At 63.3% G+C, this 40,710-nt stretch carries 51 protein-coding genes; 40 read left to right on the top strand and 11 right to left on the bottom strand.

What is annotated here, in order from left to right:
* From rplV to VOI29_RS02025, 37 genes are all read left to right on the top strand, one after another.
* The coding region (gene rplV / locus VOI29_RS02205) for a 50S ribosomal protein L22 (RefSeq protein WP_323775809.1) at positions 1-352 on the top strand (352 nt) is incomplete at its 5' end.
* Positions 352-1,062, top strand: coding sequence for a 30S ribosomal protein S3 (rpsC, locus tag VOI29_RS02200; RefSeq protein ID WP_323775808.1), 711 nt, complete (start codon positions 352-354; stop codon positions 1,060-1,062). The genes rplV and rpsC, both read left to right, overlap by 1 nt.
* Before the next feature lie 12 nt (positions 1,063-1,074).
* Positions 1,075-1,488, top strand: coding sequence for a 50S ribosomal protein L16 (gene rplP / locus VOI29_RS02195; RefSeq protein ID WP_024088541.1), 414 nt, complete (start codon positions 1,075-1,077; stop codon positions 1,486-1,488).
* A gap of 196 nt (positions 1,489-1,684) precedes the next feature.
* Positions 1,685-2,305 (top strand): TIGR02466 family protein, encoded by a 621-nt coding sequence (locus tag VOI29_RS02190; RefSeq protein ID WP_323775811.1) that lies wholly within the window; start codon positions 1,685-1,687, stop codon positions 2,303-2,305.
* 130 nt (positions 2,306-2,435) lie between these two features.
* Entirely contained in the window at positions 2,436-3,476 is a 1,041-nt protein-coding gene (locus VOI29_RS02185; RefSeq protein WP_323775807.1) for a succinylglutamate desuccinylase/aspartoacylase family protein, read from the top strand.
* A 220-nt stretch (positions 3,477-3,696) separates the two neighbouring features.
* Positions 3,697-3,897, top strand: coding sequence for a 50S ribosomal protein L29 (gene rpmC, locus VOI29_RS02180; protein WP_024088545.1), 201 nt, complete (start codon positions 3,697-3,699; stop codon positions 3,895-3,897).
* A gap of 11 nt (positions 3,898-3,908) precedes the next feature.
* Entirely contained in the window at positions 3,909-4,139 is a 231-nt protein-coding gene (gene rpsQ / locus VOI29_RS02175; protein WP_024088546.1) for a 30S ribosomal protein S17, read from the top strand.
* 101 nt (positions 4,140-4,240) lie between these two features.
* Positions 4,241-4,609 carry a 50S ribosomal protein L14 gene (rplN, locus tag VOI29_RS02170; protein ID WP_005621870.1) on the top strand — a complete coding sequence of 123 codons (369 nt, stop codon included), beginning with the start codon at positions 4,241-4,243 and terminating at the stop codon, positions 4,607-4,609.
* A gap of 2 nt (positions 4,610-4,611) precedes the next feature.
* The gene (gene rplX, locus VOI29_RS02165) at positions 4,612-4,917 is read left to right on the top strand and encodes a 50S ribosomal protein L24 (RefSeq protein ID WP_024088547.1); all 306 of its coding nucleotides are present in this window, start codon (positions 4,612-4,614) and stop codon (positions 4,915-4,917) included.
* Positions 4,917-5,480: a 50S ribosomal protein L5 gene (gene rplE / locus VOI29_RS02160; RefSeq protein ID WP_323775806.1), complete on the top strand. Its 564-nt coding sequence runs from the start codon at positions 4,917-4,919 to the stop codon at positions 5,478-5,480. Before rplX ends, rplE begins: the two co-directional genes overlap by 1 nt.
* A 20-nt stretch (positions 5,481-5,500) precedes the next feature.
* Entirely contained in the window at positions 5,501-5,806 is a 306-nt protein-coding gene (gene rpsN / locus VOI29_RS02155; protein ID WP_024088549.1) for a 30S ribosomal protein S14, read from the top strand.
* 13 nt (positions 5,807-5,819) lie between these two features.
* Entirely contained in the window at positions 5,820-6,212 is a 393-nt protein-coding gene (rpsH, locus tag VOI29_RS02150) for a 30S ribosomal protein S8 (RefSeq protein WP_024088550.1), read from the top strand.
* 13 nt (positions 6,213-6,225) lie between these two features.
* On the top strand, positions 6,226-6,759 hold the full coding sequence (gene rplF, locus VOI29_RS02145; RefSeq protein ID WP_323775805.1) for a 50S ribosomal protein L6: 534 nt from the start codon (positions 6,226-6,228) through the stop codon (positions 6,757-6,759).
* An 11-nt stretch (positions 6,760-6,770) separates the two neighbouring features.
* A complete protein-coding gene (rplR, locus tag VOI29_RS02140) occupies positions 6,771-7,130 on the top strand; it encodes a 50S ribosomal protein L18 (protein WP_027257354.1) in 360 nt (119 codons plus the stop codon).
* 131 nt (positions 7,131-7,261) lie between these two features.
* Positions 7,262-7,831 (top strand): 30S ribosomal protein S5, encoded by a 570-nt coding sequence (rpsE, locus tag VOI29_RS02135; RefSeq protein WP_024088553.1) that lies wholly within the window; start codon positions 7,262-7,264, stop codon positions 7,829-7,831.
* Between the two features lie 13 nt (positions 7,832-7,844).
* Entirely contained in the window at positions 7,845-8,033 is a 189-nt protein-coding gene (gene rpmD / locus VOI29_RS02130; protein WP_323775804.1) for a 50S ribosomal protein L30, read from the top strand.
* A gap of 244 nt (positions 8,034-8,277) precedes the next feature.
* Positions 8,278-8,490, top strand: a complete 213-nt coding sequence (locus VOI29_RS02125; protein WP_323775803.1) for a DUF1127 domain-containing protein — start codon at positions 8,278-8,280, stop codon at positions 8,488-8,490.
* Between the two features lie 271 nt (positions 8,491-8,761).
* Entirely contained in the window at positions 8,762-8,974 is a 213-nt protein-coding gene (locus VOI29_RS02120) for a DUF1127 domain-containing protein (protein WP_323775802.1), read from the top strand.
* 542 nt (positions 8,975-9,516) lie between these two features.
* Positions 9,517-9,987, top strand: a complete 471-nt coding sequence (rplO, locus tag VOI29_RS02115; protein ID WP_024088557.1) for a 50S ribosomal protein L15 — start codon at positions 9,517-9,519, stop codon at positions 9,985-9,987.
* 111 nt (positions 9,988-10,098) lie between these two features.
* Positions 10,099-11,463: a preprotein translocase subunit SecY gene (gene secY, locus VOI29_RS02110; protein ID WP_024088558.1), complete on the top strand. Its 1,365-nt coding sequence runs from the start codon at positions 10,099-10,101 to the stop codon at positions 11,461-11,463.
* Entirely contained in the window at positions 11,460-12,107 is a 648-nt protein-coding gene (locus VOI29_RS02105) for an adenylate kinase (protein WP_323775801.1), read from the top strand. The genes secY and VOI29_RS02105 overlap by 4 nt, the downstream gene beginning before the upstream one ends.
* Before the next feature lie 270 nt (positions 12,108-12,377).
* A complete protein-coding gene (gene rpsM / locus VOI29_RS02100) occupies positions 12,378-12,746 on the top strand; it encodes a 30S ribosomal protein S13 (protein WP_323775800.1) in 369 nt (122 codons plus the stop codon).
* A gap of 15 nt (positions 12,747-12,761) precedes the next feature.
* The gene (gene rpsK / locus VOI29_RS02095) at positions 12,762-13,151 is read left to right on the top strand and encodes a 30S ribosomal protein S11 (RefSeq protein ID WP_024088561.1); all 390 of its coding nucleotides are present in this window, start codon (positions 12,762-12,764) and stop codon (positions 13,149-13,151) included.
* A 113-nt stretch (positions 13,152-13,264) separates the two neighbouring features.
* On the top strand, positions 13,265-14,281 hold the full coding sequence (locus VOI29_RS02090) for a DNA-directed RNA polymerase subunit alpha (protein WP_323775799.1): 1,017 nt from the start codon (positions 13,265-13,267) through the stop codon (positions 14,279-14,281).
* Between the two features lie 175 nt (positions 14,282-14,456).
* Complete coding sequence (rplQ, locus tag VOI29_RS02085) at positions 14,457-14,885, top strand: 50S ribosomal protein L17 (protein ID WP_024088563.1); 429 nt, start codon at positions 14,457-14,459, stop codon at positions 14,883-14,885.
* A gap of 173 nt (positions 14,886-15,058) precedes the next feature.
* Positions 15,059-17,470, top strand: coding sequence for a CHASE3 domain-containing protein (locus tag VOI29_RS02080; protein WP_323775798.1), 2,412 nt, complete (start codon positions 15,059-15,061; stop codon positions 17,468-17,470).
* Between the two features lie 303 nt (positions 17,471-17,773).
* Entirely contained in the window at positions 17,774-18,853 is a 1,080-nt protein-coding gene (locus VOI29_RS02075) for a 3-deoxy-7-phosphoheptulonate synthase (RefSeq protein WP_323775797.1), read from the top strand.
* 277 nt (positions 18,854-19,130) lie between these two features.
* A complete protein-coding gene (locus VOI29_RS02070; protein WP_323775796.1) occupies positions 19,131-20,522 on the top strand; it encodes a trypsin-like peptidase domain-containing protein in 1,392 nt (463 codons plus the stop codon).
* On the top strand, positions 20,522-21,844 hold the full coding sequence (locus VOI29_RS02065) for a replication-associated recombination protein A (RefSeq protein ID WP_323775795.1): 1,323 nt from the start codon (positions 20,522-20,524) through the stop codon (positions 21,842-21,844). The genes VOI29_RS02070 and VOI29_RS02065 overlap by 1 nt, the downstream gene beginning before the upstream one ends.
* A 185-nt stretch (positions 21,845-22,029) precedes the next feature.
* Positions 22,030-22,410 (top strand): fluoride efflux transporter CrcB, encoded by a 381-nt coding sequence (gene crcB / locus VOI29_RS02060; RefSeq protein ID WP_323775794.1) that lies wholly within the window; start codon positions 22,030-22,032, stop codon positions 22,408-22,410.
* Positions 22,407-23,453, top strand: a complete 1,047-nt coding sequence (locus VOI29_RS02055; protein WP_323775793.1) for an RluA family pseudouridine synthase — start codon at positions 22,407-22,409, stop codon at positions 23,451-23,453. Before crcB ends, VOI29_RS02055 begins: the two co-directional genes overlap by 4 nt.
* Entirely contained in the window at positions 23,450-24,118 is a 669-nt protein-coding gene (locus VOI29_RS02050; RefSeq protein ID WP_323775792.1) for an HAD-IA family hydrolase, read from the top strand. The genes VOI29_RS02055 and VOI29_RS02050 overlap by 4 nt, the downstream gene beginning before the upstream one ends.
* Before the next feature lie 3 nt (positions 24,119-24,121).
* Positions 24,122-24,826 carry an ATP12 family chaperone protein gene (locus VOI29_RS02045; protein ID WP_323775791.1) on the top strand — a complete coding sequence of 235 codons (705 nt, stop codon included), beginning with the start codon at positions 24,122-24,124 and terminating at the stop codon, positions 24,824-24,826.
* Between the two features lie 251 nt (positions 24,827-25,077).
* On the top strand, positions 25,078-26,094 hold the full coding sequence (locus VOI29_RS02040) for an amino acid ABC transporter substrate-binding protein (RefSeq protein ID WP_323775790.1): 1,017 nt from the start codon (positions 25,078-25,080) through the stop codon (positions 26,092-26,094).
* Positions 26,095-26,220: 126 nt separating this feature from the next.
* Complete coding sequence (locus tag VOI29_RS02035) at positions 26,221-27,489, top strand: ABC transporter permease subunit (RefSeq protein ID WP_323775789.1); 1,269 nt, start codon at positions 26,221-26,223, stop codon at positions 27,487-27,489.
* Position 27,490: 1 nt separating this feature from the next.
* On the top strand, positions 27,491-28,810 hold the full coding sequence (locus VOI29_RS02030; RefSeq protein WP_323775788.1) for an amino acid ABC transporter permease: 1,320 nt from the start codon (positions 27,491-27,493) through the stop codon (positions 28,808-28,810).
* A gap of 12 nt (positions 28,811-28,822) precedes the next feature.
* Positions 28,823-29,614, top strand: coding sequence for an amino acid ABC transporter ATP-binding protein (locus VOI29_RS02025; protein ID WP_323775787.1), 792 nt, complete (start codon positions 28,823-28,825; stop codon positions 29,612-29,614).
* 53 nt (positions 29,615-29,667) lie between these two features.
* On the opposite strand, the gene VOI29_RS02020 is transcribed toward VOI29_RS02025, so the two are convergent.
* The 4 genes from VOI29_RS02020 to VOI29_RS02005 form a co-directional block, all read right to left on the bottom strand.
* On the bottom strand, positions 29,668-30,120 hold the full coding sequence (locus VOI29_RS02020) for a DUF411 domain-containing protein (RefSeq protein WP_323775786.1): 453 nt from the start codon (positions 30,118-30,120) through the stop codon (positions 29,668-29,670).
* A 136-nt stretch (positions 30,121-30,256) separates the two neighbouring features.
* The gene (locus VOI29_RS02015; protein WP_323775785.1) at positions 30,257-30,685 is read right to left on the bottom strand and encodes a GNAT family N-acetyltransferase; all 429 of its coding nucleotides are present in this window, start codon (positions 30,683-30,685) and stop codon (positions 30,257-30,259) included.
* 204 nt (positions 30,686-30,889) lie between these two features.
* Positions 30,890-31,387: a SixA phosphatase family protein gene (locus VOI29_RS02010; RefSeq protein ID WP_323775784.1), complete on the bottom strand. Its 498-nt coding sequence runs from the start codon at positions 31,385-31,387 to the stop codon at positions 30,890-30,892.
* Positions 31,384-32,094, bottom strand: a complete 711-nt coding sequence (locus VOI29_RS02005; RefSeq protein WP_323775783.1) for a ferredoxin — start codon at positions 32,092-32,094, stop codon at positions 31,384-31,386. Before VOI29_RS02005 ends, VOI29_RS02010 begins: the two co-directional genes overlap by 4 nt.
* Positions 32,095-32,457: 363 nt before the next feature.
* Between VOI29_RS02005 and VOI29_RS02000 the strand changes: the two genes are divergently transcribed.
* Positions 32,458-32,790, top strand: coding sequence for a GYD domain-containing protein (locus tag VOI29_RS02000; protein WP_323775782.1), 333 nt, complete (start codon positions 32,458-32,460; stop codon positions 32,788-32,790).
* A gap of 181 nt (positions 32,791-32,971) precedes the next feature.
* Here the strand turns inward: VOI29_RS02000 and VOI29_RS01995 are convergent, their stop codons facing one another.
* Together VOI29_RS01995 and VOI29_RS01990 are read right to left on the bottom strand one after the other, a co-directional pair.
* Positions 32,972-33,346, bottom strand: a complete 375-nt coding sequence (locus tag VOI29_RS01995; RefSeq protein WP_323775781.1) for a response regulator — start codon at positions 33,344-33,346, stop codon at positions 32,972-32,974.
* A 115-nt stretch (positions 33,347-33,461) separates the two neighbouring features.
* The gene (locus VOI29_RS01990; RefSeq protein ID WP_323775810.1) at positions 33,462-35,168 is read right to left on the bottom strand and encodes a PAS domain S-box protein; all 1,707 of its coding nucleotides are present in this window, start codon (positions 35,166-35,168) and stop codon (positions 33,462-33,464) included.
* Positions 35,169-35,180: 12 nt separating this feature from the next.
* Between VOI29_RS01990 and VOI29_RS01985 the strand changes: the two genes are divergently transcribed.
* Positions 35,181-35,402, top strand: a complete 222-nt coding sequence (locus VOI29_RS01985) for a hypothetical protein (RefSeq protein ID WP_323775812.1) — start codon at positions 35,181-35,183, stop codon at positions 35,400-35,402.
* A 205-nt stretch (positions 35,403-35,607) separates the two neighbouring features.
* On the opposite strand, the gene VOI29_RS01980 is transcribed toward VOI29_RS01985, so the two are convergent.
* Both VOI29_RS01980 and argB read right to left on the bottom strand, forming a co-directional pair.
* A complete protein-coding gene (locus VOI29_RS01980) occupies positions 35,608-36,141 on the bottom strand; it encodes a methanogen output domain 1-containing protein (protein WP_323775780.1) in 534 nt (177 codons plus the stop codon).
* A gap of 643 nt (positions 36,142-36,784) precedes the next feature.
* Complete coding sequence (gene argB, locus VOI29_RS01975; RefSeq protein WP_323775779.1) at positions 36,785-37,645, bottom strand: acetylglutamate kinase; 861 nt, start codon at positions 37,643-37,645, stop codon at positions 36,785-36,787.
* A gap of 158 nt (positions 37,646-37,803) precedes the next feature.
* Between argB and VOI29_RS01970 the strand changes: the two genes are divergently transcribed.
* On the top strand, positions 37,804-38,532 hold the full coding sequence (locus VOI29_RS01970) for an SDR family oxidoreductase (RefSeq protein ID WP_323775778.1): 729 nt from the start codon (positions 37,804-37,806) through the stop codon (positions 38,530-38,532).
* Positions 38,533-38,553: 21 nt separating this feature from the next.
* Here the strand turns inward: VOI29_RS01970 and VOI29_RS01965 are convergent, their stop codons facing one another.
* The 3 genes from VOI29_RS01965 to VOI29_RS01955 all read right to left on the bottom strand — a co-directional run.
* Positions 38,554-39,951, bottom strand: coding sequence for a PepSY domain-containing protein (locus VOI29_RS01965; protein WP_323775777.1), 1,398 nt, complete (start codon positions 39,949-39,951; stop codon positions 38,554-38,556).
* 72 nt (positions 39,952-40,023) lie between these two features.
* The gene (locus tag VOI29_RS01960) at positions 40,024-40,389 is read right to left on the bottom strand and encodes a DUF2946 family protein (RefSeq protein ID WP_323775776.1); all 366 of its coding nucleotides are present in this window, start codon (positions 40,387-40,389) and stop codon (positions 40,024-40,026) included.
* A 4-nt stretch (positions 40,390-40,393) separates the two neighbouring features.
* A partial coding sequence (locus VOI29_RS01955; RefSeq protein ID WP_323775775.1) for a GTP-binding protein occupies positions 40,394-40,710 on the bottom strand: 317 nt, incomplete at its 5' end.

Here is a 40,710-nt window from a genome sequence, read left to right as displayed (position 1 = left end):
GGCCGACAACGAAGCAATGGCAAAACTGCGCATGCTTCGCACCAGCCCGCAGAAACTGAACCTGGTGGCTCAGATGATCCGTGGCAAGAAAGTCGAGAAGGCGCTGACCGACCTGACATTCTCCAACAAGCGGATTGCTCAGGACGTGAAGAAATGCCTTCAGTCCGCCATCGCAAACGCGGAAAACAACCACAACCTGGACGTCGATGAACTGGTCGTCGCCGAGGCGTGGGTCGGCAAGAACCTGACCATGAAGCGCGGCCGTCCGCGTGCCCGTGGCCGGTTCGGCAAAATCCTGAAGCCGTTTGCGGAGATCACCATCAAGGTGCGTCAAGTTGAGGAGCAAGCCTAATGGGTCATAAAGTCAATCCGATCGGCATGCGCCTGCAGGTGAACCGCACCTGGGACAGCCGCTGGTACGCTGACACCAAAGACTACGGTGATCTGCTGCTCGAGGACCTGAAAATCCGCGAGTTCATCAAGACCGAGTGCAAGCAGGCAGGTATTGCACGGGTGATCATCGAGCGCCCGCACAAGAAATGCCGCGTCACCATTCACACCGCCCGTCCGGGCGTCATCATCGGCAAGAAAGGCGCGGACATCGAAGTCCTGCGTAAAAAGCTGGCCGCGATGACCGACAGCGAGCTGCACCTCAACATCGTTGAAGTGCGCAAGCCGGAACTGGACGCAGCTCTGGTCGGCGAGTCCATCGCCCAGCAGCTGGAACGCCGTGTGTCCTTCCGCCGCGCGATGAAACGTGCCGTGCAGAATGCCATGCGCATGGGCGCCCTGGGTATCCGGGTGAACGTCGCGGGCCGTCTGGGCGGTGCTGAAATCGCCCGTACCGAATGGTACCGCGAAGGCCGCGTGCCGCTGCACACCCTGCGTGCCGACATCGATTACGCACCCACCGAAGCGATGACCCCCTATGGGATCATCGGGATCAAGGTCTGGATCTTCAAAGGCGAGATCATGGAGCACGATCCGGCGGCGCGTGACCGTAAAGCACAAGAAATCCAGGACGGCCCAGCACCTCGCGGTGCCGGTGGCGGCCGTCGCTAAGGAGGATTTGAGATGCTTCAGCCAAAGCGCACTAAATTCCGCAAGATGCACAAGGGCCGGATCCACGGCCTGGCAAAAGGCGGTTCCGACCTGAACTTCGGCACCTATGGCCTGAAGGCAACCACTCCTGAGCGTGTGACTGCACGCCAGATCGAGGCTGCCCGCCGCGCCATGACCCGGCACATGAAACGCCAGGGCCGTGTCTGGATCCGTATCTTCCCGGACACTCCGGTGACCTCGAAGCCGACCGAAGTCCGTATGGGTAAAGGTAAAGGCTCCGTGGACTACTGGGCAGCCAAGGTTAAGCCTGGCCGCGTGATGTTCGAGATCGACGGCGTCACCGATGAAGTCGCCCGCGAGGCCCTGCGCCTGGCAGCGATGAAACTGCCGGTCAAGACCCGCGTCGTGGTTCGCGAAGACTGGTAAAACCTGCCAGTTTTGAAAATATTAAGACCCCCGTTGAGCAATCAGCGGGGGTTTTTCGTTGCGCCTGCCGGCCGGGGCGCTGCCGCCGCCGCCGCCGCCCCTGGCGGCTGCCCCGAGTATTGCGAACCGGAAAGAAGCGGCGATGCTGTGCAGGATGCATCTCGCCAAGGCAGGGGCGCTGGGGTATCAGAGCGCCATGGCCCAGATTGAATCGCTCTTTGTGACCCGCCTCTACCGCGCGCAGCTGTCCGAACACGGACCATCGATTGACGCGCAGGAACTGGAGAACTCCTGTCTTGTCATCGCCGGCGACGACGATGCCGGGCAGGACTGGTGCGAGGAGAACGGCTATCCCGGCTATACCTCCTATGCGTCGCTGAGCGATCTGCCCTGGCGGTTTCCGATCTTTGCCGATCTGGTGAAATCGCTGGATCTGCATGTCGCGGCTTTTGCCGGGGATCTGGAGCTGGACCTGGACGGGCGCAAGCTGGTGCTGGAGGATCTGTGGATCAACATCCTGCCCGAGGGCGGCACCCACGCCGGCCACATCCACCCGCATTCGGTGATTTCCGGCACCACCTATGTGTCGATGCCCGAGGGCGCCTCGGCGCTGAAGCTGGAGGACCCGCGCCATGCGATGATGATGGCGCACCCGCCGCGCACCAAGGATTGCCGCCAGGAACTGCGGACCTTTGTCTATCAGTCGCCCAGCGTGGGCGACGTGCTGCTGTGGGAAAGCTTCATCCGCCACGAGGTGCCCTTGAACATGGCCGAGGACGAGCGGGTGTCGGTCAGTTTCAATTACCGCTGGGAGTGAGCGCCGTCTTGGAAAGGCTCCGGAGGAGCGTTTCAGGCCGGACCGGCAGAGCGCCGGCGCGGCCCGTCGCGATTGCGTAATGCGGAAAACTAGTTAAGGCTGTCGGGGCATCTGTTCGAAAGGCCATGCCATGGCGCCCCGTCCTGACTTTGAAATCGGCGGCTTCCGCATCCCGCCCGGCACCCGCCGTACGGTGGACCTGCCAGTGAGCGTGCTGTCGGACCACACGCCGGTCACCATGTCGGCGCATGTGGTCCACGGGACCGCGGACGGGCCTGCGCTGTTTGTCTCCGCCGCCATTCACGGCGACGAGGTGATCGGCGTGGAAATCGCCCGCCGCCTGCTGCGCAGCCGCAAATTCTCCCGCCTCAAGGGCACCTTGATCGTGGTGCCGATCGTCAACACCTTCGGGTTTCTGAACCATTCCCGCTACCTGCCGGACCGGCGCGACCTCAACCGCTGTTTTCCGGGCAGCGGCAGCGGGTCGCTGGCCAGCCGCCTGGCGTATCTGTTCATGACCGAAGTGGTGGACCGCTGCGATCTTGGCATCGACCTGCATTCCGCCGCCATCCACCGCAGCAACATGCCGCAGATCCGGGTGTCGCCGAAGGCGCAGGAGACCCTGGAGTATGCCGATGCCTTTGGCGCGCCGGTGGTGATCCGCTCCGGGCTGCGCGACGGCTCCCTGCGCAAGGAGGCGCAGGTGCGCGGGGTCGACGTGCTGCTGTATGAGGCCGGCGAGGGGCTCAGGTTCGATGAGCAATCCGCCCGGGTCGGGGTGGCCGGCATCCTGCGGGTGATGCACGCGCTGGACATGATCCCCGAGGACGGGGTGCCGCTGGCCGAGGTGGTGCCGGTCCGTGCGGGCAGCAGCAGCTGGGAGCGCGCGCCCGCCGGCGGGTTGCTGCGGACCTACAAGACCACCGGCGAAATGGTCGAGGAGGGCGACGTGCTGGGGGTTGTTTCCGATCCCTTCGGCGAAAACGAGGAAGAGCTGCAGGCAAGCCAGGCCGGTCTTATCATCGGCCGTGCCAACATGCCGATCGTGAATGAGGGCGACGCCCTGTTCCACATCGCCAGGGTGAACACGGCGGAGGCCGAAAGCCGCATCGAGAGCCTGCACGCGCAGCTGGAGGACGCGGCGATGTTCGACGAGGATGAGATCATCTGAGCCGCCGCAGGGCAGGCGGGGGCGCGGAGCATCCCTATCTTTCCCTTGCCCCTGCACCCTGTCTCCTCTATAGGAACCCATCGCCTGTCCCCTTTCCGCTTTGGATTCGGGCCGGGTGATTCTTTTTTGCCGCGCTTTCCGGCGCGGTTGACATAACCCACCAGGTCAAAGGTTACCCGCCTCAGGGGCCTTCTGGTGCTTTGGACAAGGAACAAAGGCGATGAACGCCAATGATCTGCGCGACAAAACCGTGGATGAACTCCGCGATGCCCTCGCATCCCTGAAAAAAGAGAGCTTCAACCTGCGTTTTCAGCAGGCGACCGGTCAGCTGGAAAACACTGCAGGCATCAAAGCGGCCCGCCGCAACGCTGCCAAAGTGAAGACCATCCTGAACGAAAAAGCTGCTGCAGCAGCTGAATAAGGAGCGACACGATGCCCAAACGTATTCTCACTGGCACCGTGACCAGCGATGCCAACGCCCAGACCGTGACTGTTTCGGTTGAACGCCGCTTCACGCATCCGGTTCTGAAGAAAACCATCCGTAAGTCCAAGAAGTACCGGGCTCACGATGAAAAGAACGCTTTCAAGGTCGGCGACTCTGTACGCATCATCGAATGCGCGCCGAAATCGAAAACGAAACGCTGGGAAGTTCTGGAAGCCTAAGAGTCTCATCTCGAGACTCCTGGCGACTGGGCTGAAAAGCAAAGTCGAAACCCTGGGGGATCACGCCACGCATCGGCGCCCCATAGGTCGGGAGAAACCACATGATCCAGATGCAAACAAATCTGGATGTTGCTGACAACTCCGGCGCCCGCCGAGTTCAGTGCATCAAGGTTCTGGGTGGCTCCAAGCGTAAATACGCATCCGTAGGCGACATCATTGTCGTTTCGGTCAAGGAAGCCATCCCGCGCGGCCGCGTGAAAAAAGGCGACGTCCGTAAGGCCGTTGTCGTGCGCACCGCCAAAGAAGTCCGCCGCGAAGACGGCACTGCAATCCGGTTCGACCGGAACGCAGCCGTTATCCTGAACAACAACAACGAGCCGGTTGGTACCCGTATCTTTGGCCCGGTTGTTCGTGAACTGCGCGCGAAGAATTTCATGAAGATCATCTCGCTTGCTCCGGAGGTGCTGTAATCATGGCTGCTAAACTCCGCAAAGGCGACAAGGTCGTCGTGCTGTCCGGCAAAGACAAAGGCAAAGAAGGCGCTATCGCCTCCGTTGACCCGAAAGCCGGCAAAGCCATCGTCGAGGGCGTGAACATGGCGATCCGCCATACCCGCCAGTCGCAAAACGAACAGGGCGGCCGTCTGCCCAAAGCACTGCCGATCGACCTGTCGAACCTGGCGCTGCTGGATAGCAACGGCAAAGCAACCCGCGTCGGCTTCCGCGAGGAAGACGGCAAGAAGGTGCGCTTCGCCAAGACCACCGGGGAGACTGTCTGATGCTTGACGCTGCAACCTACACCCCGCGTCTGAAGACTCTTTACAAGGACGCCATCCGCGGCGCCCTGAAAGAAGAGTTCGGCTACAAGAACGAGATGATGCTCCCCAAGCTGGAGAAGATCGTTCTGAACATCGGCTGCGGCCGCGCTGCTGTCAAAGACAGCAAGAAAGCCAAATCCGCTCAGGCGGATCTGACTCTCATCGCGGGCCAGAAAGCTCTGACCACCGTGGCAAAGAACTCCATCGCCGGCTTCCGCGTTCGCGAAGGCATGCCGATGGGCGCCAAGGTGACCCTGCGCGGTGACCGGATGTACGAATTCCTCGACCGTCTGATCACCATTGCGATGCCCCGTATCCGCGACTTCCGCGGCGTTTCGGGCACCTCTTTCGACGGCCGCGGCAACTATGCCATGGGCCTGAAAGAGCACATCGTGTTCCCGGAAATCGATTTCGATAAAATCGATGAGCCCTGGGGCATGGACATCGTGATCGCCACCACCGCGAAAACCGACGCGGAAGCAAAGGCGCTGTTGAAAGCTTTCAACATGCCCTTCAACAGCTAAGCGCGGGAAGGATAGAGACCATGGCTAAGAAAAGCATGATCGAACGCGAGAAGAAGCGCGAACGCCTGGTGGCAAAATATGCCGCAAAGCGTGCCGAGCTGAAAGAGATCGCGACTGACGAAAGCCGCCCGATGGAAGAGCGTTTCAAAGCGCGTCTGAAACTGGCGAAACTGCCGCGCAACTCGTCGGCAACCCGTCTTCACAACCGCTGCCAGCTCACCGGCCGTCCGCACGCTTACTACCGTAAGCTGAAGGTCAGCCGTATTGCGCTGCGCGAGCTGGGGTCTGCTGGTCAGATCCCCGGCATGGTGAAATCGAGCTGGTAAGGGAGAGACAGATATGAACGATCCTATCGGCGATATGCTCACCCGTATCCGTAACTCTCAGATGCGCGGCAAATCCACTGTCCTGACCCCGGCTTCCAAGCTGCGGGCCTGGGTGCTGGACGTGCTGGCGGACGAGGGCTACATCCGCGGTTATGAGAAGATGACTGGTGCCAATGGCCACCCGGCCATCGAAATCAGCCTGAAATACTTCGACGGCGAACCTGTCATTCGCGAGCTTAAGCGGGTCTCCAAGCCCGGCCGCCGCGTTTACATGGGCGTCAATGACATCCCGTCGGTCCGTCAGGGCCTGGGCGTGTCGATTGTCTCCACCCCCCAGGGTGTGATGTCGGACGCAAGCGCACGCGCAGCCAACGTTGGCGGCGAAGTGCTCTGCACCGTCTTCTAAGGAGGCCTCGCAGATGTCCCGTATTGGTAAAAAACCGGTCGAACTGCCCAGCGGCGTGTCCGCTGCCGTGTCCGGCCAGACCATCGAAGTGAAAGGCCCGAAAGGCGCCCGCACCTTCACTGCCACTGACGACGTGACCCTGGTGGTCAACGACAACGTGGTCACCATCGAGCCGCGCGGCAAGTCCAAGCGTGCCCGTCAGCAGTGGGGGATGTCCCGCACTCAGGTGGCCAACCTCGTCACCGGCGTGACCCAGGGCTTCAAGAAAGAACTGGAAATCCAGGGTGTGGGTTACCGGGCTCAGATGCAGGGCAACACCCTGAAGCTGAACCTGGGCTACAGCCACGATGTCGACTTCACTGCACCTGATGGCGTCACCATCACCGCACCGAAGCAGACCGAAATCGTTGTGGAAGGTATCGACCAGCAGCAGGTGGGCGAAGTCGCGGCAAAAATCCGCGAATGGCGCCGTCCCGAGCCGTACAAAGGCAAGGGCATCCGCTATAAGGGCGAGTTCATCTTCCGCAAGGAAGGCAAGAAGAAGTAAGGACCAGCAAAATGGCAAACAGCAAACGTACCCTGTTTCTGAAGCGCCGGCTGCGCGTCCGGAACAAGCTTCGCAAAGTGAACGCAGGCCGTCCGCGTCTGTCCGTGCACCGTTCGAACAAGAACATCTCTGTTCAGTTGATCGACGATCTGCGCGGCGTGACCGTGGCCTCCGCTTCGACCCTGGAAAAAGATCTCGGCGTAGTTGGCAAGAACAACGTCGAAGCAGCGACCAAAGTGGGTGCTCTGATCGCCGAACGCGCAAAAGCGGCCGGTGTGAGCGAAGCCTACTTCGACCGCGGCGGCTTCCTGTTCCACGGCAAGGTGAAGGCTCTGGCCGACGCTGCGCGTGAAGGCGGCCTGAAGATCTAAATCCCATGCGGGCGGCCTTCAGGGGCCGCCCCGATGATCCGGGAGGCCGGCCATGCGCCGGACCTCACCAGGATTGGAACAACAGGCGCTCCGTGCTTTGTGCAGTGCGCCTCTCTTAAAAGGAATGCCTGATGGCAGAACGTGATAACCGCCGCGGCAACCGCCGCGACCGTGACGAGACACCGGAATTCGCAGATCGCCTGGTCGCGATCAACCGCGTGTCCAAAACCGTAAAAGGCGGTAAGCGCTTTGGCTTTGCCGCCCTGGTTGTCGTTGGCGACCAGAAGGGCCGCGTCGGCTTTGGCAAGGGCAAGGCGAAAGAAGTGCCCGAGGCGATCCGCAAGGCGACCGAGCAGGCCAAGCGCCAGATGGTCCGTGTGCCGCTGAAAGAGGGCCGCACCCTGCACCACGACATGGCCGGCCGTCACGGCGCAGGCAAAGTTGTGATGCGTACCGCACCGGAAGGTACCGGTATCATCGCAGGTGGCCCGATGCGTGCCGTCTTCGAAATGCTCGGCATCAAGGACGTTGTGTCCAAGTCGATCGGCTCGCAGAACCCCTACAACATGATCCGCGCCACCCTGAACGGCCTGCAGAAAGAGCAGAGCCCGCGTGCGGTGGCTCAGCGCCGCGGCAAAAAGGTCGCTGACATCCTGCCCAAGCGGGACGAAGCACCGGCAGCCGCCGAAGCTGAAGCGTAAGGAGTAGAGAGACATGGCAAAAACCATCGTCGTCAAGCAGATCGGCCCGCCGATCCGCCGCCCCGCCAAACAGCGCGCAACCCTGGTTGGCCTGGGCCTGAACAAGATGCACAAGACCCGTGAGCTGGAGGACACTCCTTCGGTGCGCGGCATGGTCGACTCGATCCCGCATCTGGTTCAGATCATCGAAGAGCGCGGCTAAGCCCTTTTCGATCCCTGACTAATGAAAACGCCTCCGGGAAACCGGGGGCGTTTTTCGTTGGCGCAGAGGTCCGGGCAAGGGCAGGGCGGTCACCGGCCATTCAGCCCCTTGCGCCGCTTGCATAGCGGCTTGCCGGTTCCGTCAGTTGTTGGAATCGCAGCGCCCCCCTATCTCGGTGTCACAGCAAATGACCACACACAGACCACCGGGAATAGGCCCGGCCGCAGAGATAAGGATCGTTTCGATGGCACATGTTATCAGCACCGCATACAGCCCCCAAAGCCTGACCGCACGCATCCGTGCAGCGGTGGCAAGCCTGGCCGATTCCTGGGACAAAGCCCGCGAATACCAGCGCACCTACAACGAGCTTGACGCGTTGAGCGATCACGCGCTTTCCGACATCGGCGTGCGCCGGGACGATATCGCCGATCTGGCGCGCCGGCACGTCTACAACTAAGAATTCCCCCCTTCCCGGACGCTTCTCTCCTCCTCCTCTTCTTTCGTGTCCGGGCCAAAACGCCCCTGCTCTCTCCCGGCAGGGGCGTTTTCTTTTGCGCCCCGCTCAGGATACCTCAGGCGATCGTGCCATGCGGGAACTGCATAGCGGCCAGACCAAAGCATCCATTGTGGCTGTCCCGCGGCGTCCTTATGTCCCGTTCACTTGAAACGAACAGATCATGCACCGCGCCGGGAGCACGTCCCGGCACCGATGTGAAGGACCAAGAACAATGGCATATTCAACTCTCTCCGCGCCCTCCGCCGGGATCTCCGCCCGTTTCGCAGGCTTTGCCGCCGGGCTGATCCGGACCTGGAAACTGCGCCGCGACTACAAGGCGACCGTGACCGCCCTGCAAGCGATGTCCGCCCGTGACCTGGCCGATATCGGCCTTAGCCGCGGCGCCATCCCCGGCGTTGCCCGCGAGCACGTCTACGGCAGGTAATCTCCCTGGCCGGCCCCGGATCCTCCTCCCTCTCCGAAAGACCGGCCCGAAAACGCCCCCGCCCTCCCGGCGGGGGCGTTTTTGTTTGCCGGGGAGGTGTTGCCCCGGCACCGTACGCCCCGCCCACACGGCTTTAACGCTGCTGTGGCAGGATCGTCCCCGGTCATGATCACCCGCCGGGCCTGACACCCCCGGCACCTGGAACAGGGCTCCGGTCTGGCACCCGGAGCGCGCAAGACGCGTTTTCGCATGGGGGCAGCCCCATCCCATCTCCACCCCGGCGGCGCCGCCCCCCTTTAACGGCCAGCCAGCGACGGAACGGACACAGAGAGACAAGCGGCAGAACACGCAACCGGCAGGGCAGGGGCCTTGGCGGGCGGATTCGCCTGCGCCGCCCGTTTGCCGAGGCCGCGGGGCTTGATCCCTTCCCACATCCCGTCTATAGGCACCCGGTGGCGTTCTGCGCCACGGAATCACCAATCAAGAAACGCCGCGGTTGGCCCATCACGCTTCGGGGGCCACATCCGGCAAGGAGAAGCGACATGAAACTTCACGAACTCAGCGACAATCCTGGCGCAACCAAAAAACGCATGCGTGTGGCCCGCGGCCCCGGCTCTGGCAAGGGCAAGATGGGCGGCCGTGGTATCAAAGGTCAGAAATCCCGTTCGGGTGTTTCGATCAACGGTTACGAAGGCGGTCAGATGCCCTTGTACCAGCGTCTGCCCAAGCGCGGCTTCAACAAGCCGAACCGCAAGGCATACGCCGTTGTGAACCTGGGTCTGATCCAGAAATTCATCGACGCAGGCAAGCTGGACGCCGCCTCGATCACCGAAGATTCGCTGATCGCATCGGGCCTGGTGCGCCGCAAACTGGACGGTGTCCGCATCCTCGCGAAGGGCGAAATCACCGCCAAGGCCACCATCACCGTGACCGGTGCATCGGCTGCTGCCGTTGACGCCGTTGCAAAAGCTGGCGGCGCTCTGACTGTGGCAACTGCAGCCGCCGCAGAGTAACGGCTTGTGAGCGGCGCCAATGCCGCTTACATAGTCTTCGAGTTTTCCTAGAACGCCGCCCGAGCCGGAAAACGGTTCCGGGCGGCGTTTCGCTAAAGAAGAGACCTTTTCATGGTATCAGCAGCAGAACAAATGGCGGCGAACACCAGCTGGGCTGCCCTGGGCAAGGCCACGGATCTGCGCAACCGGATCCTGTTCACCATCGGCCTATTGATTGTCTACCGCCTGGGCACGTTCATTCCGGTTCCGGGAATCGATGCGGCAGCCCTGCGCCAGTTCATGGAGCAGGCGGGCCAGGGCATCGGCGGCATGGTGTCGATGTTCACCGGCGGCGCGCTCGGCCGGATGGGCATTTTCGCCCTTGGCATCATGCCCTATATTTCCGCCTCCATTATCGTTCAGCTTCTGACCTCGATGGTGCCCGCGCTTGAGCAGCTCAAGAAAGAGGGCGAGCAGGGCCGCAAGAAGATCAACCAGTACACCCGCTACGGCACCGTGGCGCTGGCGACCGCGCAGGCCTACGGCCTCGCCGTGTCGCTGGAGCAGGGCGACCTGGCGACCGATCCGGGCATGTATTTCCGCATGGCCTGCATGATCACGCTTGTGGGCGGCACCATGTTCCTGATGTGGCTGGGCGAGCAGATCACCCAGCGCGGCATCGGCAACGGCATTTCGCTGATCATCTTTGTCGGCATCATCGCCGAAGTTCCCGCGGCAATCGCCCAGTTTTTCGCCTCCGGCCGCTCCGGTGCGATCAGCCCCGCGGTGATCATCGGTGTGATCCTGATGGTGATCGCGGTGATCATGTTCGTGGTGTTCATGGAACGCGCCCTGCGCAAGATCCACATCCAGTACCCGCGCCGCCAGGTCGGCATGAAGGTCTATGACGGCGGCTCGTCGCATCTGCCGGTCAAGGTCAACCCGGCGGGCGTGATCCCGGCGATCTTCGCCTCCTCGCTGCTGCTGCTGCCGACCACCATTTCGGCCTTCTCTTCGGGCGCTGCGACCGGTCCGGTGATGTCCTGGCTCTTGGCGAACTTCGGTCCCGGCCAGCCGCTGTATCTGCTGTTCTTCGTCGCGATGATTGTGTTCTTTGCCTATTTCTACACCTTCAACGTCTCCTTCAAACCGGACGACGTGGCGAACAACCTGAAGAACCAGAACGGCTTTGTCCCCGGCATCCGTCCCGGTAAAAAGACCGCGGAATACATCGAATATGTGGTCAACCGCATCCTGGTTCTGGGCTCCGGTTATCTGGCGCTGGTCTGCCTGCTGCCTGAGGTGCTGCGCGGCCAATTCGCCATCCCGGTCTATTTCGGCGGCACGTCCGTTCTGATTGTGGTATCCGTTACCATGGACACCATTCAGCAGGTGCAAAGCCACCTCCTCGCGCATCAGTATGAGGGGCTTATCGAGAAAAGCCAGCTGCGCGGGCGCAACAAGAAACGGACAAAACGGGGACCCTCTCGCCGATGACCAACATTATTCTTCTTGGCCCGCCGGGGGCGGGTAAAGGTACGCAGGCGCGCTACCTGGTTGAAACCCGCGGCATGGTGCAGCTCAGCACCGGCGACATGCTGCGCGATGCCCAGACCTCCGGAACCGAAATGGGCAAGAAGGTCGCTGCCATCATGGCCGAGGGCAAGCTGGTCACCGACCAGATCGTCATTGGCCTGATCCGCGAGAAGCTGCGCGAGGGCGCCGAGGGCGGGTTCATCTTTGACGGGTTCCCGCGCACCCTGGCGCAGGCGGATGCGCTTAGCAAACTGCTGGAAGAGATGGATCTCAAGCTGGATGCGGTGATCGAGATGCAGGTCGATGACGCGGCGCTGGTCGCCCGCATCACCGGCCGCTCGACCTGCGGCGGCTGCGGCGAGGTTTATCATGACCAGACCAAGCCCTGGCCTGCCGACGGCAAATGCGCCAACTGCGGCAGCGACGATGTGCAGCGCCGGGCGGACGACAATGAGGACAGCCTCAAGACCCGTCTGATGGAGTATTACAAGAAGACCTCGCCGCTGATCGGCTACTACTACGCCAAGGGCAACCTGCAGCGTATCGACGGCCTCGCCTCGATCGAGGAAGTCCGCAAGAACATGGCCTGGATCATGGGCGAATAATGCCTGCCGCAGGCTGCGGGGCGGCAGCGCGTCCCTGTGCCGGAATACCCAATCCCTGCCAGACCGGCGGGGCTTCTCCTTTAGGGCTTGACGGCCCATTTCCCAGCCCCTAGTTACCGGCATCCCTTCTGGGGACGATTCCCGGCGGGCAGATTCGTTTGCCTGCTTAACTACCTCGAAATGCTGGACCCTCTGGCCACACTGCCACGGTCAAGTGTTGTGAAAAAAGGTTCCGGCGTTACGGAACCGCAACCAAAAGGAAAGTGACACGTGGCACGTATTGCCGGCGTTAACATCCCGACTGCAAAGCGGGTTCCCATCGCCCTCACCTATATCACCGGTATCGGTAACACCTCGGCCAAAGCGATCTGCGAAGCCGTTGGCATCGATCCGACCCGCCGTGTGAACGAACTCAGCGACGCCGAAGTTCTGGCCGTGCGCGAGCACATCGACGCCAACTTCACCGTTGAAGGCGACTTGCGCCGCGAAGTTCAGATGAACATCAAGCGCCTGATGGATCTCGGTTGCTACCGCGGCCTGCGTCACCGCCGTAACCTGCCCGTTCGCGGTCAGCGTACCCACACCAACGCTCGCACCCGCAAAGGCCCCGCAAAGGCCATTGCCGGCAAGAAGAAGTAAGGGAGGGTTCGATCAATGGCACGTGATAAGACACGCGTTAAGCGTAAAGAGCGCAAGAACATCGCAACCGGCGTTGCGCATGTGAACTCGTCGTTCAACAACACCAAAATCCTGATCTCCGACGTGCAGGGCAACGCGATCGCTTGGTCGTCCGCCGGCACCATGGGTTTCAAGGGTTCGCGGAAATCCACCCCCTATGCCGCACAGATGGCTGCAGAAGATGCAGGCAAGAAGGCACAGGACCACGGTGTGAAGACGCTGGAAGTCGAAGTTCAGGGCCCCGGTTCGGGCCGTGAATCGGCACTGCGCGCACTGGCTGCCGTCGGTTTCAACATCACTTCGATCCGTGATGTGACCCCGATCGCGCACAACGGCTGCCGCCCGCCGAAGCGCCGCCGCGTCTGATTTTGAATTTTTGCTGGGGCCCCGCTTGATTCGCAGGGCCCCAGTGCGTCATTTAAACCTCGGGCGTCCTTGGCCTTTCGGACATGGGGCAAGGACAGGAATGGAGGGAACGCATGATCCATAAGAACTGGGCAGAGCTGATCAAGCCGGCACAGCTGGAAGTGAAGCCGGGCAATGATCCCGCACGCCAGGCAACTGTTGTTGCAGAACCGCTGGAACGCGGTTTCGGCCTGACCCTGGGCAACGCGCTGCGCCGCGTGCTGATGAGCTCGCTGCAGGGTGCTGCCATCACCAGCGTGCAGATCGACAACGTGCTGCACGAGTTTTCGTCTGTTGCCGGTGTGCGTGAAGACGTCACCGACATCATCCTGAACCTCAAGGGCGTGTCCCTGCGCATGGAAGTCGAAGGCCCCAAGCGGCTTTCGGTCAATGCCAAGGGTCCGGCTGTCGTCACCGCCGGCGACATCGCCGAAACCGCCGGCATCGAGGTTCTGAACCGCGATCACGTCATCTGCCACCTGGACGACGGCGCCGACCTGTTCATGGAACTGACCGTGAACACCGGCAAAGGCTATGTCTCGGCAGACAAGAACAAGCCGGAAGACGCTCCGATCGGGCTGATTCCGATCGACGCGATCTATTCGCCGGTCAAGAAGGTCTCCTATGACGTTCAGCCGACCCGTGAGGGCCAGGTGCTGGACTATGACAAGCTGACCATGAAGGTGGAAACCGATGGCTCCATCAGCCCTGACGATGCCGTGGCCTATGCCGCGCGCATCCTGCAGGACCAGCTGTCGATCTTCGTCAACTTCGACGAGCCGGAATCGGCTGGCCGCCAGGACGAGGACGACGGTCTCGAGTTCAACCCGCTTCTGCTGAAGAAGGTGGACGAGCTGGAACTGTCGGTGCGCTCGGCGAACTGCCTGAAGAACGACAACATCGTCTATATCGGCGACCTGATCCAGAAGACCGAAGCGGAGATGCTGCGCACCCCCAACTTCGGCCGCAAGTCGCTGAACGAGATCAAAGAGGTTCTGTCGGGCATGGGCCTGCACCTTGGCATGGATGTCGAGGACTGGCCGCCGGACAACATCGAAGATCTGGCGAAGAAGTTCGAAGACAGCTTCTAAGACTTCAGAGGGGGGCTCCGGCCCTCCTCTTCAATGCCCGGGCCTGCCGGGGAATAAGAGTGAGAAAGGCTCCAGTGGAGCGTTTCGAGCTTGAATGGGCATCCGCCCCAAGGTGAGTGGCTGACACGCATCAGCTGCCTGACAAAGCAAAAACGCAGATCAAAGGACTATCAATATGCGTCACGCACGTGGTTACCGCCGCCTGAACCGTACTCATGAGCACCGCAAAGCGCTGTTCTCCAACATGTGCGGCTCGCTGATCGAGCACGAGCAGATCAAGACGACCCTGCCGAAAGCAAAAGAACTGCGCCCGATCATCGAAAAGATGATCACCCTGGCAAAGCGCGGCGACCTGCACGCCCGCCGTCAGGCAGCTTCCAAGCTGAAACAGGACAAGGACGTCGCGAAACTGTTCGAGGTTCTGGGCCCGCGTTACAAGGACCGTCAGGGCGGCTATGTCCGTATCCTGAAGGCCGGCTTCCGTTACGGCGACATGGCTCCGATGGCGATCATCGAGTTTGTCGACCGCGACACCGCCGCCAAGGGTGCCGCCGACAAGGCCCGCCTGGAAGCAGCAGAAGCCGCAGCTGAAGCTGAAGAATAAGACGCGCTGAACCCCAGGGTTCACCTGTCTGGCCCCCGCTCCGCCCGGAGCGGGGGTTTTTCGTTTTCCGGCGTCACCCCAAGGGTGTTTAAAGTTCTCATTCTGCGCGAAAGGGAATCGTAATTTTCTTCTGATTTTACTGCGGCATTCAAGGCAGCTCCGGGGCGAATGCAATGGCAGTAAAGAAGACACCCGCGGCCAGGCGGTTCTCACTGGCAAATCTCAGCACCAAGGTAAAAATCGTTTCGGTGGCGGTATTTCCGCTGCTGCTGGTGCTCGGGGTCGGCGTGCTGGCGGTGGTCAACCTGGGCCGTATGGCGCAGACTGCGCAGGCTGTTGACCACACCCAGAAGATTTTGACCGAAGCGCAGGCGCTGGCGCAGGCCGCCTCTGGAATGGAGGCCGGGCTGAGGGGGTATTTGCTGGCCGGGCAGGAGGCCTATCTGGTGCCGTTTGAGGACGGCAGCGCCAAAGTTGCCGGCTCCCTGGACAGTTTGCGCAGCCTGGCAGCGGGCGATGCGGATTTGCTGGCCGACCTCGATACGGCCGAGCAGACATTGGCCGGCTGGCAGGAGAATGTCGCGGCCGGCGCCATTGCCTTGCGCCGCGATATCGGTGACGCCATGACCATGAACGACATGGCGGCAGAGGTGAAAAAATCCAAGGGCCGGGTCTATTTCGAGGACTTCCGCGCCGAGATTGCCAAGGTCATCGAGGAAGAGGAAGTTGAGCTGAACAACCGGCGCAACACCTTTTCTTCACTGGTGAATGCCGGGATTGCCGATCCGGATTACCTGAACACCTCGCTGCAGGCGGTGGAGCAGACCCATAAGGTCATCAGCAGCGCCAAGGATCTGCTGGCGGCGGCGGTCGATATGGAAACCGGGATGCGCGGCTTCCTTCTGGCGGGCGACCGGGAATTTCTCGAACCCTATATGGAGGGCACCGGGCGCTTCAATGAGGTGCTGGCGGACCTTCGCCTGGCGCTGGTTGACAATCTGATGCAGGCGAACCGCCTGAATAACGTGGCCAGGATCGTTGACGAATGGCGCAGCAGCGTGGTCGTTCCGATGCTGCAGCTGCGCCGGGTGATCGGCAGCGCGGCCACTATGGATGACATGGCCGATCTTGTCGCCCAGGGCCAGGGCAAGGCTTATTTCGACAGCTTCCGTGCCACCATGGCCTCGATCGAGGCCAAAGGCGCCGAGACCATGGCCGCGCGCCGCGCCGTCAATGAGGCGCTTGCCGCCCAGACCCGGATCATGATCCCGGGCGCGATTGCTGCGGCGATCCTGATCGGCGCGGTGATGGCGCTGATCACCGGTTCCGGCATCGCCTCGGGCCTGCGGCGCATCGTGGTGTCGATGCGCGGGTTGGCCGAGGGCAACAATGCCGTCGAGATCAAGGGCCAGAATCGCGGCGACGAGGTCGGCGACATGGCCCGCGCACTGGATAAATTCCGCGAGGAGCTGGTTCGGATGCAGGCGGCCGAACAGCAGAAAGCGGAAAGCAAGGACGCCGAGCTGGGCAATGTGGTGCAGCAGCTGAGCCAGCGTCTGGCGCGCCTGGCGCAGGGCGATCTGACAATCCGCATCGCCGAGGAATTCCCCGAGGAATACGAACAGCTGCGCGCCGATTTCAACGGCTCCATCGACAATCTCAACGCCACCGTGCAGCAGGTGGTCGATGCCGCCTCCAGCATCCGCAGCGGCGCGGCCGAGATCAGCCAGGCCTCCGACGATCTGTCCCACCGCACCGAAAGCCAGGCCGCCACGCTGGAGGAAACCGCTGCCGCCATTGATGAGCTGACAGCCTCGGTGAAATCCGCAGCCGAAGGCGCCCGCAACGTCGAGGCAACCGTGCGCGGCGCCCGCCAGGAGGCCGAAAACAGCGGCGAGGTGGTGCAAAGCGCCGTCGCCGCGATGAGCGGCATCGAGGAAAGCTCGAACAAGATTTCCCAGATCATCTCGGTGATCGACGACATCGCCTTTCAGACCAACCTTCTGGCGCTGAACGCCGGGGTGGAGGCCGCCCGCGCAGGCGAGGCCGGCCGCGGCTTTGCGGTGGTCGCATCCGAGGTGCGGGCGCTGGCGCAACGCTCCTCGGATGCGGCGATGGAGATCAAGACCCTGATCAGCGACAGCTCGCGCCAGGTCGGCGAGGGCGTGGATCTGGTCGGCCGCGCCGGCGGCGCGCTGCAATCGATCGTCGGCCAGGTCAGCCGCATCTCGGAACTGGTGTCTGAGATCGCCGAAGGCGCCGAGCAGCAATCCACCGGCCTGCTGGAAATCAACACCGGCGTGACCCAGCTGGACCAGGTGACCCAGCAGAACGCGGCCATGGTCGAGGAAGCCACAGCGGCGGGCCACATGCTGAACGCCGATGCGGGCAAGCTGTCGGATCTGGTTGCCCGGTTCCAGGTGGCTGGCGGCGGCAGCGCCGGCCTTGCAGCCCCCTCCGCCCCGGCGATGGCGGCCATGGCGCCCTCAGCCCATGGCAGCGAGGACTGGGACCTTGAGGCCAGCCCGGCCCCGGCCGCTGCGGCAGGCGGCAATGCGGCCCGCGATCTTTGGCAGGATTTCTGAACCGCTTCACAAACCCCGCACAGGCTCTCCCCGGCGGAGGGCCTGCCGCCATTTTCCGGAGATGTTCTCCGGGCCCACTTTCGGGGTGACAGCTGCCCGAATCTCCGCTAGCGTCCGGTCCATGACCCGTAGCTATGCCGCATTCTGGTATTTCTTTTATCCGCGCCACATGGCGGACGGAGGGGTCAGCGCGTTCTGAATACAGACAGGAAACGCACCAGGATACCACCAACCGCCCGCAGCTGCCGGCGGTTTTTTTGTATCCGCCGCTGCGCCAAGGGCCGCCGCCAAGGAAGCAGACCCATGACACCCCAGACCGAAAACCTCCGGATCACCGGCATGCAGGAACTGATCTCGCCCGAAGACCTTGCCTCGCAGCTGCCCTCATCGGCGGCGGCCACCGGCACCGTGCTGGCCGGCCGCACCGCCATTCAGGACGTGCTGCACGGCCGTGACGACCGCGTGATCGCCGTCGTCGGCCCCTGTTCGATCCACGACCCCAAGGCGGCAATGGACTACGCCGAACGGCTGGCGCCGCTGCGCGCGCGTCTTGCCGGGCAGCTGGAGATCGTGATGCGGGTCTACTTCGAGAAACCCCGCACCATCAGCGGCTGGAAAGGGCTGATCAACGACCCGGGCCTCGACGGCTCCTTCCGCATCAACGAGGGCCTGGGTCTGGCCCGCCGCCTGTGCCTGGACATCAACAGCCTGGGCCTGCCGGTCGGGACAGAGTTCCTGGATACGGCGGTGCCGCAGTACATCTCCGACCTGGTGGCCTGGGCCGCGATCGGCGCCCGCACCACCGAAAGCCAGATCCACCGCGAAATGGCCTCCGGCCTCAGCTGCCCGGTCGGCTTCAAGAACGGCACCCGCGGCAATGTGCAGATCGCGGCGGACGCGGTGCGCTCGGCCGCCCATCCGCATCATTTCATGGCGCTGGCCAAATCGGGCCGGGCGGCGATTGCGGCCACCAGCGGCAACCCGGACTGCCACCTGATCCTGCGCGGCGGCGGCGGCACCAATTATGACGCGGCCTCGGTCGATGCCGCCTGCAAGCTGGCGGAAAAGGACGGTATCCGCGGCCATGTGATGATCGACGCCAGCCACGCCAACAGCGGCAAGGACCCGATGCGGCAGCCTGCGGTGCTGCGCGATGTGGCGGCGCAGATTGCGGGCGGCGACAGCCGCATCACCGGGGTGATGATCGAAAGCCATCTGGTGGCAGGCCGCCAGGACCTGGGCAAGGGGGAGCTGACCTACGGCCAGTCGGTCACCGACGGCTGCCTGGGCTGGGAAGACACCGTCGCAGAGCTGGAGGCGCTGGCCGAAGCGGTCGCTGCCCGGCGCGCTGTTGCGGCGCAGAGGGAACTGGCGCAGGCCTGAGGCCTGCCGAGACCTGCCAAAAGGGGACGCGCCTAGCGGCGCGTGCCTCCGGCGGGGAGTATTTCGGGCAAGATGAGGGACCGGGGCTTTGTCCGGCCGCCTGCTTCTTCTGGCTCCAAATATCCCGGGGTGAATTGGCCGTCAGGCCAAGAGGGGCAGCGCCCCTCTTCCCTTTAGCCCTGCAAGGCAGCGCTCCATTGCCGTCCTTGACCGCTCCCGTCTTGCAATCCCGGCGTTCTCTCCGCATATCCTTCGCACAGCAACTGTTGGAGCCCGCATGATCCGCCCAGCCTTGACCGCCCTTGCCATTGTTCTTGCCCTGCCGGCCGCGGCCGAAACCCGGGTGCCGCAGACCCAGGCCGAGATCAGCCTGGGCTTTGCGCCGCTGGTCAAAGAGGCCGCGCCGGCGGTGGTCAACATCTACGCCAAGGTGGTGCGCCAGGTGCAGCAGCGCCGCCGTTCGCCGTTCATGAACGATCCGTTTTTCGACGACCTGTTCCGCGGCTTTTCCACGCCGCAGCCGCGGGTGGAAAACTCGCTTGGCTCGGGGGTGATCCTGTCGGGCGACGGCATCGTGGTGTCCAATTACCACGTCGTCGGCACCGCCACCGAAATCCGCGTGGTGACCTCTGACCGGCGCGAATACAATGCGCGGGTGATCCTGGGCGACAAGGCCAGCGACCTGGCGATCCTGCAGCTGGAAGACGCCGAGGGCCTGCCGCATCTGGAGCTGCGCAACAGCGACGAGGTCGAGGTCGGCGAGCTGGCGCTGGCGATCGGCAACCCGTTCGGGGTCGGCCAGACCGTCAGCAGCGGCATCATTTCCGGCCTGGCGCGCACCGGCATGGGGGCAGGCGACGGCTTTGGCTATTACATCCAGACCGACGCGCCGATCAATCCGGGCAACTCGGGCGGTGCGCTGATCGACGTGAACGGCGGCCTGATCGGCATCAACACCCGGATCCTGTCCCGCTCCGGCGGCTCCAACGGCATCGGCTTTGCGATCCCCGCCAATCTGGTGCGGGAGTTCGTCAATCAGGCCCGCGAGGGCAGCGAAGAGTTCCAGCGCCCCTGGGCCGGCATGGCCGGGCAGCCGGTGGATGCGGACCTGGCGGCCTCCTTGGCGATGGAGCTGCCGGAGGGCATGGTGATCTCCGACCTGCATCGTGAAAGCCCCTTTGCCAAGGCGGGATTCCGGGTCGGCGACGTGATCACCCATGTCGACGGCGAGGTGGTGAACTCGCCCTCGGAAATGGTGTTCCGGATGTCGGTCTCCGGTCTCGGCGGCACCGCTGAGATCACCCGCCTGCGCGGGGCAGAGCGCGAAGTGGTCGCGGTGCCGATGATCACCGCGCCGGACCAGCCGCCCGCCAACCCGGTGCAGCTGGATGAGCGGACTGCGCTGCCCGGCCTGACGGTGGCGCAGATCAATCCGCAGGTGATTGCACGCCTCGGCCTGCCGCTGTCGGCGGAGGGCGTGGTGGTCACCGATCCCGGCCCCTATGCCGGGCGCGGCGGGGTGCAGCCCGGCGATGCGCTGCTGGCGGTCAATGGCCAGCCGGTGGGCAGCACCAAGGACGTCCATGCGATTCTTGCAAACAGCGGCCGCTGGATCCAGCTGGATCTGAACCGCCGCGGCCAGCGTGTCACCCTGCGGTTCCGCACCTGATGGCGGACCTGTTCGGCAGCCCCGCGCCTGCGAAAGGCGATGCGCAGCAGCCAGCCCCCAACCGGCCGCTGGCCGACCGGCTGCGGCCGCAGTCGCTGGCGGAGGTGATCGGCCAGGCCCAGGTGCTGGGGCCGGAGGCGCCGCTGGGGGTGATGCTGGCCTCCGGCTCACTTTCCTCGTTGATCTTCTGGGGGCCGCCGGGGGTGGGCAAGACCACCATCGCGCGGCTGCTGGCGCAGGAGACCGACCTGCATTTTGTGCAGATCTCGGCGATCTTCACCGGGGTGCCGGAACTGCGCAAGGTGTTCGAGGCCGCAAAGATCCGCCGCCAGAACGGCCAGGGGACGCTGCTGTTCGTCGACGAGATCCACCGTTTCAACAAGGCCCAGCAGGACGGCTTCCTGCCGCATATGGAGGATGGCACCATCCTCTTGGTCGGGGCGACGACCGAGAATCCCTCGTTCGAGCTGAATGCCGCGGTGCTGTCGCGCAGCCAGGTGCTGGTGCTGGAGCGGTTGTCGCTGGCCGATCTGGAGCGCCTCACGCAGCGTGCTGAGAAGGAACTGGGCCGCGCGCTGCCGCTGAGTGGCGATGCCCGCGATGCGCTGCACGAGATGGCGGATGGCGACGGCCGGGCGCTGCTCAATCTGATCGAACAGGTTGCGGCCTGGAAAGTGGCGGCGCCCTTGGGGCGCGAGGCGCTGGCCAGCCGGCTGATGCGGCGCGCCGCCAAGTTCGACAAATCCGGGGATGAGCATTACAACCTGATCTCGGCGCTGCACAAGTCGATCCGCGGCTCCGACCCGGATGCGGCACTTTACTGGCTGGCACGGATGCTGGAGGGCGGCGAAGACCCGCGGTTCCTGGCGCGGCGGCTGACGATGATGTCGACCGAAGACATCGGCATGGCCGACCCGCAGGCCAATACCGTCTGCCTCAATGCCTGGCAGACCTATGAGCGCCTCGGCAGCCCGGAGGGCGAGCTGGCGCTGGCCAATGCCGCAGTTTATCTGGCGCTGGCGCCGAAATCCAACGCGGTCTATGTGGGCATCAAGGCGGCGCGGCGGCTGGCCAAGACCACCGGCAGCGCGCCGCCGCCCAAGCATATCCTGAATGCGCCGACCAAGCTGATGTCCGAGCAGGGCTACGGCGACGGCTATGCCTATGACCACGACGCCGAGGACGGGTTTTCCGGCCAGAACTACTTTCCCGACGGGGTCAAGCGCCCGGTGCTGTATCAGCCGGTGGAGCGCGGGTTCGAGCGCGAGCTGAAGCGGCGCACGGATTATTTCGCCAATCTGCGGCTGAAGCGGAACAAGTGAAGCGGCTTTCCCTGGGAAAGCCGCGGCCTTGGGCGGGGGGAGTGACGTCCCGGAAACCGTCCGGGGGACGGGTTCAGTCACGAACAGGCAGAGCCCTGGGGAAAGATGAAAGGGCGGCCGGCCCTGCGCGCAGTGCAATGCGGGCAAAACTTGACATCCCTGCCTGTGCCGGCGACAGGACGGGGATGATGTCTTCGGTTTCCATGGTGGCCCTTGGCGGTGCAATCGGGGCGGTGTGCCGCTATCTGGCCGGGCTGGGAGTGATCCGGCTTTTCGGCCATCACGATTTCCCGGTGGCGGTGATAACGGTGAATGTGATCGGCTCCTTCCTGATGGGGGTGTTTGTGGTGGCGGCGGCGATGCGCGGTCTGACCCACCTGAGCCCCTTGGTGATGACCGGGCTTTTGGGCGGGTTCACCACCTTTTCGGCGTTCTCGCTGGAGACCGCCAACCTGATCGAGCGCGGCGCCTTCGGGCAGGCGGCGCTGTATGTTGTTCTGTCCGTCGGATTGTCCGTGGGCGGTTTGTTTCTGGGCCTGATGGCCGCAAGAGGAGTGTTCGCATGAGCGGCGTTCAGATGATTACCGTCAGCGAAGACGATGGCGGCCAGCGCATCGACCGCTGGCTGCGGCGGCTGTTTCCGCATGTGAACCAGGGGCGGATCGAAAAGATGTGCCGCAAGGGCGAGCTGCGGCTGGACGGCGGCCGGGTGAAGGCCAATACCCGCGTCGAAACAGGCCAGGTGGTGCGGGTGCCGCCGCTGGCGGACAGCGACCTGAAACCTGCCGCCCCGCGGGAGATGCGGATCTCGGAGGCGGATGCCAGGATGATCCAGGCGTGTGTGATCTACCGCGACGACGATGTCATCGTGCTGAACAAGCCCGCCGGGCTGGCGGTGCAGGGCGGCTCCGGCACCACCAAACATGTGGATGGTCTGGCCGAGGCGCTGAAGTTCGGGCTGGAGGACAAGCCCAAGCTGGTGCATCGGATCGACAAGGATACCTCCGGTGTGCTGGTGCTGGCGCGCAACCGCAAGGCGGCGCAGGGGCTGACAGCCGCTTTCCGCCACAAGAACACCCGCAAGATCTACTGGGCTTTGGTGGCCGGCGTGCCGACGCCCTATCTTGGCGAGATCAAGAACGGGCTGGTGAAGGCGCCGGGCCACGGCAAGAGCGGTGAAGGCGAGAAGATGATCAACGTGCATCCGCAGGACATCGATGACACGCCGGGCGCCAAGCGGGCGCATACGCTTTATGCCACGTTGTACCGGGTGGCCTCCCGCGCCGCCTGGGTGGCGATGGAGCCGGTCACCGGCCGCACCCACCAGCTGCGGGCGCATATGTCGGGCATGGGCCATCCGATTGCCGGCGATGGCAAATACGGCGGTTCCGGCCAGGAGAACCTGGGCGACGGCTGGGGCGCGCAGTTTGGCGGGGTGATCTCGAAGAAGCTGCATCTGCACGCCCGCCGGATGGTGTTTGAACACCCGGTGACCCACAGGAATGTCTCGGTTGTGGCGCCTTTGCCGGACCATATGAAAGAGAGCTGGGACACCTTCGGCTGGACCGAGGATCTGGCGGCGGATGACCCGTTTGAGGACCTGAAGTGAGTTCACCGCTGCGGCTGATCCTGTTTGACGTGGATGGCACCCTGGCCGACAGCCAGGGCGCGATCACCGGCGCCATGGCGGACGCCTTTGACGGTGCCGCCCTGCCGGTGCCGCCGCGCGAGGCGATCCTGTCGATTGTCGGCCTGTCGCTGCCGCTGGCGATGAAAGAGCTGGCGCCGGATCAGGATGCCGCCACGGTTGACGCGCTGGTGGACGGATACAAATCCTCCTACAGGCTGGCCCGCGAGGCTGCAGGGGCGGGGCATTCGCCGCTTTATCCCGGTGCCCTTGAGGCTTTGGCGGAACTGAATGCGGTGCCGGAATACCTGCTGGGGGTGGCCACCGGCAAATCGAAGCGCGGCGTCGAGGCGCTGATTGCGGCGCATGGGCTGGAGTGTTTCGTGACCCGGCAGGTGGCCGATCACCATCCGTCAAAGCCGCATCCTTCGATGGTGCTGGCGGCGATGGCGGAAACCGGGGTGGAGCGCGGCAGCACCGTGATGATCGGCGACACGCGGTTTGACATTGAGATGGGCAAGGCAGCCGGGGTCACCACCATAGCGGTGCCCTGGGGATACCACCCGGCAGAGACATTGGGCGCCGATTACCTGATCCGCGATTTCGCGGAGCTGCGCCCGCTGCTGGCAGAGATTTGGAAGGCATAAGAGATGAGCGGCTGGGCACAGAAGCGGTTCTGGAAAGAGGTTTCGGTTGTGCAGACCGAAGACGGGTTTGCGGTGGAGCTGGACGGGCGCCGGGTGAAAACGCCGGCCAAGGCGCCGCTGGCGGTGCCGACCCGGGCCATGGGCGACGCCATTGCTGCAGAATGGGATGCGCAGACCGAATCAGTTGATCCCGGAACCATGCCCTGCACCCGTTCTGCCAACGCTGCGATTGACAAGGTGACACATCAGCACAGCGAAGTGGCCGCCATGCTGGCCGAATACGGCGATTCCGACCTGTTGTGCTACCGCGCCGACGCGCCGGTTGAGTTGACGTTGCGTCAAGCGCAGGAATGGGACCCGGCGCTGGACTGGGCGGCGGAGGCGCTGGGCGTGCGGCTGCAGCCGCGCACCGGTATTCTGCATCAGCCGCAGCAGGCCGCGGCGCTGGCCGCGCTGGCGGAACAGGTGCATGCGTTGACAGCGTTCCAGCTGGCGGCTTTCCATGATTTGGTAGGGATTTCCGGCTCTTTGATCCTGGGCTTTGCCACCGCGCAGGGCTGGCGCAGCGCCGATGAGCTGTGGCTGCTGTCGCGCCTGGACGAGCGCTGGCAGGAAGAGCAGTGGGGAGCCGACGAGGATGCCCAGGCTGCGGCGGAAGTGAAGCGGCAGGAATTCCTGCACGCCAAGCGGTTCTACGATTTCTCCTGAAAGAACCGAAAATTACCGAATTGACCCGTGTGACGTAAATAAATTTACTCACGGGCAATTCTGTGCGGATGCCGCAAATCGAAATTCCTGATCCCACCCTTGACGTTTGTTGATGAATGCGCCCACACTTAAGCGCGAAAAAGGGCTAAACCCTTCTTCAGTCTCAATTCCGGCGGGGGATCGCTGGTCAATAAGAACCGCTGAATGGCGGACTATGCCGCTGAATGGCGGGCTATCAGGAAGAGGTAAATATGAAAAAATCCGTAATTTTGGGCGCAATGGCTTTTGCCGGTCTTGCGGCGGGTGCAGCATCCGCCGGAACACTGGACGATGTGAAGGCGCGCGGCAAGCTGAACTGCGGCGTTACCGTCGGCCTGGTCGGCTTTGCGGCTCCGAATGCGAACGGGGAATGGGAAGGGTTCGACGTTGCCGTGTGCCGGGCTGTGGCTGCAGCCGTTCTGGGCGACTCGAAAGCCGTTGAATTCGTGCCGACCACCGGCAAAACCCGCTTCACCGCGCTGGCCTCCGGCGAGATCGACATGCTGGCCCGCAACACCACCTGGACCTTCAGCCGCGATGTCGACCTGAAGTTCGAATTCGTCGGCGTCAACTATTATGACGGCCAGGGCTTCATGGTCCCGAAAGAGCTGGGCGTGTCCTCGGCCAAGGAGTTGGACGGCGCCACAGTCTGTATCCAGACCGGCACCACAACCGAGCTGAACCTGGCGGACTTCTTCCGGTCCAACAACATCTCCTACGAGCCGGTTCCGATCGAAACCAATGCCGAAGCGCAGCAGCAGTACCTGGCCGGTGCCTGCGACGTTTACACCACCGACGCCTCCGGCCTGGCGGCGACCCGTGCCACCTTTGATGATCCGGGCGCGCATGTGCTGCTGCCGGAAATCATCTCCAAAGAGCCGCTGGGCCCGCTGGTCCGCCACGGCGACAACGAATGGGGCGATGTGGTCCGCTGGACCCTGAACGCGCTGATCGCGGCTGAAGAGCTGGGCATCACCTCGGCCAATCTGAGCGAAATGTCCGCCGGCACCGAGAACCCGGAAATCAACCGTCTGCTGGGCAGCGAAGGCACCCTGGGCGAGATGCTCGGCCTGGACGCCGCCTGGGCCCAGAATGCGGTCGCTTCGCAGGGCAACTACGGTGAGATCTTTGCCAAGAACATCGGCGAGGACACTCCGGTCGGCCTGGCCCGCGGCCTGAACGCACAGTGGACCGAAGGCGGCCTGCTGTACGCACCGCCGTTCCGCTAACCACACCACCGGGAGGGGCGCAGGACATTCCTGCGCCCTTTTCCTATCAAATAACAACCTCCGGACCGCTGCGGAGCGGGGACAACCCCGCCGGGACAGACCACCGGAGACAGGGGATCACAATATATGTCAACGTTAACTGACCCTCCAAAGGAGCAGTTCCGGCTGTCGATGCTTCTTTACGACACCCGCTACCGGTCGGCGACCATCCAGGTCATCGCGATGTTCGGGTTCATGCTGCTGGCCGCCTGGCTGATCAACAACACGCTGAGCAACCTGGCCGCGCAGGACAAGGCCATCGACTTTGGGTTCTTCACCGAGTCGGCCGGCTATGACATCAACCAGCGCCTGCTGGAGTACACCTCGCGCGACAGCCATCTGCGGGCCGCGCTGATGGGGCTTCTGAACACGCTGGTGGTTGCCGTCCTCGGCTGCATCACCGCCACCATTCTGGGTGTGATCATCGGTGTTCTGCGGCTGTCCTCGAACTGGCTGGTGGCGCGTCTTATGACGATCTACGTCGAGCTGTTCCGCAACGTGCCGGTGCTGCTGTGGATCGTCTTTGTGATGGCGATCCTGATCGAAACCCTGCCGGCGCCACGGGCGTTCCGGGGCGAAAATCCCGAAGCCACGATGAGCCTGGCTGACAGCGTTGCCGTGACCAACCGCGGTGTCTACATCCCCGAGCCGCTGTTCTCGCGCACGCTGGGCGACGTTCATGTGTTCGGCGAGGGCTCGCTGCGGTTTGACGTCAGCCTGGACCTGGTTGCGGTTCTGCTGGTGCTGGGCCTCAGCCTGTGGGGCGCCCACCGGGTGACGCTGCGCGCCAACCGCATTCAGGAAGCCACCGGCGACCGGCCGAAAACCTGGCATATCCGCACCGGCATCATCGTGCTGCCGATGCTGGCGCTGCTGATCGCCCTGGGTTTCCACCTGGGATACCCGGCGCTGAAGGGCTTCAACTTCCAGGGCGGCACCCATCTGCGCAACTCGCTGATCGCGCTGTGGCTGGCGCTGTCGCTGTACACGGCCGCCTTTATCGCGGAAATCGTGCGTGCCGGAATCATGGCGATCTCCAAGGGCCAGACCGAAGCTGCCGAGGCATTGGGCTTGCGCTCCAACAGGATCATGTCGCTGGTGGTTCTGCCGCAGGCGCTGCGGGTGATCATCCCGCCGCTGATCTCCAACTATCTGAACCTGACCAAGAACTCGTCGCTGGCGATTGCGGTGGGCTATATGGACATCACCGGCACCCTGGGCGGCATCACCATGAACCAGACGGGGCGCGAGCTGGAATGCGTTCTCTTGCTGATGCTGGTGTACCTGGCGATCTCGCTGACCATTTCCGGGGTCATGAACTGGTACAACGAAGCCGTGAAGCTGAAGGAGCGCTGAGATGAGCGGTACCCATTCCCATACCGTCGCCTTTGTCCGCGACACCATGCTTCCGGAACAGGCGCCGCCGGCCTCTGAGGTCGGGGTCATCGGCTGGGCGCGCCATAATCTGTTCTCCAGCTGGTTCAACGCGATTCTGACCATTGCCTCGCTGGCGGCGATCTACTTTGTGCTGGCCGCCATCGTGCCCTGGATCCTGTCGCCGACCTGGGACGGCACCTCGCTGTCCAACTGCCGCGAAACGCTGGCGGCCGCGGGCCATGGCGATGCCCATGGCGCCTGCTGGGGGGTGATCAAGGAGCGCTGGATCCAGCTGATCTTCGGCTTTTACCCGAGCCATCTGTATTGGCGCCCGGTTGCCGCATTTGTCCTTTTGGGCGTGGCGCTGGCCCCGGTGCTGTTCTCGGACAGGGTGCCGTCGAAACTGCTGATCTTTTCGCTGCTTTACCCGTTCATCTTCCCCTGGCTGTTGTGGGGCGGCACCATCTGGATGCCGGTCGCCGCGCTGGCGGGGTTTGTCATCGGCGGGCTGGTCTACAAATTCGCCTCGCAAGCGCTGAGCCCACTTCTGGGGATGATCCTGGGGGTTGCGGCGGCTGTGATCTGGTGGATGCTGCTGGCGGCGCCGGTATCGGGCGCGCTGGATACGATCCTGCCGATTGGCATCGAGGCGGTGGAAAGCCGCAAGTTCGGCGGCTTCATGCTGTCGGTGACCATCGGCGTGGTGGCGATTGCCTGCTCGCTGCCGATCGGCATCGTGCTGGCGCTGGGCCGCCAGTCGGACCTGATGATCGTCAAATACATCTGCGTCGGCTTCATCGAGTTCATCCGCGGGGTGCCGCTGATCACCCTGCTGTTCGTGGCGTCGACGCTGCTGAACATCTTCATGCCGCCCGGCACCAACTTCGACATCATCCTGCGGGTGCTGATCATGGTGACGCTGTTTGCCTCGGCCTATATGGCCGAAGTGATCCGCGGCGGCCTGGCGGCGCTGCCCCGCGGCCAGTACGAGGGGGCGGATTCGCTCGGTCTCGACTACTGGCAGGCGCAGCGGCTGATCATCATGCCGCAGGCGCTGAAGATCTCGATCCCCGGCATCGTTTCGACCTTCATCGGCGTCTTCAAGGACACCACGCTGGTCTCGATCATCGGGCTTCTCGATCCGCTGGGCCTGTCGAACGCCATCCGCGCGGACGCCAATTGGAACGGCATTGTCTGGGAACTTTACGGCTTTATCGCCCTGTTGTTCTTCGTCTTCTGCTTCTCCATGTCCCGCTATTCCATGTACCTGGAGCGCAAGCTTCAGACTGGCCACCGTTAAGGAGTTCAACATATGTCTGAACTTATGACCGACCGTCAAATCGACCGTTCCAAGATGCAGGTGAGCGACAAGGTCGCCATCGAAATCTCCAATATGAACAAGTGGTACGGATCTTTCCACGTGCTGCGCGATATCAACCTGACGGTGAACCAGGGCGAGCGCATCGTCATTGCCGGCCCGTCGGGGTCGGGGAAATCCACCCTGATCCGCTGTCTGAATGCCCTGGAAGAGCATCAGCAGGGCAGGATTGAGGTCGATGGCACCGTCTTGTCCAACGACCTCAAGAACATCGACAAGATCCGCTCGGAAGTGGGAATGGTGTTCCAGCACTTCAACCTGTTCCCGCATCTGTCGATCCTTGAGAACTGCACGCTGGCGCCGATCTGGGTCCGCAAGACGCCCAAGAAGGAAGCCGAAGAACGGGCGATGCACTTCCTGGAAAAGGTGAAGATCCCCGAGCAGGCGGACAAATACCCCGGCCAGCTGTCGGGCGGCCAGCAGCAGCGGGTGGCGATTGCCCGCAGCCTGTGCATGATGCCGCGCATCATGCTGTTCGACGAGCCGACTTCGGCGCTGGACCCGGAGATGATCAAGGAGGTGCTCGACACCATGATCGAGCTTGCCGAGGAAGGCATGACCATGCTCTGCGTCACCCACGAGATGGGCTTTGCCCGGCAGGTGGCGAACCGGGTGATCTTTATGGACGCGGGCCAGATCGTCGAGCAGAACGAGCCCGAGGAGTTCTTCAACAACCCCAAGAGCGACCGCACCAAGCTGTTCCTCAGCCAGATCCTCGGCCACTGAGCCGGGCGGCAGTGCAAATCGGAAAGGCCGGGCACAGCGCCCGGCCTTTTTGTTTACCGGTGGCTGGCAAAGACTTCGGTGCGGCCGTCCGCCGTGATCAGCAGCGTGTCGAACGGCTCGCGCTCATCGCCCATTTCCATTCCCGGCGAGCCGATCGGCATTCCCGGCACCGTCAGCCCCAGCGCCGCAGGGCGCTCCGCCAGAAGCCGCCGGATGTCGGCGGCCGGCACATGGCCCTCGATCACATAGGCGCCGGCCAGCGCGGTGTGGCAGGAGGCCAGCTCGCGGGTGATGCCCAGCTGCTCCTTCATCTGCCACAGCTGGTCATCGGGAACCTCCCGCACCTCGGTTTCCATTCCGGCGGCGGCCAGCCGGTCCGCCCAGGCGGTGCAGCAGCCGCAGCTGGGCGATTTCATGATCCGGATGGTCTCCTGTGCCGCGGCTATGGCAGGCAGCTGGGCAAGCGGCAGGGCAGCTGCGGCGAGCAGCAGGGAACGGCGGTGCATGGCGGTTTCCAATCCTGAAAAACATTGATCCGCGGCAAGATCTAGGCCCGCGGGGGCGGACATGCCAGATCCCTCCCGCGCGGGATGCGGCCGGGTGCCGCAGGGGGCCGGGGCAGTGCCCGGCCCCCTGCATTGCCTAGCGCGGGTCCAGGGTCATGCGGATTTCCGCATGGCCGAAAAACGGGTTCACCTGGCGGCGGGCTTCTGTGAAGCCATACCGGCGGTAGAACCGCTGCGCGCGCGTGTTTGCAGCAAAGACGTCAAGTTCCAGCCGCGGGCGTGAGGCGCAGGCCGTGTCCAGCAGCAGACGGCCAAGCCCGCGGCCCTGCCAGGCGGGCAGGATGAACAGGCCGCCGACCTCTTCGCCGAGCAGCGAGATGAATCCCGCAGGCGTGCCTGCCGGCGCGCTGATCCAGGTCTCTGCCATGTCCAGAAAGGTGTCGCGGATCATGGTCTCGGCCTGAATCACCCGTTCCGGGCTCAGAAACGGATGGGCGAGGGCATTGGCGTCCCGCCAGATGGAAAGAACGGCTTCCTTGTCGGAAGCCTCATAGGGTCTGATCATTGTCAGGGGTTTCCCAGGTTGCGCTGCGCTTTCGGCAGCAAGTGTCCTGTTTTGTCAAGCAACAGCCATCACGCCGTCAGCGTGAAGGGCTGGCGTTCGCGTTTTGGTCAGTGCATACGGCGCCGCGGCGCTGTAATTCAACGGGACATAAAATCTCCTGGTTTTGTGCGGGCAGACTAGCCTGCGCGCGCAGGCCCCGCAAGCTCACTCCCCCAGCAATTCCCGCGGCACCGCAAAATCGATCGGTTTGCCGCTGCTCCAGCTCAGCTCGCGCCAGCTGCTGATCGCAAATTCCGCCACCAGCGTCGCGCCGGTCGGGTAGTCGTCAAACCGCGCATGGTCCGGCGGGCTGGAGACAATGGAATGGGCAAAGGCAGCGATGCCGGGATTGTGGCCGATCAGCATGACGCGCGGCTGGCTGGCCTCGCTCAGCACCTTGAAGATGATTTCCGAATTGGCTTGATACAGCCGTTCTGTGAACTGCGCAGGCACCCCCAGATCCATCAGCTCGCAGGTCTCGCGGGTGCGCTGCGCGGAGGATGAGATCACCTGATCCGGCACATGCCCGTTCTCGCGCAGCCAGGCGGCTATGGCCGGGGCAGACCGGCGCCCGCGTTTGTTCAGCGGACGGGCGTGGTCGCTGGGAACATTGGTGTCCCAGGCGGATTTGGCATGGCGGGTCAGGATCAGGGTGCAGGTCATCGGGGGTGAAAATGCCTCATGTGGTGCGCGGTTTGTTGCGGGTCCCGGCCGGCGTTGCGGCTAAGCGGGCAGGCCCGGCGGGCAAGACAGCCGCCAGTCATGCAGCCGCCGCCGTCTGGGGTGTCGAGATAGTCGTGGCAGGCCGCCAGATTGTAGGGGCCGCCGTCTGCCAATGCGCCGGCGGGGCAGGCGCTGAGACAGGGGCGGAAGGGGCAGCTGCGGCAGGGGGATTCTGCCAAAGGCGGAGGGGGGATGTCAATTTCCTGTTCGAAATGAAGGGCCCCCCGCAAGGATATCAGCATTCCAGCGAGATCATGCACCATCATCTGTGACGGTGATGTGAAAAACCGCCCCGAGGCCAGCGCCCAGTTGACAAACGGCGTGTAGGGCGGCCCGCCAAAGGGAAAATGGGCCTTGCCGCCCAAATCCTCCGCCAAGGCGCCGACCACCCGCTCAGACCAGCGGTCGACCGGGTGCGGGGCGCCGTCCTTGTGTTCCGGGCTGGTCTTGAAGACGGGCCAGAACGCCCCGGCGGTGCCGAGCAGGACCAATGTGCCGCCGGCCAGCGCCTTGACGGGCTGCCGGGCTGGATGCAGAGCGCCGCAGACCGCCAGCCCGGCCTGCCGGGCGGCGGCGTCGATCTCGGGATAGGACGGCGCGGCTTGGGCGCGGTGGTCTGGCAGGTCGGTCAAGGGCACATGCGGCATCCGGTCAGGGGGCTTGGCGCGAGACTAACAGCGTAAGCCCGTTTGCCAGAGCGCAAAAACGTCCCGTCCTGTCCTGCCGGCGCCTTCCCGCCGGCGCGGTCAGAAGCGGCGGAACGGCCGCGGCGGGGTCCGTTCCAGCCCGGCCGGGCCGGGCCAGGAAGACAGCAAGGCGGAGGCGGCCCTGATGATCCACATATGCAGCAATGCGCATGTACAGACACAAAGCAAGCCCTGCTGCCGGCCGCGCGCTGATATGCCGGAACGCCGGACTGTGCTATGATCCGTCCCCGGGGGGATGCGGGCCGGACTGTGCGGCATCGGGCCTATGGGCGGCTTGCAGGTTTCGCCCCAGGGAGAGCCAGAATGCCAAGATATATCGTGACCGGCTGCTACACGTCCTCTGCCATGAACGCGATGATTGAAAGCCCCAGTGACCGCGAGGCGGCGGCCCGCGCAATTGTCGAAGCGGCAGGCGGCGCATTGGAAAGCTACTATCTGACCACCGGCGACAGTGATTTTGCGATCCAGGTGACAATTGATGACGCGTCCAGCCTGCTCGCCGGTTTGCTTGCGACGGGCGCCAGCGGGGCCGTCAGCAATCTGAAAACCGTGCGGGCGTTCACCTCGGACGAATTTACCGCCATGCAGAAGAAAGCCGGCAGCATCGCCAAGGCGTATAAAGCGCCAGGAAGCTAAGGCAGCCTGCGGCGGCGGGGGGGGACCGGGGCGGCTGCGGGCTGCCACCGCGTGATGGCCGGCGGTGCGCCGCGGCCCGCATTGGAAAACCTTCAGGGAAACGGACAACGCTGTCCAAGCGTCGATCTGTTGGCTCCTGGGCGGTCAGTCAGTGTAAATCCGTCAACCAAGGGCAGGAATTTCATAGCCGATCTGATCGCTTTGCCGCCGCGTCCGCGATCATTGCAACAAATACTGATGGGATTGCGGGCTTGCTGATGACCGGTGCTTCTGGCCAGCTGGAGGTGCCCAGCAGGGATTTCCGGCCAGTGTGATATACAAAGGGGATCTGATCACCGGTCAGTCTTTCTGCAACGGCGAGCGACTGCTCCTTACCCAGGTTGACGTCAAGAACTGCAACTGTAATCCGGCGGCTGCTCAGAAGATCCAACGCTTCGTTCACCGATGCCGCCGGTCCAGCAACCTCTGCCCCCGCCTCACGGACCGTTTCTGCCAAATCCATCGCGATCAGGAAGTCATCCTCCACGATCAAGACGAGTTGATTTTCAAGATCCATTTGTCCGGCGAGCCCTGATGAAGCATAGACTGTGGGGTATCAACGGTTTATCCGGTCAGTTGGTTCCGCAAAGACAGCACCGCCGGTTGAAACAGTCAGAGAGGCTGATGCGCGGTCAGCGATCAAACGGGAGCATCACCGTCCACTGCAAACCGTCCTTTGCATATGCCAAGTCAACATTTGCGCCGAGTTTTTGTGACACGAAGCTTTTGATAACCGTCTGGCCAAAGCCTGTTTTTTCCGGCGCGCTGACAGGTGGTCCGCCGTGCTCGGTCCAGCTCAGGCGCAGGACCTTGTTCGCGTCATGCGTTTCAAATCCCCATTCGACATGGACCTTGCCTTGCGGGGTCGACCAGGCCCCGTATTTGACGCAGTTCGTCGATAACTCGTGCATTGCAAGGCCGATCACTTCTGCCTCGCCGCTGTTGAGCACGACCTCAGGGCCGTCACGTTCGAGCCGTTCGCCGCCGCCAGCGAAGGCTTCCAGCTGCTTGTCGACCAAATCTCTGAGAGAGGCGCCGGTCCAACTCTGTCTGACCAGCAAATCGATGGAGACCGCAAGACCGTTCAGGCGTTGCTCGAGCAGGGTCCGGAAATCCTGCATTGATCCGGCTGTTCTCGCCGTTTGCCGCGCGATGGCACCGACCACAGCAAGCTGGTTCTTGGAGCGATGCGACAATTCATGCATCAGAATGTTCTGGTGTTCCTGCGCCGCCTTGCGATCGCTGATATCCCGGATCACGTAAATCAAATACGCCGGTTCGCCTTCGCCTTCGCCGTTGCGTTGCAATGCAACGCTTACATCCCACCACGCGCCACTGCCGTCTGCGCAGAGATGCCGCGCTTCGTATTGCAGGTTGGCAATGGCCCCGGACAGGAGGCTATCGACTTTCCCGGGGTCCGCCGGGCGGTCCTCGGGGTGCAGCAGTTGATCCAGCCTGCGGTGCGCCAGATCGGCGCGGCTGTATCCCGACATTTCACACAGACGATCATTGAACTCCAGCCAGGTGCCGTCCAGTCCGACGTGGGCAATCCCGACCGACGCGTTGTCAAAGGTCCCGCGAAACCGCTGCTCGCTTTCGCGCAGCGCGGCTTCGAAGTGCTGACGTTCCGAAAGGTCGTAGAAATGACAGACGATACCGGGGCGGCCGTCGGGCAATGTCAAACGTTCGATCTTCCAATCATATGCCTCCACTTGATCGATATCACGCCGGTTCTCCACCGTGTCCGGCGCATGATACGCTTCGCCTGTCGCAAGCGTGTGGCGGAAATGGGCGATGAAGTCGCTGGCCGCCGGTTCGGGCCAGATAATCCGCAGGGCTTCGGCGAAATCGCGCCCGATCAGGGGGCGGACGTTCTCGAACACTTTCTGCGCCCCGACGCTGACCTGAGCGATCCGGAAATCCGCATCGACAGCAAAGATGCCGAAAGGCGACTCGTTGACCAATTGTGCCAGGCTGGCATTTGCAGCCAGCAACGACTGCTCCACCTTCTTGCGGACCGAGATATCGCGCACGATCTTGGAAATTCCGACAATCTCGCCCGCCTCGTTCCGGATCGGTGACGGCGTGACCGATACTGGCAGCAGGCGTCCATCCTTGCACTGCCGCAAGGTTTCGACGGCTCGCAAGGTTTCCCCTGATCCGACCCGGCGCACGAACATCGCCTCTTCGTCGCGCTTTTCCTCCGGCACCAGGCACAGCGCAGTCTGGCCGACGATCTCTGGGGCGCTGTAACCGAACATGTTTTCAGCGCCGTCGTTCCAGCTGGTCACATTGTCCGCCAAATCCTTGCTGTAGATCGCATCCGTCGAGGAGGACACGATTGCCGCAAGATGGGCGCGGGCCTGCTCGGCGCGGTTCCGCCATTCGATTTCCGTTTTCAGCGTCCTGATTTTCTGGTTGAGCTGCTCGAAAGCGGATTTTCCCAGTTCAGCAGGCTGAAGCCGCAGGATGACAAGCGCACCGCCATCTGTCCCCGGACCGGCGGCGCCGCCATGGCAGCTCCAGTCCAAGGATCCTCCGGCCTCGGTCTTCATGGTGATTTTGCCCGGTAAAGGCCCCCGCGTCCGCGCGCACATGGACAGAAATTTCGCGACCGCTTCCGGTGAGGTGCTAAGATTTCCCAGATCGCTGCCGGGTTCCAAATCGGGATAAGCCCGTCTGAATGGCGGGTTCGCCGCGCGGACAATGCCTGCGGAACTGACGAGCAGACATGCGCGGGTGTCGGACGCCAGGAGCATCTCGAACGCGCTTTCTATGCTACCCTTGGGATCCAAAATACTCACGCCCGTCCTCCCTTCCGGCCGCCGCGCCGTGCTTCAGATGCACCACCACCCGGCACTCCCGATGACCCGCCGCAATCGTGCGCTGGAGTTCGACTTTTGCATATCCCAAGTTTTCCGCGGCAATGCTGCCAAAGACATTTGACGTCATCATGCACATGGAGGGCCGGCCAAGTACCTTATCGCCGAAGGGACAGGCCATATTGCCGAGCACAATGCGGTCGTCGTTCTCCTCAATGATGTAGAACTGACCCTCGATCCGGCGTTTCAAATCGACCAGAACCGCGGCTACCTGGCCTCGGGACAGTTTTTCGACAGACAGTGCATTGCGATAAGATTGACCGATGCTTTCGCCGATCGTCGTGCCAACGATACTGATAAACCCCGAAGCGTCTTCGAGACCGACGACGTCTTCGAGCGTCCCGGACAGCTCGCGGATGAGCGTGCGCATGAAACGATCACGGTCAAGGTCAATTTCTGCCGTCGGGATGTCATCGCTTGATCTGGTCATCTCAGTCCCATTCTTGCTGCGCCGTGCTGGAAATGGCCCGTCTTGCGCGGATGCAGAACAAGTGAAGCGCGCTGATCCTTCACATCTTCTCGCGGTCAACAGATTATCGCGTGGGCGCGGTTCATGGCTATTCGGATCTCTGCGGCTTACGCCGCTGCAGGATTACAACCTATTCCGGCGTTGCGCATTGGGCCACATCTTTTCCTGACGCTGCAGATACGCGTAAGCGGTTTCATGCAGGAAGAAGACGGTGGCGCGCAGCTGCAGCATGCCTTGCGGCGGTCCTGCTGCGCCTCCAAAGGTCAAGGACCGCTTCGCCATCTTGGGGGGATTGGGATCCTGCCGGGAACGGACGCCGATCTTCGCCAATGCGGGAAACAAGCGCTTTATCAACGGCGCCACCCCCCGCATAGGCCCGATGGCAACCCGCTGGCCGGTCCTGCCTCCGGCCCGCGATGGGGGCGGCGAAAATCTGCTGAAGAAGACGGGCGGCAACAGGCTTGCGCACCGGGTCCGAGGGCGGCCGGACCGGGTGCGCGGGAGGATCGGGCCCGAATTCATACAAGCCGTCAGTGGCTGCAGCGGCGCTTGCTTTGTGCAAATGACGGCTGGGCAGCGCCCCTCAAACCCTCTTGAGCCCGTGTCAGGCGCGGATCATCGACCCCGCACCGTGGTCGGTGAACAGCTCCAGCAGCACCGAATTCTGCACCCGCCCGTCAACGATGATGCAGGCGCGCACGCCGCCCCGGACTGCATCCAGCGCGGTTTCGGTCTTGGGGATCATGCCGCCCGCGATCACGCCGCTGGCGGTCATCTCCTCGACATCGGCCGCCGTCAGCTCGGTCACCACGTCGCCGTCGGCGTTCTTGACGCCGGCCACATCGGTCAGCAGCAAGAGCCGGTCGGCGGTCAACGCCTTGGCGATAGCGCCGGCGGCGGTGTCGCCGTTGATATTGTAGGTCTCGCCATTGCGGCCGCCGCCGATCGGGGCGATCACCGGGATCATGTTCTGTTCGAACAGCCCGTGCAGCACCTTGGGGTCCATTTCGGCGGGCGCGCCGACAAAGCCCAGATCCGGGTCGGCCTGATCGCAGGTGATCAGATTGGCGTCCTTGCCCGACAGGCCGACGGCCCGGCCGCCCTGGCGGTTGATCGCCTGCACGATGCGTTTGTTGACGACGCCGGACAGCACCATTTCCACCACTTCCATGGTGGCGGCATCGGTGACCCGCTTGCCGCCCACGAACTCCGACTGGATCTGCAGCTTTTCCAGCATCGCATTGATCATCGGTCCGCCGCCGTGGACGATCACCGGGTTTACCCCGACCTGGCGCATCAGCACGATGTCGCGGGCAAAGGTCTCCATCGCCTCGTCGCTGCCCATGGCGTGGCCGCCCAGCTTGATGACAACAATGGCCCCGTCATAGCGCTGCAGATAGGGCAGGGCGCTTGAGAGGGTCTCGGCAGTGGCAATCCAGTCGCGGTTCATGGTCTGTGTTTTCATCGCTGTCATCATTCCTTTGAGCGAAGGGTTTAGGCGGTTCCGGGGCCGCTGCCAAGCATTGCCTGCGGCAAACCGGGCGGCGCAGCCTGCAGGATGCCATTGCGGTTGCCTGTGCCGGTGGTAGGGTCAGCCTGAAAATCTCCTGTGAGGATCATCAGATGCGTCAGAAGACCCTGCTATTGACCGGCGCCAGCCGCGGAATCGGCCATGCCACGGTGCGCCGTTTCAACGCCGAAGGGTGGCGGGTGATCACCTGTTCGCGGCAGCCGTTCCCTGCGGAATGCCCCTGGGGCGGCGGCCGGGAAAACCATGTGCAGCTGGACCTGTCGGATCCTTCCGACACGATCAACGCGGTGGGCCAGATCCAGGAGCTGCTGGACGGAAAGCTGGATGCGCTGGTCAACAATGCCGGGATTTCGCCGAAAGGGCCGGAGGGGGAGCGGCTGAGCACGCTGGACACCGATCTGATGGACTGGGGCAAGGTGTTCCATGTGAACTTCTTTGCCTCGGTGGTGCTGGCGCGCGGGCTGAAGGATGAGCTGGCGGCGGCCAAGGGATCGGTGGTCAATGTGACCTCGATTGCGGGCAGCCGGGTGCATCCTTTTGCCGGGGCGGCCTATGCCACCTCCAAGGCGGCACTGGCGGCGCTGACGCGGGAAATGGCGCATGATTTCGGCCCCATGGGGGTGCGGGTCAATGCGATTGCGCCGGGAGAGGTGGAAACCGCGATTCTGTCGCCCGGCACCGACAAGATCGTCGAAAAGCTGCCAATGCAGCGGCTGGGCCAGCCCGAGGAGGTGGCCTCGGCGATCTATTTCCTGTGCTCCCAGGAAAGCTCCTATATCTCCGGCACCGAGATCGAGGTGAACGGGGCGCAGCACGTCTAAGGCCTGCGCCCCTGAGCGCGGTCAGCTCACCGCGCGTTTCAGCACCGGCAGATTGCCCAGCAGCAGCACGTCAACCGCCAGCACCGCCAGCAGCACCAGACCGGTCAGCGGGAAGGCAAGCGAGACCAGAACGGCGATCAGCGCGGCGCCTTTCCAGAACCGCATCCCGGCCGGTTCCGGCGGTGCGGCGAGGCGGCTGGCCCCGGCCGGGCGGCGCTTCATCCACATCACCAGGCCGGAGACGCAGACAAAGATCACCGCCAGGCAGAACACCACGTTCAGCACAAAGCTCCAGGTGCCCATCAGACCCATGTGGAAGGGAATGCCGACAGCCATCGCCTTGCCGGCCAGGGAGTAGTCCTGGTATTTCACATCGGCAAGGATCTTGCCGCTGTACTGGTCCACGTGGATGGTGCGGTCGAGGAACGGGTCATCGCCGTCGCCGCTCATGCTGTCGCGGTTGATGGTCCAGACGCCATTTTCGCCGCCGGGATAGGCGAGGCGGAAGCGGCCTTCCATCCCCAGCGTGCGGCCCAGGGCGATAACGCTGCCCGCGTCCACCGCCTGGCCTTGCGGCACCCCGGTGATCCCGGCCTCAGACCCGGAAGCGGGCATCGGGGTCTGTTCCAGCGCCCAGGGCACGTCATTGGTGGACCCGTGGTTCATGCTGGCGTGAATGTCGTCCGACAGGGGCACATTGTCCCATTTCGCCGCCGGGAAGGTGCTCCAGGCCTGCACCAGCTGAGCGCCCCAGATTCCGGTCCACGAGAGGCCGGAGATCAGGAACACCACCAAGAGCGCCGACATCCAGAAGCCGGTCACCGCGTGCAGGTTCTTCCACAGGGCGCGGCCGCGGGCGCGGAAGTTCGGGATAAAGGCGCTGGCGGCATTGCCGCGCGGCCACCACAGGTAGAGCCCGGTCAGAACCAGCACGATGCCAAGGCCGGCGGCAATCTCGATCAGCCGGTCGCCGGTGTCGCCGATCAAGAGGGTGGAGTGGATGTTGTCGGCCAGATCATACCAGCCTGCGCGGCGGTCCCAGACCTTGATCACCTCGCCAGTGTATTGGTCCAGTGCCACCAGACGCTGGCCGTCATCGGTTTTCACACGGAACACCGCGGCCAGATCCGGCGCCTTGGGGCCGATCCATTCGGCGATGGTGCCGGGCTGGGCGGCCAGAACGGCGGCGGATTGGTCTGCGATGCTCAGCTCGGCAGGGCCTTGGGCAACGGTGATTGTCTCGCCGTCGCGGCCATCGAACTGGGTGATGAACATCATCATCAGGCCGGTCACCGCCAGCATGATCAGGAACGGCACCACAAACAGGCCGGCATAGAAGTGCCAGCGCCAGGCGGCGAAGTAGAATTTCTCGGACAGCGGGCGCGATTGGCCCGCGGATTGCGGTTGGCTGGTCGCCATTGGGTCTCTCCATATCGGAACAGGGCCGGGCGCGCAGGGCGCCGGCAAAAATTTTCAGGTTTGTTCAGAAAATCAGGAGAGCGCGGGCGGGCCGCGGGCGTCATAGCGCCAGTGGAAACCGGCGCTGTGATGGGTGAACGCCTCGCGCGACCAGCGGTCTTCCAGCGGGGCGTTCAAACCCAGATCGATCAGATGGTCCGGCAGCAGCGCCACCGCGGCAAGCGCGGCAAAGGGGCAGCTGCGGTCCTCCATCTGCTCCGTGGGGACGTGGTCAACCCCGCCGTCCAGATCAACCCAGGTTTCCACCGGGCCGGTGCCGGTGCAGATCACCAGCAGCACCTTGCCGTCCTGCGCCGATGCCGGCATCCAGCCGGACGGGATCAGCCCGGCCACGGCCAGGGCAATCACAACCAGCATGGAGGGCAGGCGGCGCAGCATTGTTTTAGAGCCCGGCGATGATCGTGCGCAGGGTGGCGATGCCGTCGCCCTTCTCGGAGGAAGTCAGCACGATCTCAGGGTAGGCGGCGGGGTGTTTGGCCAGCGCGCCCTTGACCTGCTCCAGCACCTTGGCGCGGTCCTTTTCCTTGACCTTGTCGGCCTTGGTCATGACGCATTGGAAGGTGACGGCAGAGCTGTCCAGCAGCTTCATGATCTCTGCGTCCACTGCCTTTACCCCATGGCGGCTGTCGATCAGCACAAAGGCGCGGCGCAGGTTCTGGCGGCCGCTGAGGTAGCGCTTCAGCAGTTTCTGCCATTGCT

The organism is Leisingera sp. (genome assembly GCF_034669605.1).
Lineage (GTDB): Bacteria > Pseudomonadota > Alphaproteobacteria > Rhodobacterales > Rhodobacteraceae > Leisingera.
The sequence above is the reverse complement of the archived record's forward strand: the minus strand, read 5'-3'. Positions and strand labels throughout refer to the sequence as shown.

Bases quoted from the DNA above. Each gene is read 5' to 3' on its own strand.
- rpsC (WP_323775808.1), top strand. From the start codon at position 352: ATGGGTCATAAAGTCAATCCGATCGGCATGCGCCTGCAGGTGAACCGC.
- rplP (WP_024088541.1), top strand. From the start codon at position 1,075: ATGCTTCAGCCAAAGCGCACTAAATTCCGCAAGATGCACAAGGGCCGG.
- VOI29_RS02190 (WP_323775811.1), top strand. From the start codon at position 1,685: ATGGCCCAGATTGAATCGCTCTTTGTGACCCGCCTCTACCGCGCGCAG.
- VOI29_RS02185 (WP_323775807.1), top strand. From the start codon at position 2,436: ATGGCGCCCCGTCCTGACTTTGAAATCGGCGGCTTCCGCATCCCGCCC.
- rpmC (WP_024088545.1), top strand. From the start codon at position 3,697: ATGAACGCCAATGATCTGCGCGACAAAACCGTGGATGAACTCCGCGAT.
- rpsQ (WP_024088546.1), top strand. From the start codon at position 3,909: ATGCCCAAACGTATTCTCACTGGCACCGTGACCAGCGATGCCAACGCC.
- rplN (WP_005621870.1), top strand. From the start codon at position 4,241: ATGATCCAGATGCAAACAAATCTGGATGTTGCTGACAACTCCGGCGCC.
- rplX (WP_024088547.1), top strand. From the start codon at position 4,612: ATGGCTGCTAAACTCCGCAAAGGCGACAAGGTCGTCGTGCTGTCCGGC.
- rplE (WP_323775806.1), top strand. From the start codon at position 4,917: ATGCTTGACGCTGCAACCTACACCCCGCGTCTGAAGACTCTTTACAAG.
- rpsN (WP_024088549.1), top strand. From the start codon at position 5,501: ATGGCTAAGAAAAGCATGATCGAACGCGAGAAGAAGCGCGAACGCCTG.
- rpsH (WP_024088550.1), top strand. From the start codon at position 5,820: ATGAACGATCCTATCGGCGATATGCTCACCCGTATCCGTAACTCTCAG.
- rplF (WP_323775805.1), top strand. From the start codon at position 6,226: ATGTCCCGTATTGGTAAAAAACCGGTCGAACTGCCCAGCGGCGTGTCC.
- rplR (WP_027257354.1), top strand. From the start codon at position 6,771: ATGGCAAACAGCAAACGTACCCTGTTTCTGAAGCGCCGGCTGCGCGTC.
- rpsE (WP_024088553.1), top strand. From the start codon at position 7,262: ATGGCAGAACGTGATAACCGCCGCGGCAACCGCCGCGACCGTGACGAG.
- rpmD (WP_323775804.1), top strand. From the start codon at position 7,845: ATGGCAAAAACCATCGTCGTCAAGCAGATCGGCCCGCCGATCCGCCGC.
- VOI29_RS02125 (WP_323775803.1), top strand. From the start codon at position 8,278: ATGGCACATGTTATCAGCACCGCATACAGCCCCCAAAGCCTGACCGCA.
- VOI29_RS02120 (WP_323775802.1), top strand. From the start codon at position 8,762: ATGGCATATTCAACTCTCTCCGCGCCCTCCGCCGGGATCTCCGCCCGT.
- rplO (WP_024088557.1), top strand. From the start codon at position 9,517: ATGAAACTTCACGAACTCAGCGACAATCCTGGCGCAACCAAAAAACGC.
- secY (WP_024088558.1), top strand. From the start codon at position 10,099: ATGGTATCAGCAGCAGAACAAATGGCGGCGAACACCAGCTGGGCTGCC.
- VOI29_RS02105 (WP_323775801.1), top strand. From the start codon at position 11,460: ATGACCAACATTATTCTTCTTGGCCCGCCGGGGGCGGGTAAAGGTACG.
- rpsK (WP_024088561.1), top strand. From the start codon at position 12,762: ATGGCACGTGATAAGACACGCGTTAAGCGTAAAGAGCGCAAGAACATC.
- VOI29_RS02090 (WP_323775799.1), top strand. From the start codon at position 13,265: ATGATCCATAAGAACTGGGCAGAGCTGATCAAGCCGGCACAGCTGGAA.
- rplQ (WP_024088563.1), top strand. From the start codon at position 14,457: ATGCGTCACGCACGTGGTTACCGCCGCCTGAACCGTACTCATGAGCAC.
- VOI29_RS02080 (WP_323775798.1), top strand. From the start codon at position 15,059: ATGGCAGTAAAGAAGACACCCGCGGCCAGGCGGTTCTCACTGGCAAAT.
- VOI29_RS02075 (WP_323775797.1), top strand. From the start codon at position 17,774: ATGACACCCCAGACCGAAAACCTCCGGATCACCGGCATGCAGGAACTG.
- VOI29_RS02070 (WP_323775796.1), top strand. From the start codon at position 19,131: ATGATCCGCCCAGCCTTGACCGCCCTTGCCATTGTTCTTGCCCTGCCG.
- VOI29_RS02065 (WP_323775795.1), top strand. From the start codon at position 20,522: ATGGCGGACCTGTTCGGCAGCCCCGCGCCTGCGAAAGGCGATGCGCAG.
- crcB (WP_323775794.1), top strand. From the start codon at position 22,030: ATGATGTCTTCGGTTTCCATGGTGGCCCTTGGCGGTGCAATCGGGGCG.
- VOI29_RS02055 (WP_323775793.1), top strand. From the start codon at position 22,407: ATGAGCGGCGTTCAGATGATTACCGTCAGCGAAGACGATGGCGGCCAG.
- VOI29_RS02045 (WP_323775791.1), top strand. From the start codon at position 24,122: ATGAGCGGCTGGGCACAGAAGCGGTTCTGGAAAGAGGTTTCGGTTGTG.
- VOI29_RS02040 (WP_323775790.1), top strand. From the start codon at position 25,078: ATGAAAAAATCCGTAATTTTGGGCGCAATGGCTTTTGCCGGTCTTGCG.
- VOI29_RS02035 (WP_323775789.1), top strand. From the start codon at position 26,221: ATGTCAACGTTAACTGACCCTCCAAAGGAGCAGTTCCGGCTGTCGATG.
- VOI29_RS02030 (WP_323775788.1), top strand. From the start codon at position 27,491: ATGAGCGGTACCCATTCCCATACCGTCGCCTTTGTCCGCGACACCATG.
- VOI29_RS02025 (WP_323775787.1), top strand. From the start codon at position 28,823: ATGTCTGAACTTATGACCGACCGTCAAATCGACCGTTCCAAGATGCAG.
- VOI29_RS02020 (WP_323775786.1), bottom strand. From the start codon at position 30,120: ATGCACCGCCGTTCCCTGCTGCTCGCCGCAGCTGCCCTGCCGCTTGCC.
- VOI29_RS02015 (WP_323775785.1), bottom strand. From the start codon at position 30,685: ATGATCAGACCCTATGAGGCTTCCGACAAGGAAGCCGTTCTTTCCATC.
- VOI29_RS02010 (WP_323775784.1), bottom strand. From the start codon at position 31,387: ATGACCTGCACCCTGATCCTGACCCGCCATGCCAAATCCGCCTGGGAC.
- VOI29_RS02005 (WP_323775783.1), bottom strand. From the start codon at position 32,094: ATGCCGCATGTGCCCTTGACCGACCTGCCAGACCACCGCGCCCAAGCC.
- VOI29_RS02000 (WP_323775782.1), top strand. From the start codon at position 32,458: ATGCCAAGATATATCGTGACCGGCTGCTACACGTCCTCTGCCATGAAC.
- VOI29_RS01995 (WP_323775781.1), bottom strand. From the start codon at position 33,346: ATGGATCTTGAAAATCAACTCGTCTTGATCGTGGAGGATGACTTCCTG.
- VOI29_RS01985 (WP_323775812.1), top strand. From the start codon at position 35,181: ATGGGCGCGGGCCTGCTCGGCGCGGTTCCGCCATTCGATTTCCGTTTT.
- VOI29_RS01980 (WP_323775780.1), bottom strand. From the start codon at position 36,141: ATGACCAGATCAAGCGATGACATCCCGACGGCAGAAATTGACCTTGAC.
- argB (WP_323775779.1), bottom strand. From the start codon at position 37,645: ATGAAAACACAGACCATGAACCGCGACTGGATTGCCACTGCCGAGACC.
- VOI29_RS01970 (WP_323775778.1), top strand. From the start codon at position 37,804: ATGCGTCAGAAGACCCTGCTATTGACCGGCGCCAGCCGCGGAATCGGC.
- VOI29_RS01965 (WP_323775777.1), bottom strand. From the start codon at position 39,951: ATGGCGACCAGCCAACCGCAATCCGCGGGCCAATCGCGCCCGCTGTCC.
- VOI29_RS01960 (WP_323775776.1), bottom strand. From the start codon at position 40,389: ATGCTGCGCCGCCTGCCCTCCATGCTGGTTGTGATTGCCCTGGCCGTG.